Origin of the sequence: Pseudanabaena mucicola FACHB-723 (assembly GCF_014696385.1) — a bacterium.
Classification (GTDB): domain Bacteria; phylum Cyanobacteriota; class Cyanobacteriia; order Pseudanabaenales; family Pseudanabaenaceae; genus Pseudanabaena.
Map to the genome: position 1 here is coordinate 1 of NZ_JACJQB010000024.1, position 55,358 is coordinate 55,358.

Sequence of the window (55,358 nt, forward strand, 5' to 3'; positions counted from 1 at the left end):
TTCCCTATGCTTGGCAAGAGAAAGGGACGGGTTTAAGCTTACCCAGTCAACGCAGTAAGAGGTTAAATGTCGTGGGTTTGATGAATCGAAACAATGACTTATCTGCTTATGTTTTTGAACGCAGTATCACCAGTGCAGTCATTCTCGCTTGTATCGATGACTTTGCTCGTCAATCTACCAAGCCAACAGTGATTGTTATGGATAAAGCCTCTATTCATACCAGTCAAATGATTCAAGAGAAATTAGAGCAGTGGAAGAACCAGCAAGTTGAGATTTTCCAGTTACCCCCTTATAGTCCCCAGTTGAACTTGATTGAAATTTTGTGGCGTTTCATGAAGTATGAGTGGATTGAACTCAATGCATATGAATCTTGGGAAAGTTTAGTCTCTTATGTTGAAAAAGTTCTTCGAGACTTTGGTTCAACTTATGTAATTAATTTTGCTTAGCTACTTATAAGGTAATTGCTATTGACCAAAGAACAGAAAAAATTGGAACAGGCTGGATTAATAGCACAGCTCTTTTAGAACAACAACTAAAATTGCACAAGTGATGTACATGCTGCATAATTTAGCCAATGAGCTAGAAGATGTATTGGTGGAGAATTCGCAAAGGATTGTGGAAAATTTCTTCCAGAATTTGATTGAGTCCATCAAGAAGACAGAATATTATTGCGAACTCTATCGCCTACTGGGGAATGATGGTGGCATTGAAGCACGTTTAGAAAAGCTTGCCATCACGGCAACTGATACGTTAGTCAATGAAGCCAGAAGGCACTGGACAGCTAAATCGCGATCGACGTATTTTCGTCTTTTTTGTCGTCATGTAATGGGCGTTTCAGCACCTAACCCCGATTAACTGACCAATAACTTAAAGTCATTGCCCCGCATCTGCACTCACCACGTAGCTGTATTTAGCCTAGCGATATTTTTGGGCAATGCAAGAAAAAACATTTTTTTGCATTGTTTTGAGGCGGCTGTGCTAACCTTGTAGCAAATTTTTATCCTGCTAACTGCCTCAAACCCGAATGGAAACAACATCTTTAGATGCAAATCCAATTACCACAAACCCTAAACATAATTCAAAAGAGGAATCTAACTTCAATCTAGAAGAGATCCATCGTCTGAATAATGTCATCAACAATGCAAATATTAATGTAAATATTCCTATTCCCAATGTGGTTAGTAAATTTGAATTTGGGCAGGACGGAGCAACTACCACTTTCGCAGAAGGTCTAGCAGGACTAAAACTTTCCCATAGTAAGCAAAAAGGCGACTGTTTATATCTCTATAGCAAAGACCGTGAGGTAAATGCAGCGACCACAATTTTAGAAGCGATCGCCCCCAATACTCAGGATTTAGAGAGTTCCATCCTATACTCAGAAGGTATTCATCGACTGAAGTTGCATGGCAATGATTGGGCGCTAGGACTAGACTTACCAATTACGCAGTCAGCAATTGTGGCAACCGAAATTATTGCCGCCATCCTGACCACCTTTCGCCAAGAATCACAGCTAGTTCCTAAACTCGCACAAACCAAACTCAAGCTGTTACTCCAAAATAATTGCTTGAATTTACTCTGTGAAACTCCCGTCGCAATTTTGCAAGCGGAGATCGCGTTGCCAATGCTCAATACCTTACGAACGCTGCGAGCTGCGGAATATTTTCAATCGGTCACAGTTTCTAGCCGCGTTATTGGGGAGAAAAAGCCGAGTTGGTCATTTGAAATTGATCTGTTAGCGATTGGGCAACCAGAACCAACTCTTGAGAGCGAACTCGACATTGATGAGAAAGCTAGTGAACTTGAACCTCAAGCAAAGGAAACAGTAAGTTACTCGTTTCAAGACTCTCTAGAATCGAAGTCTCAGTTATTCGCAATCTTGAAAGATATTTTCTATTTGCGTTGGCTCGGGCAGACCACACCAACCATGATTTCCTTACCCGCTTGTCTAGCAAGTTTGGCTCTAGGTATTGGAGTAACGGTTGCCATTGATCGCACTCTCAACAGTTATAGACAGGTCGAACAACCTAATAAGTTGATCCTTGCTGACTCCAAAATTGATTTATCTGTCAATCAGGGGACAGAGGTTAAAGATGGAAAAGTCATCAATAAACCAACTCCTAACTTCAATATTGCTTTACTTAATGAGAAGCTATCCATTCTAGATTGGCAAACTAACAATAAAAAACAACCGCCCGATGTATTGATTGTCGGTAGTTCTAGAGCGTTGCGTGGCATCGAGCCGCAAACATTAGAAACCGCACTCAATCAAAAAGGTTATCAAAACATTAGTGTCTTTAACTTTGGCATTGATGGCGCAACTGCCAAAGTAGTGAATGTGCAACTTACCGAGATTCTATCTCGCCCTCAGTTACCCAAAATGATTATTTGGGCAGATGGTCTGCGAGCCTTTAACAGTAGTCGCAATGATATTACCTACGATGAAATCACAACTTCGGTGGGTTATAAACAATTGCAGGAAAGTCTCAAAAACAACAATCAGCCCATACCCACCAAGGCGATCGCAACTGAGTCCCCCTCCACCGATCTGATTACGCAATCTTTTTCATCACTATTGACAAGCCTATCGCATCGACAGGAAGTACGCACAGCCTTAGTCAAGAAGTTCGATCGCAACACACAGATGCTCAGCAATAGCGAAGCTTTAGTTGCGGCAACAATGCCAAGCACCGTAACTGCCCTTGACATCAAAGGGTTTGTAGCCTTTGATGTCACCTTTGATCCCAATACTTATTTTCAAAAATTTCCACAAGTACCAGGAGATTATGATCTCGACTATCGCAACTTTGAAGCCAGTGGCAATCAGTTCGATGCCTTTAGCAATGTCATTGAGTTTTGTCGTCGTAATAATATTACGCTTTTGGTTGTGAATATGCCCCTACATAGAAGCTATCTCGATAGCATTCGGACTAACTATGAGGCAATTTTTAATAGCAAGATGAAGGAACTTGCTCTAAGAGAAGGATTTACCTATTTAGATCTTTCCCAAACTATTCAAAATCAAGCAGAACTATTTTCCGATCCCAGTCACCTCAATCAAAAAGGTGCGGTTGCGATCGCAAAATTAATTGCCCAGAATCCCAAAATTCCTTGGCAAAAACTAAGTAAGTAGGAACTTGAAGCCACCCAAAGGCTGCAACTCAAATTTTTGATTTATTTTGTAAAAAATTTGTAAAAACTATGAAACACTTGTGCTATTTTTGCCCAATATCGCTGTACAAACAGCTATGATCTGCTTACATTGCTTTGCGATCGCAAAGCTCTCATCGGAATCGGGTAAAGAACTCTTAGGAACACTTGGGCTATGAATACATCAGATCAAGCGCCAACCACTGCATCTAGCAGAAATAGAACCAAAGCACTGGCAAAACGGGGAGGTCGCACCCCCTTTGAAAGCAAATTAATTCAAGCAGGACATGCCACCTCAGACCAGTTTGATCGTGCCGTCAAAGATAGTCAGGAACAAAACATACCCTTTCTCAATGTCCTAGAGCAAATCTTGGGGCAGCACCTCGCTCCCGACATTACCCGCTATTACAAACGCCAACAACTTTTCGAGCTAAGAGTTTTATACGGCATTGAACCAATTGATCCTGATGTAGAAGTTGATAAATTTGACATTCCCACCCTCAGTGCCGTCCTCGATTCCAACATCATTCCCATCTCCACCTGCCGAGAGTTAGAGGTATTGCCCCTCTTCAAGACGGAAAACAGTATCACCGTAGCCATTGTTTCTCCAGACAGCTACAAAGTTCAAGACGAACTTGCTCGTCTACTCAAGAATGTCACGTTAGTAAGACGGGTAATTGCCCGTGAAGACTTTCATCGCATCTTCGACAGCATTATCCAATTTCAAATCGATAAAAGCTCAAAAGCAGAAGGAGCAATTAGCGATGAAGATCTCCAAGTTAAAGATGATGTATTTGGTGAAGATATTGCTGACGGAGACCAAGGGGATGAACTCATGGTTGGCGGCGAAAACTCCGCCCCAATCATTAGCTTAGTTGACAAAATTCTCGTCAGAGCGCTGAAAGAGGGATGCTCAGATATTCACATCGAACCACAGGAAAAAGACCTCTGCATCCGTTTACGCAAAGATGGGGTACTCCGAGAATATTTCTTCCTAAGTGAGAATAAGCGTTTACCCAAAAACATCATTAATGCGGTAATCTCGCGCTTTAAGATTATTTCTAACCTGAATATTGCCGAAAAACGAGTTCCCCAAGACGGTAAACTCAAGCGAAACTTCCAAGGTCGCCGCGTAGACTTTCGGGTTAACACCTGTCCTACCCAAAACGGCGAAAAGATCTGCTTACGGATTCTCGACAACTCTAATACGCAACTCGGCTTAAACAAACTGATCAGCGATCCTGAAAGCTTGGAGCTAATGCAGAGCTTTGCCAAACGTCCCTACGGATTAATTTTGGTAACGGGACCAACGGGTTCAGGTAAAACTACAACCCTATACTCTACCCTCGCTGAATGTAATGATCCCGGCATTAATATCAGTACCGCCGAAGATCCCGTTGAATATAACCTCCCCGGATTGACTCAATGCCAAGTGCTGCGCGAAAAGGGGATGACCTTTGCGAGTATTCTTCGCGCTTTCTTACGCCAAGATCCTGACGTAATCTTAGTTGGGGAAACGCGAGATGCCGAAACTGCCAAAACTGCGATCGAGGCGGCTCTCACAGGTCACTTAGTGCTGACCACCCTCCACACTAACGATGCACCTAGCAGCATTGCCCGTCTTGAAGAAATGGGTGTAGAACCATTCATGGCAAGCACCTCAATTATCGGCGTACTCGCCCAGCGTTTACTCCGTCGTGTTTGCGACAACTGCCGCATTCCCTACAATCCCAATCAAGACGAACTCGATCGCTTTGGTTTACCGAGCAGCGATCTGCAAAAAACCTTCTACCGTGCCAATATCGTCAATCGCGAAGCAATGCTCCCCGGACAACGAGTTTGTCCTAAATGTAATGGCTCTGGATACAAGGGACGTGCAGGGGTCTACGAAATCATGAAGATGACGGAGCGCTTGCAAAGTGCCATTAATAAAGGCGCAACCACCGAGGTAATCAAAGAGATTGCGGTACAGGAAGGGATGAAAACGCTTATGGCTTATGCCTTTGACCTAGTTCGCGAAGGTGCAACGACCCTCGACGAGGTACTGCGAGTTGTCTACACCGATAAAGGTCGAGAAGCCGAAGAACGCGCCCGCCGTGGCAAGGGCTTGGAATGTGACAACTGCGATGCGATGCTAACCCCCGAAACAGTGGAATGTCCGTACTGTACTACCCCTCGAAGTTTCTAGACCCAGAAATTTCTAGACTTTCAGGATCATTTTGTAAAACTATCTTGATTAGGTAGTTTTATGGGCTAGATAGGGAAACATTCATTTATTTAAGATTAGTTTTAGGAGAATCAATCGCTATGGTAATGGACTACATCATTGAAGACCTAATGGAAGAGGTCGTAGAGCGTAAAGGTTCTGACCTCCATATTTCCGCAGGGCTACCCCCTTACATTCGCGTCAACGGTCATCTGACACGCACCGATCGCGATCCTCTGACACCAGAGGAATGTCAGCGCTTGATTTTTGCCATGCTTAATAACAACCAACGCAAGACCCTAGAGCAAACGTGGGAATTGGACTGCTCCTATGGTGTCAAGGGCTTAGCCAGATTTCGGGTCAATGTTTACAAGGATCGCGGAACCTATGCCGCTTGCTTACGCGCATTATCTTCTAAGATTCCTGACATGGACGATCTCAACTTACCGCCAATTGTGCGTGAGCTGAGCGAAAAGCCTCGTGGACTGGTATTGGTGACCGGGCCTACAGGTTCAGGCAAAACCACGACCTTGGCAGCAATGATCCAGACGATCAATAAAACCCGTGCTGAGCATATTCTCACCGTGGAAGACCCGATCGAGTTTGTCTATGAATCGGTAAAGAGCGTCATCCACCAACGCCAAGTTGGGGAGGATACCAAAACCTTTGCTAATGCTCTTAGAGCAGCTCTAAGAGAAGACCCTGATGTTATTCTCGTGGGTGAAATGCGAGATCTAGAAACGATTCAGTTAGCGGTATCCGCCGCCGAGACAGGTCACCTTGTGTTCGGCACATTGCACACTAGTTCGGCATCCCAAACCGTTGACAGAATTGTTGATGTATTTCCACCAGAGCAACAGGGACAAATTCGGGTACAACTGTCAAATTCACTAGTGGCAGTATTAAGTCAAACCTTAGTCCAACGACATAATCCACAACCAGGACAATTTGGTCGGGTGATGGCGCAGGAAATTATGATCGTTACTCCTGCGATCGCAAACTTGATTCGCGAAGGTAAAACCGCCCAGATGTATGGCTTTATCCAAACAGGTGGCAAAGAGTCGATGCAAACCCTTGAGTCAATTTTGGCAAAGCTATATTTAGACGGAGACATTACCTTTGAAGCGGCGATGTCCAAGACCTCTCGCCCTGAAGAGTTACTACGTGTAGTTGGTCCAAATCCTGCCCCTGTGATGAAACGCAAGAATGCTGCCGACATGCGATCGCCAGATATGATCAAATCGCGATCAATCAGCGGCTAACCCTTGTCTTACATCTGTTGCGACCAATTTCTAAACATAGCTCCGATTAAAGAGGTGTAAAAATGGCAAAGTTTAAAGGAAATTTAAAAGACATCAAGGGTAATGCCGTTCAGCAAGTCATGGTGGCTGAGTCGGTCAAAGAAGCTCGCGATACTTGGCGACAAAAGGGCTTTGTGGTGCAGGATATCAAGGAGGTAAAAAGCGGCTTTGACATGTCGCAATTCTCTTTATCACTGCAAAAAGTCACGGTCAAGGACTTAGCACTATTCTCGCGTCAGTTGGCAACCCTTGTTAATGCAGGTGTGTCGATGGTGCGCGGATTAGGAGTCATGGTCGATCAATGTGCCAATCCGAAGCTAAAAATAGCGCTGACTGAGGTACTTGATGATGTCCAACAGGGGACTAACTTTTCTGATGCGCTGCGTAAGCACCCAAAAGTATTTGACAAGTTGTACTGTGCGATGGTGCAAGCTGGAGAAACGGGTGGTGTGCTTGATGATGTTCTTTCCCGTTTAGCAACTCTTCTAGAAGATTCGGCAAGATTGAATAACCAGATTAAATCAGCGATGACCTATCCGATTGTGGTTAGCTCGATCGCAGTTTTGATCTTCTTGGCGATGTGTATTTTCATCATTCCTGTATTCGATGGCGTATTTAAGAGCTTAGGTGGTGAATTGCCAGCATTTACCCAGATATTGGTCAATATCAGTAACTTTCTCAAGAGTCCATCGGTACTGATTATTCCTATCTCCATCTTTGCGATCGCATTTATTTACAACCGCGTTTATGCAACTCCTGCTGGCAAATTGTATCTTGACGGTGTGTTCTTGAAGTTGCCTTTGTTTGGTGATTTGGTGGTCAAAACTGCCGTAGCCAGATTTGCGCGTACCTTTGGTTCCCTCTCCAAGGCAGGTGTACCGATCCTGAGTTCCTTAGAAATTACGGCAGAAACCGCAGGAAATCTAGTGATTTCTAATGCGATCGACTCTGCGCGTGAGGCGGTCAAAGAGGGTGGCCAAATCGCACCTGCAATGGAAAAGACGCAAGTATTCCCTGTCATGGCTTTGCAAATGGTCAGTATCGGTGAAGAAACTGGTGAAATCGACAAGATGTTGATGAAGGTAGCGGATTTTTATGAGAATGAAGTTGAAGAGGCTGTAAAAGCACTGACAAGTTTAATGGAACCATTGATGATCGTTGTTCTAGGCGGCATGGTCGGTTCGATTATTGTTGGGATGTACTTACCGATCTTCTCGATTATGGACAAGATTAAGTAATCATAAATCTTTCTAAAAGAGAGGGCGCTAAGCGCCCTCTCTTTTTTTTTGCTAAAGAAAGTTAAGTGATTGCTCCCAACTGCTGCCTGTAGATAACCAATGAATTGGCAAATTGCCATTACCAGATCCACGAAACCATGTGCGCTGACGTTTGGCAAACTGACAGGTATGTGTCACAGTCAGCGCTTTAGCTGTTTCCAAATCAATTTTATTTGCCAAATAATCAGACATTTCGCCATAGCCCAAGGTCTTTAATAGCGGCAAATCAGCACCATAACGCCTTTGTAAATCAAGAATTTCATCAAGCCAACCATGAGCCACCATTTGTTCGGTGCGATCGCAAACTAATTGTCGATAAACATCCAGATTTTCACAATCCAAACCAATCTGCACAATTGGATAACTCGGTGGTTGCTCGTACTGCTGTGCTGACAGGGGTTGCCCCGTCACATAAAACACCTCTAGCGATCGCAATGTTCTAATTTGATCATTAGCATGAATTTTGCTAGCGCCCACAGGATCAATCTGCTGCAAAACCTGATAGCAATAGTTTTGTCCTAATTGCTCAAATTGCGATCGCAATTCAGGCTGCGGCGCAACTCTAGGAATTTTTAGCCCTGCGGTAATTGCCTTAATATACAAACCTGAACCACCGACTAAAATCGGTGTAACTCCCTCAGCATGAAACTTCGCTATTAAGGTTTGCGCCTGATCTTGATAATCCGCCAAGGTTAAAGTCTGATCAGGATCAATAATATCAATCAAATAATGGGGAATACCTTGTCTTTCGGCAACAGTTGGCTTTGCCGTCCCAATATCCAAATACCGATAAACTTGACGGGAATCAGCGCTGAGAATCGGGGAATTAAGATGTTTTGCGAGGGCAATCGCGAGGCTAGTCTTACCTGTCGCCGTTGCCCCGACAATCACAATTAAACCTGCGGTCATGGGCTAATTACCTAACTGGCGGCGAAAGTCTCTCGGACTGAGGCGTAATGGATTTTGGGTATCCCAAATTCCCAATTCTTGCAGTCTTGCCTTGGCTTGAGCGCGACTGATGCGTGCATTGTATTTGACATTTGGTTCATAGGGATCGGCAATCGCCAAACCCTGTTCTACTAAATGTTGATTGACCAAAAGATTATCTTTCCAAATGTAAGCCAGTAAGCGATCGGAGTTATCTTTGGGAGTGACATCAAATTCTAAAATCACCTTATTTTCTTTCAGCAGATCCGATAAATACTGACGCGATCGATCGCCCCAAGGTGATTGTTCTTTCAGTGGCGCACTAATTCCCAACAGGCGCACACGCTGCACAGTCATCGTCGGATTACTAATGAGCGAAGCTTCCACCGTTTGTCCACTCACAACTCGATTGACTAGCCAAATTTCGCCATTGATTTGTGGTTTGGGCTGTGCAATTGCGATCGCAAAATTTGCGATCGCTAAAAACACTAACAAAATACCCACCAAAACCAACAAACGCGGTGACGAATGGGCAGTTGACGCTTTTTTCCCTGTTTTCAAGTTCATAGCGCTTGGCGCTGGCAATAATCGCGACTAATCATGATCGATGGGAATATTGAACTGAAACCAATGGCGCTTACGCTTGGCAAAAAAGTCGCCAAACTGTAACCGATAGACTTCATCCTCATCTTGGGTTTCTAGATCGAGGTCTGACTGCGCGTAACTTGAACAAATCAGCGCGTATCCCTCATCCTGTAAGTTTTTGGATAAACCAATCACCTCATGCTGATCAATTTTTCCTGATTTAACACGCATGGCGCAAGCGGTACAAGCACCATTCAAACAGGAAAAGGGGAGTTCAATACCCTGTAATTCGAGGGATTCAAGGATGTAACGATCACCCTCAATATCAGCTTCATAGACTTGATCGTTTTGGCGATCGCGAATGCGAACATGGTAAGACATAGCTTTATACGCGAGTAGGAATCATGCCTGTTTGACGAGCATAATCAAACAAACCACCAGCATCAATCACAGGACGCACATCACCAAGGGATTGCAAGGCAAAAGTCAAACCAGTGATTTCATTGATAATGCAATCACTATCAAAATCAATAGTCGCTTCTTCGCCAGTTTTGAAATGATCGACTAAACGCTCAACCGATTCCCAAGGATATAACTCACCTGTGGCGGTGCAGTTACGGAAAAAGATTCTGGCGTAGGACTGAGCGACAACTGCTTCAAGTCCAGCCGCACCAAGGGCAATCGGCGCATGTTCACGGGAAGAACCGCAACCAAAGTTTTCTCCAGCAATGATGATCGAATAAATAGTCTTGCTTTCTCCATCAGCAATAAATCGATCATAGCGATCGGGAAGCCCAATCAGCGCATAACTACCAAGCTTTTCGTATTCTTCGGGCTTAGATGGCACAAGGGTCAAATATTCCGCAGGAATAATTTGGTCAGTATCGATGTTGTCATCTAACACGAACACTTTTCCTTTAATCGTCTTACTCATGATTTATTTTTGATTTATCCTTAAAATCTAATTTAACTGAAGTGTAATTTTATGTTTTAGTCAAAATAAAACAGCGTAACTACCTTACGTTGTTCTTCGGCATCACGACAGGTTTGCAGCAAGGTCTGACTATCATGAAAAGCAAAACAAATTAGCTGCTGACATTTAGAAATGATTTCTTGGTTGCATCGACTACTTGCTTCAGCCAGCGAAAGCGTGTCATTTTCTTCATGCTCAATCAAGTGGATCACATTTTCTAATTGATCACGAGATTCATAGGGCTGACGGGCAAGGCTTTGCGGCAAAATCACGGTCAATAGATTAGGGTCAGCCCTCAATGCTCCCCGAATAGCAGCAAAGTTTGTCCCTGTTGCCCCAGAGGTAATAATACTATTGCCAGAAAGAGCCAAGGCATAGCTGAGCAGTTCGATCAGCAGTTGGTGGGTCAATGGCACATGGCGCGAACCTAAAAACGCAATTCGCTTTGAACCTTGCTGCTGGATCGTCGCAAGCTCCTGCAAAAAGTCGTCTAGCTTGGGTAGATTAATTGACTGAGTCAAACAAATCCCTCTCGTTTACTACTTACTGAACGAATATCTACACAATATCACTTAACCCTAGCGAAGCAAACTACCAAAGCTAAGCCTGAGTCTTGATTTGAAAGAATTTTATTTTCTTGTTCCCCCAGAATTGGGGGCTAGGGGGCGATTAATTGTTGACTTAGCTAGGTTTTATGACTTGCGTGACATGTATTTTTAGAGGGTGCTGGGGGAACCTACAGCCTAAGACAAACGTATAACTTTGTGTATAACCTTTGTATAACCGATCACTATGGTCAAATCTTAGATTTTCATCCATAGTGTATTTAGATAAATACAAAGCTCTTCTAGTCTACGTAGAGGCTTCACGATATGAAATTTTCTCTCAGTTCTTCATTAAGTTTTCTCGGTACTGCTGCGATCGCCACAACCGTTGCCACTGCCGCAGTCGTCTCTGCCCCTGTAGCTGTAAATGCTGCAACCTTCACTTTTGGAAATATATTTAAAAAGACTACTCCTCCTACTCCTGCTGACGACCAAAACGGTATCACTGATGGCATTGCTACTCAGTTTACGTTTGAAGTTCTTGCTGACACTGGAACAACCTCAAAGTGGATATTTCACAACAACGGTCTTACTACATCTCACATTGCTCAAATCTATATAGACTGGACTAGTGCTTTGGGCGTTAGTCAACTGAATGCTCCAGGAACAACCCCACAAACAGTAGAAGTTTCGGGACCTCCATCAAAACCCAAAACTACTATTGTTGATAATGTTCTCTTTAAAATTGGATCTGGGAATCTCCCTCAAGCAAATGGCAATACTAACTTTGTCGCAGACCGAGCGCTTGATGCTGATAAACCAGGTAGTGACAAACAAGGTATTGACGTTGGCGAATCTCTTGCCGTAATTTTCAGTGGTGGAAGTGCTGCTGCCATTGAAGAAGCACTTAACAAAGGAGAGCTTCGAGTTGGCATCCATGTACAAGGCATTAAAATTGGCAGAAACGATTATAGTGATTCTTACATCAATTTGCCTAATAAACCAACTAAACCCGTACCCGTACCCGGCTTCTTGCTTGGTGTAATGGCAGCAGGTGCATTGGGTGGTACTCGTCTTCTCAAGAACAAGAAGAAAGATACTCAAACCACAACTGTTTAATTAACTTCAACAGAAAAGAAGCCCCTTGCAGAGCAAGGGGCTTCTTTTTTATTTGGGTTGCCAGACCTTGACCGATCGATCAGCACTACCACTAACTAAAGTTGCATCCTTGGGACTAAAGCTGAGAGATAACACAGGCGCTTGGTGATCACTGAGTATTTGAGTAGCTTCACCAGTCTTCGCATCCCAAATACGAATCGTTTGATCAGCACCACCAGAGGCGATCGCAGTGCCATCACGATTAAAATCAACCGCCAACACGCCACCCGTATGTCCCGTCAACGTTAAGACCAGCTTACCCGTACTTACATCCCAGATTTTGACGGTTTGGTCTTGACTGCCACTAGCCAGCAATTTTCCATTAGGGCTAAATGCGATCGCATTTACAGGCGCAGTATGTCCCGCTATATTCAGCACTTGCTTACCCGTATTCACATCCCAGAACTTAATATTTTTATCAAAACTAGCACTGGCAAAACGTTTGCCATCGGGCTGAAACGCCACTGCCAATACCTTGTCTTTATGTCCCCGAAAAGTCTGCACCAGTGTCGCTTTGCGCCAATCCCATAACTTGATCGTTTGGTCAGCACTGGCACTGATTAAATTATTGCCATTGGGACTATAGGCAAGCCCATAGACCTGTCCCCTCATGTCCTGTAATATTGCGAACTGGTTGCCCACTGCGGAAATTCCAGAGCTTAATCGATTTATCCACCGAACCCGTTGCGAAGGTATTGCCATTGGGATGAACTGCGATCGCATTAATGCCTGAAATCGAGCCAAGGTGGTTAGACAAAGTACCAAAGGATTGATTGTTGCTAATATTCCACAATCGCAAAGTGCGATCATAGCTACCACTGGCAAAGCTAAACCCATTCGGGAAAAAGGCGACAGCACGTACCCAGCCCGTATGCCCTGTGAGGGTGAGGCGACGCTCATAGGTGGGAATGATGGGTGGAGTGGCGACTGCCGTGGGCGTAGCTCTATTCCAGTTAGGCAAAGCAAGTTTAGGTAGGTACTCCGAAAAATTGACCACGCCCCAACCTATGCCTGCCACACAGACCAAGGCGATCGCCCAACGATTTACCCTTTGATCTAAACCATTTATGGGTATGCTTGGCATCATGTCGAAGCTGGGCATCGAGAATTCGGATGCACCCGCAAGTCTATCTAAATCATTAATTACCGCTTGGGCAGATTGATAGCGATCTTGGGGATAATGCTTGACCATGCGATTGAGCAATGCCGCCAAATCTGGACTAATTGCCGCGCCCATTTGCCAATTGAGCAAATTGAGGTCTTCGCGACGCACAATTTGACTAGGATGCAAGCCCGTGAGTAACTGAATTGCTGTTAATCCGAGGGCATAGATGTCACAACTGGGGGTGAGATGTCCGAGGGACTGCTCGAAGGGCATATAGCTCGGTGTACCCAAAACTATGCCATTTTGAGCGGATGGGGCATAAATACCCTTGAGAACGGCAAAGTTAGTCAGCACAAAATGATGCTGGTCAGATTGATCTCGCTGATTACCTTTACGATGAATCAAATTGCGCGGACAGATATCGCCATGCACCATATTTGCCCCATGGGCAGTACGAAGACTGTTCAATAGTTGGCGCAAAAATTGAATTACTTCCGCTTCGCTATACAGCTTGCCTGCGGTCAGCTCATCACTGAGACGAGTTCCATTAATCGCTTCTTCAACGATATAAAATTCCTCCGCCTGTTCAAAATAGGTTGTAATTTTAGGAAAATCAATACTGCGATCGCTAAGTTGTTGCAATTTAGGAACCTGTTGCCGAAATAGAGATCGCGCCCAATCAAGTTGCAGATTAGTTTTATTGATTAAGCAAAAACTTTTGGCAATCCACCGCGGCATTTCGGCGGCGATTGTATCTTCCACAAGGTATGTCTGTCCGTAAACGTCTTCGGCAACTGTCTGCACCACTCGAAAGCGTCCGCCGAGGAGATTGCCAAACGCTTTGCCCATTGTTGGTGATGTTGCCATGAAAACCTTACTCCAACCACAACTTAAACACAATTATAGCGTTTCGCAGTCTCGTGAAGTATGGGGACACAACCCTCTAGACCTCGCTTGCCGCAAAACAGCTATGGAATGTAGCGGGATTATAACTATGCCTTGGAGGCAGGGACAACATAGAGAATGCCAGATATCAACGTAAGTGCGACAGCCATCCAGAAAATTGCGATCGCAAAGGGAATTTTGACTAATAAAGCCGCAATTGCCACAATTTGGATCACGGTTTTTGCTTTACCCCAAATATTTGCACCAATGATTTTGGGTTTAGCCACCTGATCGGCACTTGGCTCTGACTCTGCACTGGGCGCACCGCGCCAAGCCGTGATCAACAGTTCTCGCGTAATCATCAAAAATACAGCCCATGCAGGGACTTGACCGAGTTCAATAAATAACAAAAAGACGGCAATAGTTAGCACCTTGTCGACAAGCGGATCGAGAAATTTCCCCAACTCCGTAATTTGATTGAGTTTCCTTGCCAGATATCCATCGAGCCAGTCGGTAATCGCCGCAATCACGAATACAGTCAGGGCAATCCAGCGAGTCAGTTCGCTATCTTGCCAACTAAATAAACCAAAGATGATTGGTACGGCAATGAGGCGCGATAGGGTTACCCAAGTCGGCAAAGTAATCGTTGATAAGTTGGTGGAAAGTGACATAAATTTTTAGATGGTGGCACAGGCTTCTAGCCTGTTGACCACATTTTATATTTAATTTAAACCAGCTACTTGATATCAAACCAAAATGGAGTTGCGGCGCTTCGCGCCGCAACTCCATTTTGGTTTTTAGTCTTGGCTGTAGCTAGCAGTCGCTATAGTTTAAAATGCAGAGACTCTTAAGTTTTGTTTCGCATGGTTTCGCATGATCGACTCGCCCACGCCATCCGTTGAGCAACCCGCAGATCCCTTTAATAAATTCCGTAATGCGATCGCCCACAAGGAATTTTTAATTACGGCTGAAGTTTCTCCCCCCAAGGGCAGTGATCCCACCCATATGCTCACCCAAACGCGATCGCTAAAGGGGCGCGTCCATGCGGTGAATATTACGGACTCTAGTCGTGCCGTGATGAGCATGAGTCCTGTGGCGGCTTCAGTATTAATCCAGCAACAGGTGGGCATCGAAACCATTTGCCAAATTGCCTGTCGCGATCGCAATCGAATTGCGCTGCAAGGCGATCTATTTGGCGCAGCTGCCCTCGGCATTCGCAATATTTTGGCACTGACGGGCGACCCTGTGAAGGCTGGGGACTCACCTGATGCGCGATCGGTATTTGATTATGAATCGGTGCGCCTGTTGCAATTGGTGCAAAAGCTCAATCAAGGGCTAGATGCCAATGGCAAGACTTTGCCGCACCAAGGTACAGATTTTTTAGTTGGTGCGGCAGTTGATCCCCAGTCGGGGAGTTGGTCAGGCTTACAAAAGCGCTTTGAGCGCAAGGTGAATGCAGGGGCGCAATTTTTCCAGAGCCAATTAATCACCGACTTTGAGCGTCTCGATAAATTTATGCATCAAGTCGCTAGCCAATCAGACAAACCGATTTTGGCTGGCATATTCCTGATTAAATCCGCGAAAAACGCCCTGTTTTTGAATAAATTTGTGCCAGGGGTACAGATTCCTGACCATATCATCGATCGCTTAGCTGATGCTAAATCACCATTGCAAGAGGGAATTGCGATCGCAGCCGAACAAATCCAGACTGCAAGACAAATTTGCCAAGGCGTGCATATTATGGCGATTAAAGCCGAGCATTTAATTCCCGAAATCCTCGATCGTGCAGGGTTAACGAGCATCTACTAAAACTAGATAAGCTAGTGGCGGTGCTTCGCCCCGCCGCTAGCTTGATGGTATAACTTTGGACAGGTTTGTAACATCAGTAGCTCAAAATCTCAACAGTTTCGGTTAATCTAAGGAATCACCCTCAATCACTTCTAATGGCAAGACGTAGTAGATATTCGACAACCTTGAACAATCCTCCCACTGAGCCAAGATCTAGCGGCACAAGCACCAAATTGGCGATCGCAGGGGCAATTTTTGCAGTCGGTATTGGCGTTGGCATTGCCCTATCGACACTAAACCCCACTCCCCGCACCGTTGACGCAATCCGCCTCGACAACCTCGCTCCTAGCCGCGACTTTTGTAACAACTATGGGGCATCGGCAATGGTGATGAGCAGTCGCGTCTATGTGACCCTAAACCCCTTTAATGTGTTTATCAGCCAAGCAGAACCAACCCCTGGTTGTGTAGTTTTACCAAACAACTGGAATTTGCTCTTACAAAAGAACGTGATCAAAGAAGCCGATATTCGCCAATGCAAAGATAGGATGAATACCTTTGGCTTTACGGGCGATCTGGAAAAAAATCCTAGCGTTGATTGTATTTACGAAAGCAAAGACGCAACCGAAAAATTTACGACTGGTGTGCCGACTGCGCCCAGCCCAGCCCCACAACAACCATAAAAAAGTATAGGCGACGCTTCGCTTCGCCTATACTTACAAAAAAGCCCCACTTAGTGGAGCTTTTTTGTGTTTATTAGCATTCATCAAAGGCTTCAAGGTCTAGCAAGTGGCGATAAGGCTCGGCTAGTTCTGATCCTTTAAAAGCTAGCGATCGCAAAATATGCCAATCATTTAAGCTTTCAAATGCATTTTCATAATCATCACGCTCTAGACGATCGGCAATTGCCGCAACCTGCTCAGCAGTGAATTTACTAGGATCAACTTCGGGCGCTTCACCTGTTACATTTTCTGTGAGTTTAGTACCCATATCGCTCTATGACAGGCTTGTGAACGGAGAGAGAGGGATTCGAACCCTCGGTACGGAGTTACCTGCCGTACAACAGATTAGCAATCTGCCGCTTTCGTCCACTCAGCCATCTCTCCAATTTATTAGGAATTATATCTTATCAGACTGCGGGAACAATGCAACCTAATTATTAAAATTTTCAATGAGAATTTTATTTTGCTTTCGACAGTCTCACCTACAGCCGATGATTAAAGCCCAGAACCAGAGCTTGTGCCGTCCGCTGTAAGGGCAGCACAAGCTCTGGTTCTTATTTCTCCCCGATTTCCCTCCGATTACTCCCCATAAATTTTCATTACCATCATACAGACTTGAGTGAGTATGAGTGACTATGTAGTTGTGCAAAGATCCCCGCGATGAATATTCCTAACCAATTTCTACTAATTACGGACTTGGACAATACTCTTGTCGGTGACGATCTCGCGACCCAAAGGTTAAATCAATATCTCGACAATCACCGTCAGCAATACATCCTCGTCTATGCAACTGGGCGTTCCTACAAATCTGCCCAAGGATTAATGCAAGAACGCCAGCTCCTTGAGCCAGACTACTGGATTACGGGAGTTGGCACAGAAATATATATCCAAGGAAATCTCGATTTTGTTTGGGCAAATCAAATTAGCACTGATTGGCAAAGAACTGCGATCGCATCTTTTGTGGCTAGTCGATTTCCCCAATTTAAACTTCAGCCCCAAGCTGAACAAAATCCATGGAAGTTAAGTTTTCATTTACATAATCCTGCTCAGGTCTCTAATCAAACTATTGATCAGCTCGTTCATGCCTTACAAACATTACAACTCAAAGCACAGGTAATTTTTAGCAGCAATGTTGATGTGGATATCTTACCCATCCGCGCTAACAAAGGAAATGCGGTGCAATATATCCAACAAAAGCTAGGCATCCCCACAACCAAAACCTTAGTGTGTGGTGATTCTGGCAATGACATTAGTATGTTTCAGCAACCCACCTTGGGGGTAATTGTCAACAATGCTCAGCTAGAGCTAATTGAATGGCATTGCGCTAATGCTAATGAAAATCACTATTTTGCCAAAAATGCCTATGCTGAGGGCATTTTCGAGGCTTTAAGAAGGTTTGAGATGATTTTGACATAGACGCTTCAGATAGAACAAATACAACAGGAATCTATATATGCTTTCACTAATTCAGTCGATTTTAGGCAATGAAGAGAAAACAGATCTACGCCAGTTTCTCAATCGCTTACATCAACAAGAAAAGCGCTATTTACTCCGCAACGATATCGCTATAGAGTTTGCTGAATACTGCGTACGGCAAGAAAAGGATGCCCACTTTGTCAATACATCTTCCCTTGGCAAACTGCTTTACTATACCCAAGAGATTATTCTCGGTGATGGCAATGCCTGTTTGGTTGTACGTCCTCAAATTGCCCATCAAGAAGTATTTCGGATTACCGATGATCTGGCGGTGCAGCAGATTAATACTAAAGACTTACTCGATCTGCGCGATCGCTTAGTCAATCGCTTCAATCCCGAAGAAGGGAATACCCTTGAAATTGATTTCAATCCCTTCTATGACTATTCCCCAAATATCCGCGATCCCAAGAATATCGGCAAGGGTGTCCAGTTTCTCAATCGTTATCTTTCTAGTCAACTATTCCAAGACACGGCTCAAGGGTTAACCGCTCTATTTGAATTTCTGAGTGTCCATGCCTACAATGGGATGCAATTACTGATTAATGGACGGATTAGCTCCACTAATCAGTTATCAGTTCAGGTCAAAAATGCGATCGCAATGCTCGATCGGCATCAACCCCAAACCCCATTCAATGAAGTCCGCTTTAGTTTGCAGGATCTCGGTTTTGAAGCAGGTTGGGGCAACAATGTTGGACGCATCAAAGAATCTCTAGAGCTACTGGACAGTTTGATTGATTCCCCTGACGATCAAACCCTCGAAATATTTCTATCAAGAATTCCGATGATTTTTCGGATCGCTTTGGTATCAGTCCATGGTTGGTTTGGACAGGAAGGCGTATTGGGTAGACCTGACACAGGTGGGCAGGTTGTCTATGTATTAGACCAAGCCAAAAACCTAGAGCGCCAATTGCAAGAGGATATCGCTCTAGCAGGGTTAGAGATTCAACCCAAGGTGATTATTCTGTCGCGCTTGATCCCCAATAGCGACGGCACGACCTGCGATCAGCGTCTCGAAAAAGTCTATGGCACGGATAACACTTGGATTTTGAGAGTCCCCTTCCGTGAGTTTAATGCCAGCATTACTCAAAATTGGATTTCACGCTTTGACATTTGGCCCTATCTAGAAACCTATGCCATTGATGCTCAAAAGGAATTATTAGCAGAGTTTCAAGGCAAGCCTGATCTATTTGTTGGTAACTATTCCGATGGCAATCTGGTGGCTTTCTTGCTGGCTCGTCAGCTCAAAGTTACCCACTGCACGATCGCCCATGCCTTAGAAAAATCAAAATATTTATTTAGCAATCTGTATTGGCAAGACCTTGAAGACAAATACCATTTTTCGCTTCAGTTTACCGTTGACCTCTTGACGATGAACTCAGCTAACTTTGTGCTGAGTAGCAGCTATCAAGAAATTGTGGGTACACCCGACAGTGTGGGACAGTATGAATCCTATAAGTCTTTCACCATGCCCGACTTGTACCATGTGATCAATGGTATTGAGCTATTTAGCCCCAAATTTAACATCGTGCCACCAGGGGTGAATGAGGCTTATTTCTTTCCCTATTCCCAAAATTGCGATCGCTTACACGATCAACAAACTCGCCTCGAAGAACTGCTCTTTACCCTCGAAGATGATGGTCAAGTCTTTGGCAAGCTAGATGCTCCCAGCAAGCGTCCGTTGTTCTCGATGGCAAGGCTAGATCATGTCAAAAATCTCACAGGTCTAGCAGAATGTTTTGGCAAAAGTCCAGAACTGCAAGAACGTTGCAACTTAATTTTGATTGCGGGTAAGTTACGAACCGAAGACACTAGCGATCGCGAAGAGGCTGCCGAAATTGTGAAACTCTATGACATCATCAATCAATACAATTTGCATGGCAAAATCCGTTGGTTAGGGGTGCGCCTCTCCAAAACAGATACGGGTGAAGTTTATAGATTAATCGCCGATCGCAAGGGCATATTTGTCCAGCCCGCGCTATTTGAAGCCTTTGGTTTAACAGTTTTAGAGTCAATGGTGACAGGCTTACCCACCTTCGCCACCATGTTCGGCGGGCCACAGGAGATCATTCAAAATGGAGTCAATGGCTTCCATATCAATCCCACCCAATTGGACGAAATGGCAGAAATTATCCTCAATTTCATTGCTAAATGCGAGCAAGATCCCCAAGCTTGGCAAGCCATCTCTGAAAATGCGATCGCAAGAGTATATACCGCCTACACTTGGAAAATTCACACCACGCGACTACTTTCCCTAGCCCGTATCTATGGCTTCTGGAATCACACTTCCCATGAGAAGCGCGAAGATTTATTGCGATATGTCGATGTTCTTTTCCATCTATTGTTTAAGCCTAGAGCCAAGCAGTTACTAGCCGAGCATAGCAATTAGTTACTTTGTGCCGCCCGCTATGCGGGCGGCACAAGACTAAAAGGTTAACACTGTCCGAATCGCATCGCCCCTGTGCATCATCGCAAAGGCTTCATTGATCTCTTCAATCGGCATTACATTCGTAATCAAACTGTCGATGTCGATCTTGCCATCCATATACCAATCCACAATTTTTGGCACATCGGTTCGACCCTTTGCACCACCAAAAGCTGTACCTTTCCAGACACGCCCCGTCACCAGTTGAAAGGGTCTGGTACTAATTTCTTGACCTGCCCCAGCGACCCCAACGATCACACTTACTCCCCAACCCTTATGGCAGCATTCGAGGGCTTGGCGCATGGTTTCAGTTCTACCAATACATTCAAAGCTATAGTCAGCACCGCCTTTGGTGAGGTCTACTAGATACGGAACGAGATCACCTTCTACTTCCAAAGGATTCACAAAATGTGTCATCCCCATCTTTTCCGCAAGCGCAATTTTTTTCGGATTGATGTCCACGCCGACAATCATATCTGCACCGACCATGCGACAGGCTTGGATCACATTTAAGCCAATTCCTCCCAATCCAAAAATCACGACATTTGAACCAACTTCCACTTTGGCAGTATTAATCACCGCACCGATGCCCGTAGTTACGCCACACCCGATATAGCACACCTTCTCAAAGGGAGCATCTTTACGGATTTTCGCGAGGGCAATTTCTGGCAGTACCGTGTAGTTGGCAAAAGTAGAAGTTCCCATATAGTGGTGAATTTTTTCACCATTTAAGGAGAAGCGACTTGTGCCATCGGGCATGAGTCCCTGCCCTTGGGTGACACGGATCGCTTGACAAAGATTGGTTTTGCCACTGAGACAATAGGAACAGTTACGACATTCAGGCGTATAGAGAGGAATGACATGATCGCCAGCTTGGAGAGATGTCACTCCCGCCCCCACTTCTACGACAACGCCCGCACCCTCATGCCCCAAAATAGCAGGAAATAATCCTTCAGGATCAGCGCCAGAGAGGGTAAAAGCATCGGTATGACATACTCCTGTCGCTTTGATCTCCACTAAGACTTCCCCTGCTCTGGGATGACCTAGTTGGACGGTCTCGATTTTGAGCGGCTGTCCTGCGGCAAATGCAACTGCGGCTTTTACGTCCATAGGTCTATTTTTCTTGAATTTCTATGTTTTGGATTACTTAATACTTATGTATTTTACGTTCGAGAATTCAAAAAATTTAAAAGCGCTGCTTCGCAGCGCTTTTAAATTTTTGAGGATTTATACCGATCTCGTCATTTGCACTCGATAACGCTCTTTTTTGGTGATCATAATTTCGCCAACGGTGACTCTACCCTTGCCACGAATCGCTATCAAATCACCAGATTTGACTTGATAGCTCGGCTGTGAGACTGTTTTCCAGTTCACCCGCACATCATCACCGTTGATCAGATCAACCATTTTGCTACGAGACATCCCAAACCCAGCCGAGGCGATCGCATCGAGACGCAATGATGCTTCGGTGGAGGTTAGTTCTTTGGTGACGGGGATGCGAATTTTCAGGTCTTCAATTGCGATCGCAGTTACCTTGACAGGCACGGTGCGAACCTGATTGAAATGGATTTGCAAATATTCCAGCAACTCAGGTACAACAATTGCCTGTGCGCCTTTTTCGCCCAAAACATTGACATCACCCACCTTTTGTCGCTCAATCCCTGTACCAAGGATTGCCCCCAAAAAGTCACGATGGGTTGCCGTATCGAATAAAAAATTACCAGAAATCGAGATCGGTGTGAGGCTGACCATCGATTCGTCAAGGGGTAACTCGGATCTTGCGATCGCAATTCTTTGCCGCTCAGCCTGTGCATAGCCGCCCCATGCGAGGCAATGGATCTCCGTCATGCGACTAAAGACCTGCAAGGCTTCTGTAATTTCAGGCGGCGACAAAAAATCGCTGCACACCACATCCCAAGTCTGGATCGCCCGATCGGCTAGATCCAACAAACGGCTGAGGGTTTCCCTATTTTCAACGCGATCGAGTAAGTCACGGGGTAGCATTAAATTTCGTCAAATTCCTCTTCAGGAAAGCGTTGTTTGGACTTGTCAGGAATCTTGGGTTCGCCCCAAGCATCACGGATCTGCTGCTGGGTTTCGTTACGAAAATTGGTTTTCGGAGATTCTAGATAATCATCTTCAAAATCATCGTACTCATCATCGTAGGTATCAATCGGCGTTGGTGGCACGACTGGGCGTGATGGCTCAGGACGGATTTCGGCTGCTCTCGCTTGACGACGTTGGGGTGGTGGGTTTACAGGCACTCTCTCCTCAGCCCAGTTGTCCCCATCATCCCAAGCTTGCTCTTGGCGATAGACAGGACGCTGTTGTTGCGGTGGTGGCGAGTAGGTGCTTCTAGTGCCTGACGACAGCGCATTGTCGCGGATTGTGGTCGTCGGTGGCATGTAGTCATCATCAAATTCATCTTCCCAAGGCGCTTTGCCCAAACCGAGCCGCTCTAACAAGCCCTTGCTCAGTTGCGTCATCCGATCTTCCATGCCCTCGGTGACAATAATGCGATCACGCCCAACGGCAATAATTTCATTCACATCTAGCTCATAGGTACTGATCAAGCTAGCAGGAATAATCGGATTGCCCACGGAGGCGACAATCAAAAACAGCAAATCACCCGTCTCAGGGTCAAATTTAAAGTCGCGGACTTTGCCCAATGGCTCACCCGACTCAGTAACCACTTCATTGTTAATCAGACTGGTGTAGCGCTCGGTGATCAAAATATCTTCGAGTACCGACTCGTCATCCACCAAAATTGCATCTGGTCCCAGCAAATCAATATTGTCAAGGGACATAAAAAAAGCATCGCCAATCCCAATCGGAGTGCCTGGCACAAAGCGCTCTGATACAGTCACCCCAGTTACTCGGCGCTGATCAACATCTAGCCAGATTTGCGTTACGATGCCAAGCCGAGTGGCAGATCGTTTGCTAAAAATTTGCAAACCCAGAACGGCGGCACGTTGACGAAGATTTTCCGATTGCATCATGGCGGTGACGTGACTCTAAAATTATTCCTTAATTAACTGGGGATTCCTGAAAAATGGGGATTCCCAAATAAGTGGGGCATGAACTAAACAGGAGTGCAAATACCTAGCCCTGATTTTAGCAGACTAGATCCCCATCGTCATTTTTATGCTGTTTAATGCAAATTAATCCAAGTCTAGAGCGCTTCAAGTTTCGTCAGACGCTCCGCTAGCAATTCTTCTAAAGCCACCAGTGCCTTCGAGAAGCCCTTAATACCTTCATCAAGTTTTTCCGATGCCATGCGATCGCTAGCGTGCATCGCATCGAAGGTGGCTTTATCCATAGGGATCTGGGCAATCTCCGCGTTAATTGCGATCGCAGGATCAAGTTTACGCATCAACTCACCCTCGGTATGTTGCAGTTCATCGAGCAGTGCAGGGGAAATCGTCAGCAAATCGCAACCCGCCAGTTCGACAATTTCGCCCATATTGCGAAAACTTGCACCCATGATTTCGGTTTTATACCCAAACTTTTTGTAGTAGTTATAAATTCGGGACACAGACAAAACTCCGGGATCTTCAGCAGCAGGATAACTATCACGACCTGTATCTTTTTTATGCCAATCGAGAATCCGTCCCACAAAGGGCGAAATTAATTTCACGCCTGCTTCCGCACAGGCAATCGCTTGATGCAATCCAAACAACAAAGTCAAGTTGCAATGAATTCCTTCCTTCTCTAATGCTTCTGCTGCCTTGATTCCCTCCCACGTTGCCGCGATTTTAATCAAAACGCGATCGCGAGAAATACCATGGGCTTCGTATTGGGCGATTAAGTAATGGGCTTTTTCTAAGGTGGCGATTGTGTCGTAGGACAGCCGCGCATCGACTTCCGTAGAAACACGACCGGGGATAATTTGTAAGATTCGCATTCCAAAGGCAACCGCCAGACGGTCAAAGGCTAAGGAAGCTACTTGTTTGGCAGGTGCATCTTTGCCTAGTTCATTTCTTGCAGCAATTAGGGTTTCATCCACAATTTCTTGATACTGCGGCATCTGCGCGGCTGCGGTAATCAAGGAGGGATTCGTCGTAGCATCTTGGGGCTTGACTAGTTCGATCGCATGGATATCTCCTGTATCGGCAACCACAACCGTCATTTCCCGCAATTGATCCAAAAAGTTCTTCGGCAAATCGTTAGGCATCAGATCCTCCATAGCACCAGCTCAGCACTGGCTAGGTTTGCACGCCTATCTTAACCTCAAGCATTTATAAACCGTCTGCGATTTCACAAAAAATAAAGCCTGTGCCACCCGCCTAGTGGGTGGCACAGGCTTATAGAATTACAAAATCTGTGACAAAAACTTCTTGGTGCGCTCCTGTTGCGGATTTTGGAAAAACTCTTCAGGTTGAGCCTCTTCCACAATCACACCACCATCCATAAACACGATCCGATCGGCAACTTCACGGGCAAACCCCACCTCATGGGTGACGACCACCATGGTCATTCCCGAATCCGCCAACGCTCGCATCACATCGAGAACTTCCCGCACCATCTCAGGATCAAGGGATGAAGTTGGCTCATCAAAGAGCATAATTTTCGGCTGCATTGCCAAGGCTCTGGCGATCGCCACCCGTTGTTGTTGTCCGCCCGATAGCTGCAATGGATACTTATGCGCCTGCTGCGAAATCCCCACTCGTTCTAATAATTGGGTAGCAACCTCAGCAGACTTTGTTTTTGACCACTTTCGCACCCATGAAGGCGCGAGGGTAATATTTTGGAAAACCGTCAGATGCGGAAAAAGATTGAATTGCTGAAATACCATCCCCACTTCGCGGCGAATTGTATCGATATTACGATGATTTTCAGGCGATAGTTCAAATCCATCAATGAAGATTTTGCCCCTTTGATATTCCTCTAGGGCATTGAAGGTTCTAGCAAAGGTGGACTTACCTGAACCCGATGGGCCCATAATCACCACCACTTCACCACGATTGACAGTCAGATTCACACCTTTGAGGACATGGAAGTTGCCATACCACTTATGCACGTCTTGGGCGACAATCATCGGCTCAGACATGGACAGATTTGCAGCGATTGTTTCTTGCATGGTTTAGAGACTGTTTTGATGGATGACCCGCGCATCTACGCCTATGCCCGATCGCATAATCACCTTTAAGACCTCAGCGCGATCGCGATCGGGATAGCCCTGCACCATAATGATATTACCGAATCGCGAAGAAATGATTTTGGCAGTGGGTACAGCACTGCGGACTTGACCGAGCAACTCGCCATCAGCAGAGGGAATTACTACCAAATAGGGGAATGTCTCATTGGCAGGTGGTGGCACAAGAGCAGCGATTTGGGGATTGTAAGGAACGGGTGCAGCGCTAACGGGGGTTGATGTGGTGGGAGTTACTTCTAAGGTATTGGGAGAAGTGTTAGGAACTGCGGGAGGAGTGCTAGGGATAAATTGCGATCGCAAAGGCTGAGTGGGAATACTTGGCACAGGATCACGCTCTATCAGAATCTCATTATTAACTTGAGAATTAGTTTGAGATGACTTTGGGGCAGCCGCTATTAAATTATTTGAGGTAGAAGATGCGTTGCCAGAAATTGGTTGCGGCACATCAGGCAACGGCTCCACAAAAATACTGCTGCTGGATGGCGCTAGGGCAGTGGGCGGCGTAATAGGAGGCTTAAAGCTGGTTTCCGCAGGTGCTTTGGTAATTTCAATAGTATTTGCATTGGAAACCTGACTAGGCACGACAGGTTTATTATTCGTGGCGACAGGTAATACTGTCCTCACGGAAGGAGTAGGAATAGGTGTACTAGCAATGGTGGGCGCAGGCGCGGCAGGAGATTCCCCGACAAAGGCGATATTTCCTGCAATCTTTTTAGAATTCAAGTCATTGCCGACCGCAACTTGAGTTACTCCAGAGTTATTATTGAGATCCTTGCCTAGATTGTCTTTAAAGGTATTATTCCCCAAGTTAGTCGAAGTTCCCAAATCGGGGGTAGGATAGCCCTTGCGATCCTTGAGAATGACAATACCATCGCGTTTATTATTCGTAATCAAGTTATTTCGCAACACTGGCGCAGCCAGATTGGAAATCACAATGCCATCAACATTGTTGATAATGTTGTTATTGGTCACATTCACCCGCGAGTTCTGTCCAATCGCTAAGCCAAAGCCTGTACTTTCAAAGGTATTATTCCGAATCTCGCCTGTGCTATTACCAACCGCCGAGATTCCATTAGCTCCATTCTGCTTAAATAGATTTTCATTCACAATTACATCGGCAGTCCCCGCTAAAAATAGTCCTTCCCGATTACTATTAGCAAAAGTATTATTGGCTAAGGTCACGCGCTTACTAGACTCTGCCCAAATTGCTGTTCCCCTTGTATTCGGATTGGTCAGGGTAATTCCTTCAATTCTGGTGTCATTGTCAGCCAATAGCATAATATTTTGGCTAGCAAACGAAGGACTCAAAAATCTGCCACCCCCACGAATAATCGTGTTAATGCCTCTTACCGTTGGCTCACCCCGCAAAGTGACCCCTACAGGTAATTTAATGGGGAAAATCTCGCCTGTTGCTTCGGTATAAACACCCTGCTGTAGCTGAATTACTGTTCCTGCCGTGGGATTAGTCGCTAGAGCTGCCGTAATTGATCCGTAGGGATTATTCGGAGATCCATCCCCGTTAGAATTCGCATTTGGCGATACATACAGCAGTGCTGCCATCTGTGGCAGTTGGCTAAGGTTATCAGTTGGTTGAGCAATCTGCGGCGCATTTAGTGACCCTGCCCAAATCGGTGGGGCAACTACTAAAAATGTCAGGCTCGTTGCGATCGCACTAAAAAGACTGGGCTTACACCGCATACAGAAATTCCTCTTAACCAACGGATAAAATCAAATCAAATCAAAGCAACACCAATGACTGTGTGCGACTGTGTGCTAGTGCCAATCAAAATACACGAAAAATTAACCACTGGCAAAAAATTATCAAAAATTAAATCTTATCCTTACCCTGCGGTCATCATTGTCTGTCTATAGAGTTGCGGCGCTTCGCGCCGCAACTCTATTTTGGTTTTATGTCTTAACGTACTTAGCTATATGCCACTAAACAACTTTTTGCATTTTTCTATCATGTTGGGCATCTCGAATAATACTGATTCCACCCCAAACAACTAGACTGGCGATGCCCAAGCCAACAATCAAATCAGGAAATCGAGAATTGAACAGAGTTACGAGAAACCCTGCAATCATCACACTAAAATTTGCGATGACATCATTTTGAGTAAAGATCCAACTTGCTCGCATATGTACCTCGCCGCGACGGTGCTTTGAGAGCAGATACAAGCCATAACTATTCACAATCAGGGACAAGAGCGCCGTTGCCATCATCCAGCCAGATTCTGGCGAACTGCCCCACACAAACCGTCTAATCACATCGACAACAACCATCATCGCTGATGTGATTTGAAAAATGCCACTTAGGGTCGCTGCACGATTCTTGTCGCGTGCTGATTTGCCCACTGCATAAAGCGAAATCATGTACACCGAGGCATCTGCAAGCATATCTAATGAGTCGGCAACTAGGGCAGTAGAATTCGCGATTATTCCTGCCACGATTCCCACCACAAACATTAACCCATTAAGCAGCAATAGAATCCGCAGTGTTTTACGCTCTGCTGCATTCTTGGCTTCCATGTGACATCCACAGTCTGACATTGTGCTTCCTAAATTCACTGATCAATTATTGTTATTAATTCTTTGAGCAATTGTCGTGGTTGCACACATTCATTTTGCGATCGCACTTACAGCACACTATTCCCAAAGCTCAAACCCAGAAATCGACATTTTTTGCATACGCTCCATGGAGTTACGATTTAACCAATCAGTGCTTTTCAAACAATCTCTAACGAGCTAAGCGCAATTAAAAATCAGAACGAAAACCATAGCACAAGGGCAAAGTGCGCCATGGTTTTCGTCTAACCATTATTAGATTCACTAAAAAATACTAGAATGAGTTTCTTAGAGTCACTTTGTTAGCTTAGGGTATAGATCCAATGACCAGCCTGTTTCTGGAACGTCTTCATAGCAGCGATTGCCCTGTCATTGTTTTTGATGGTGCAATGGGTACAAACTTGCAAGTACAAAACCTCACTGCCGAGGACTTTGGCGGCGCAGAGTATGAGGGTTGCAACGAGTATCTAGTGATCACTAAACCCGAAGCAGTCGCCAAAGTGCATCGTGACTTTCTTGCTGCAGGAGCCGATGTCATTGAGACGGACACCTTTGGCGGTACATCGATTGTTTTAGCTGAATATGACCTCGGCCACATGGCTTATGAGCTTAGTAAGAAAGCTACCGAGTTAGCCAAATCCGTCGCTGCCGAATTTTCTACACCAGAAAAACCGCGTTTTGTCGCTGGCTCGATTGGTCCAACCACAAAGTTACCCACCTTGCTCCATATTGATTTCGATCATATGAAGCAGTCCTTTATCGAGCAGATCGAAGGTTTATACGATGGCGGCGCAGATTTGCTGTTGGTCGAGACTTGTCAGGACGTGCTGCAAATTAAGGTGGCTCTAAATGCGATCGCAGAATTTTTTGAAAAGAAAGCCGCCGAAGGCAAGCCACGCATCCCCATCATGGTATCGGTAACGATGGAAACCACTGGCACAATGCTAGTTGGCTCCGATATTTCGGCAGTGGTCACGATTTTAGAACCCTATCCCATCGATGTATTGGGTCTCAACTGTGCCACTGGCCCCGACTTAATGAAGGAGCATATGCAGTATTTGAGTCAACACTCGCCCTTTGTCGTGTCCTGTGTCCCCAATGCTGGTTTGCCTGAGAATGTGGGTGGACATGCTTTTTATCGTCTGACTCCCGATGATTTACGGGTACATTTGCAACACTTTGTCGAAGATTTAGGAGTACAGGTTATTGGTGGCTGCTGTGGGACTACTCCTGCTCACATCAAGGCGCTGGCAGATGTGGCAAAAACTCTTAAACCCAAACAGAGAAACCCTGTTGTTGTACCTTCAGCAGCTTCCATTTATAGTTCTCAACCCTATATTCAAGACAACTCTTTCCTGATTGTGGGGGAAAGACTTAATGCTAGTGGCTCTAAGAAAACTCGCGATTTACTCAATGCTGAGGATTGGGATGGGCTAGTTGCGATCGCAAGATCACAGGTCAAAGAGGGCGCACATATCCTTGATGTGAACGTGGACTATGTAGGACGCGATGGCGTACGCGATATGCACGAATTAGTGTCTCGTCTTGTCACTAATGTCACTCTGCCTTTAATGCTCGACTCCACCGAATGGGAAAAAATGGAGGCGGGGCTGAAGGTGGCAGGAGGTAAATGTATTCTCAATTCCACCAACTACGAGGATGGAGAAGAGCGTTTTTGTAAAGTCGTCAAACTAGCTAAACAATATGGCGCAGGTATCGTTATCGGCACAATTGATGAAGATGGCATGGCGCGGACAGCAGACAAAAAGTTTGAAATTGCTTCCCGTGCTTACAAACAAGCTACCGAAGAATTGGGAATGCCTGCCAGTGAAATTTTCTTTGATACTCTGGCACTACCTATTTCTACAGGAATTGCTGAAGATCGGCAAAATGCGGCGGCGACCATTGAATCAATTCGGCGCATCAAAGCCGCCATGCCTGAAACCCATGTACTGCTAGGTGTCTCCAATGTTTCATTTGGCTTGAATCCCGCATCCCGTGTGGTGCTTAACTCTGTATTTCTCCATGAAGCGATGAAGGTGGGCATGGACTCATCGATTGTTCATGCGAGTAAAATTGTGCCGCTCAATCGGATTCCAGAGCGGGAATTGGAAGTGGCGCGGCAGTTGATTTTTGATCAGCGCAAATTTGATGGTGATATTTGTACTTACGATCCGCTTGGCGAGTTTACGAAACTATTTGAAGGAGTATCTGCCAAGCGCATCAAGGTTGTGGATGAGAATATCTCCATTGAAGAGAAACTGAAAAATCATATTATCGATGGCGATCGCATTGGTTTAGATGATGCACTTACGGAAGCTCTGAAAACTCACGAACCACTGACGATCATTAATCAATTCCTGCTGGATGGCATGAAAGTAGTGGGCGATCTATTTGGCTCAGGACAGATGCAACTTCCCTTTGTATTGCAATCCGCCGAAACCATGAAATCAGCAGTTGCTTTCCTTGAGAAGTTCATGGAAAAAGAAGAAGGCGCAAATAAAGGTGTGTTCCTGATTGCCACAGTTAAGGGCGATGTCCATGATATTGGTAAAAATCTTGTCGATATCATTCTCTCTAACAATGGCTACAAAGTCGTCAATATCGGCATCAAGCAATCGGTGGAGAATATTATCAAAGCCTATGAAGAATGCAAAGCCGACTGCATTGCCATGAGTGGCTTGTTGGTCAAGTCCACAGCGTTTATGAAAGATAACCTGCAAGAGTTTAACAATCGCGGCATTACAGTCCCCGTGATCCTCGGTGGTGCGGCTCTGACCCCAAAATTTGTCTATACCGATTGCCAAAATGTCTATAAAGGCAAGGTGATCTATGGCAAGGATGCTTTCTCTGACCTCAACTTTATGGACAAATATATGCCCGCCAAGGCTGAGGGTAAGTGGGAAAATTCTCAGGGATTCCTTGATGAAGAACTTGCTGTTGATTTGGCAGTAGCTGCGAGTGATGGTGGCATGACTGTGGCGGAAGAAAAAGCCAAACAAGAAGCATTGCTTGCCGAGCGATATCTGGATATTGTGCGTTCTGAAGCGGTTGACACGAATATTCCCCGTCCTACGCCACCTTTCTGGGGAACGAAGATTTTGCAAGCAGAAGAGATTCCCTACGAGGAGTTGTTCTGGAATTTAGATATGCAAGCTTTGATTGCGGGACAGTGGCAATTCCGCAAACCACAGGAGCAGTCTCGCGAGGAATATGATGCTTTCTTGCAAGAAAAGGTTTATCCAGTATTAGAAATTTGGAAAGAGCGGATCATTAATGAAAAACTGCTCGCACCAACTTCGGTATATGGCTATTTCCCTGTGTTAGCGGAAGGAAACACGGTTTATGTCTATGATGCTAACGATATTGCTAGCATTAACGCGAATTCACAGCCGATTAGCTCCTTTGTATTTCCACGTCAAAAATCGCTACGTCGCCTTTGTATTGCCGATTTCTTTTCACCAAAAGAGTCGGGAATCATTGATGTTTTACCATTGCAAGCGGTGACGGTTGGTCACATCGCGACAGAGTTTGCACAGGGTCTATTTAAGGCGAATCAATATACTGATTATCTCTATTTCCATGGACTTGCAGTGCAGATGGCAGAAGCGGTTGCCGAGTGGACACATACGCGCATTCGTCGTGAGTTAGGCTTTGGTGCAGAAGATCCCAATAATATCCGTGATATTCTTGCCCAGCGCTATCACGGCTCTCGCTATAGTTTTGGCTATCCCGCCTGTCCAAATATGCAGGATCAGTACAGGCTTCTAGATTTGCTAGATGCGAAAAGAGTTGGGTTAGAGATGGATGAGAGCGAACAACTCTATCCTGAACAGTCAACTACTGCGTTGATTGTGCATCATCCGATCGCTAAGTATTTCAGTGCTTAAACAATTGGTATTCAATTATGTTGAAATCCCTCAAAATTGAAAACTTCCGTTGCTTCCCATCCTTTGAGATGGGACAACTAGGGAGGTTAAATCTCATTGTTGGTACTAACAACAGTGGCAAAACTTCTATTTTAGAAGCAATTCAATTACTAATCTCTCAATCTAATCTTGAAGTATTGCAAATATTAAAGAATATTATGGTTGAGAGAGGTGAATATATCAGTGATGATAGTGGAAATAGAGAATTAGATATCCGCCATATATTTTGTGGTCACGAACTTTCTACAGGCTGTAAATTTTCAATAACTGGCAAACAGGAAAGAGATTTAGCAGAAATATCTATGGCGATAGAGAATAATCCTGAAAAATCTAACCTCTTATCAGAGTGGTCTGCACAAATATTATCTATTAGTCGTTCAGGAAAAAGGGATGAACCTGATAAAATACCATTATCCATTAACGAAGCAATTCCCATTGATTACACAAGAAGTAGTATTCGTAGATTGCCAAAAGATACTGAAGTTAAAGTGCAATTTGTATCTTCATCATCACTGATGCCAGAGCGAATGATTGATTTATTTGATCGAGTAGTTTTAACTCCGTCTGAAGATCTAGTTATAGAGGCACTTCAGACAATAGAAAAAAATATTAAGAGAATTGCAACTAACAAAACTAACAAGTTGATCAGATATAGAGAATCTCGTGTTGGATTTTTTGTTTTGTTGTCTAATAACAGTCAACGCATACCAATTGGTAGCATGGGTGATGGGATGTGGCGAATGTTGGGGCTTGCTTTAGCAATTGTAAATGCGAAAGATGGAGTTTTGTTAGTTGATGAAATTGATACAGGGTTACACTTCACAGTGATGTCTGATATGTGGAAAATGCTCTGGGAAACCGCAAAACGCCTTAACGTGCAGATTTTTGCGACTACCCATAGCAATGACTGCTGGACGAGTTTAGCGGATATCGCCAATGCAGAAAATCCTAGTGAAGATGGGATTACGATCCACAGGATCGAGAAAGGGAAACCTCATAGTATTGTCTTTACTGAGCGTCAAATTGTGATCGCAGCCGAGCGTCATATTGAGGTGCGGTAGTCCATGAAAGAAAAAGTGTTATTGGTTGAAGGAAAAGATGAAAAGCTTGTGATTCCAGAATTGATGAAGGCAAATGGTGTAGATTGTGGTTCTCAAGAATCTCCTATTGTTTTTATTGATGATCAAAATGGTTTCGATAATATAGTTAAACCAGATGTAATTGCTACAGAGCTTCTCGCATCTGGACTGGTTGCCATTGGCATTATATTTGATGCCGATGAAAAGCCAAAGAAGGATCGTTGGCGCAGTGTTAGAAATATTTGTCTAAAAATAGAAAATATGCCCAATTTGCCTGAAGAACTTCCAGAAGAAGGGCTGATTGTGGATATGCTAAATGGAATTAAGTTTGGGATTTGGATGATGCCTGACAATAAGATGCGTGGTATGTTAGAAACCTTTTTGGCTGACATCATTTCTGAGGAAAATCAAGAAATATGGGAGTTCGCAAAACAATCTGTCAATGAAGCAAAAATTAGGGGTGCAAAAATCAAGCCTAACCACATTGACAAAGCCAATATTTATACTTGGTTAGCTTGGCAAGAGAAACCAGCACAACAAATTGGAATAGCAGTCAAGAAGAAAACAATTTTTGATCCAAACCATCCCAATGCTCAGAAATTTGTGCAATGGTTTAGGACGTTGTATGAACTGTAAGCGATCGCAATCTCCCCCCGATTTATCCCCATTTTAACCTCAGTTTCCCAACTACAACACAGCTAGGTTGATGTTGTTGTTAATCGAAAAGTGGTTATGACTAGCAAACTATTTAGGCTACCCAGTTGGGATACTGAGGTTTTAGAGCGAAGTCTGTATACGCCTATTGACTCGCAACACCGTTATGCACTGATCTCGGTACATGGCGATCCTTCTGCTCAACTTGGTAAGGATGGAGCAGGTGGTCAAAATCTTTATGTGAAATCTCTAGGTTTTGCCTTGGCAAAGCGAGGCTGTCAGGTTGATATGTTTACCCGTCGGGAAGATCCCCAGCAGCCTCAAATTATTCAACATGCTAATGGATGCCGCACCATTCGCCTCACTGCTGGCCCAACTAAATTTATTCACCGTGATGAATTGTTTCCCTACTTACCTGAATTTGTGGAAGCATGGCTAGATTTTCAGAAACAATCTGGACTGAATTATGACATCATCCATTCTAATTATTGGCTATCGGGATGGGTGGGAATGCAACTGCGATCGCAATTGAGTATTCCCCAAGTGCATACCTATCACTCGGTGGGTGCAGTGAAGTATCGAGCCATGAATGCTGTCCCAGAGATTGCCCTGTCACGCTTGGGTGTGGAATGGGCTTGTTTAGAGCAAACTGACTGTGTGATTGCCACTAGCCAACAAGAGCAGCATGATTTACGGGAATTAGTATCTCAGCATGGTGAGATTAAAATCATTCCTTGTAGCGTGGATATTGAGCATTTTTCTGGCGTGGACAAGGCTTCGGCGCGGAAACAATTAGGGATTGCGGCGGAGCAGAAGGTGATCCTGTATGTGGGTCGCTTTGATGAACGCAAAGGCATCGAAACTTTGGTCAGAGCTTGCGCTCAATTGCCTAAGCCTTTGAAGGATCAATATCAACTGTATTTGGTCGGTGGTAGTCGCAAGGGTGGCGTTGATACGGAAGAGGAACAACGAATTCGTGGTTTGGTTAAGGATCTAGGCTTAGATGCGATCGCAAGTTTTGTTGGTGCAATCGATCAATCAGAACTGCCTCCCTACTATGCAATGGCGGATATATGTGTTGTGCCTAGCTACTATGAACCATTTGGATTGGTTGCCATTGAGGCGATGGCGGCAGGAACGCCTGTCATTGCTAGTCGAGTTGGTGGCTTGCAAGAAACGGTCAAAGATGGTGAAACGGGGCTGTTAGTGCCAATTCGTGCTCCTGAAGCATTGTCAACTGCGATCGCAAAACTATTAACAGAGCCACAAACCGTTAAAGCCATGGGTCGCGCAGGTTACCAGCGAGTGCATTCTCACTATAGCCAAGATGCCGTTGCGGGCAAAATTCATCATTTGTATGAGTCATTAATTGCTAAAAACATGAGAAAAAAAACACAATCTGCGATCGCAGCTTAGCTGTAAGGCTTCAACCTAGCGTACAACCTAACGAGGTTGAGGGATTTGGACGGTAAAGATCGATCCGCGCCCAACTTGGCTATCTACGGTGACTTGTCCCTGATGCAAATCCAGACAATGCTTTACCAGTGACAGCCCCAAGCCAGTGCCGACGATGTTTTTGACATTCGTGCCACGGCTGAATGGCTCAAATAAGGTGAGATGATCCTCTGGGGATATACCTATCCCTTCATCTTTGACTTGGAAGGTAATCATATCGACTTTACCATCAAGGATAAAGTCGATATGGCTACCTTCTGGTGAATATTTCAGCGCATTAGAGAGCAAATTACTTAATGCAGAATAGATCATCGCCTCGTCAAACCAGCCGTGGGTGCGATTGCCGATATCGCTCAAGTTAATTACATGCTCCTGTTGATCACTGATCTGCATGTCTTCCACCAAATTTAAACAAAAGGATTGCAATTCCACCCACTTGGGCTGATATTCCAATTTTCCTGCATCGGCACGAGCAAGGGTGAGGATATCGGCGAACATTTGTTTCATTGCCTTTGCCGAGGACTCAATGCGAGTGAGACTGCGTAAACGCGATCGCTCAACCTGTTTGGGCAAAGTTTCTCTGAGTAATTGGGCTGAGCCTAAGATCACACTTAAGGGGGTCCGAAATTCATGGGATATAAGGGCTAAAAACTCCAATTTGAGTTCACTTAATTCCTTCTCTTGCGTCAACTTTTGCTGGATTCGTTCCGCTTCTTGGCGCTTTAACAATTGCTTATAGAGAATACAGTAAATACTCAAGAATATTGTGAAGCTAATCAAAGTACCAACGCTCTCAATCATCAAGCGGTACTGCATATAATCGCTAGATCTAGCAATCCAAATTTCTAAGGCATTTTCTTCTTCCGCTTTCATGGTGATCAACAATTGGCGAAGATTTTCGCGAGTTTCCCTACTAGCAATTACCACGGGATGATTGGTGGATAGAAAATTTGGATTAAACAGAAATAGGATATTTGCGGTTTGCAATAGCCTTTGACGTTGCTCAATTAGCGATCGCAATTTTTGAAAGTGTTGACTTTGGGCGGGTTGACTGCCCAGATTTGCCTCAAGGGTATCAAGGTTGTTGCCTAATTTTGCGATCGCAAAATTGTAGCGTTCCAACTCAAAGTTTGTCCCAAAGAGCAAATAACCGCGCCGACTAGATTCAGCTTCATTCAGGATTGCTTGAATCGCAGTCAGATTTTCTAGGTTAGAATAGTTTCTCTTAATTCGTTCTGTACTTCTAATAAGCTGAATCGCATTATGGTACGAAATCAAACTGATGATCCCCATGACTAAAAGGGCTGCACCTAAGCCAACCGCCGTTAGTTTCTTTTCTAAGTTCCATTTCATATTATGAGAATATTAGTTGTCGAAGACGATGTTCAGCTAGCAGATATGCTAACCGAAGCATTGACTAATCAGCAGTTTATTGTTGATGTTGCCAATGATGGTGATATGGCATGGCATTGCTTAGAGACCTTAGAATACGATCTGATCATCTTGGACGTAACCCTGCCTAAAATCGATGGTTTGCGCCTATGCAATCAGTTGCGTGAAAGTAATTTACTCGACAATGCAAATAACCCAGTCCTCATGTTGACCGCAAGGGATACGAGCGCCGATAAGATTTTGGGACTAGATGCGGGAGCCGATGTCTATATGGTCAAACCCTTTGATATGGGGGAATTAATGGCACAGGTACGCGCCCTAATCCGTCGTGGTGGCAAGAGCAATATCTCGATGTTATCTTGGGGGGGCTTATCTCTGAATAGTAGTACCTATGAAGTCACCTACGACGGTGAGCCGTTATCCCTGACTCCCAAGGAATATCAATTATTAGAATTATTAGTCTCTAGTGGGCGTAGGGTTTTGAGTCGACCGGGCATCATTGAGCGGCTCTGGTCACTAGATGACCCACCGAGTGAAGAGGCGGTTAAGTCCCATATTCGCAGTTTGCGTCAGAAATTTAGAGTCATCGGCGCACCTGATGATCTGATCGAGACCGTACATGGTTTGGGCTATCGGCTCAAGCAGTTTTAGTTGCACTGGATAATTTGTAAATAGCAGTCTGTAAAAATCAATTATGCTTAACCGTTACGATCGCACAAAGCAGTTTTTTGGAAAAAAGCGGCTAAAAACGGCTTTGTCCAAAATTTTATTAGTAATCACCGCGATCGCCATGACGCTCTTGCTGGCAAGCAATCAAAGTGCTTGGGGGCAAGCGGAACTTTTAAGATTTAATTGGTTGGTCACAAACAATAACAGCACCAATAATAGCAAAGTAGACACGATTGACCATGCAGCGGTCAGTCTGGATGGCTATCAGTTATTTATTTTGGCTGCGCCGACAACTAATCAGCGCTTCCCCCTAGAACAAAGAGTTAAGGGCATTGAAGATGAGCTGCATTACTTCGCCAATAGTAATTTTGATGCCAATACCCTGCAAGTTACGACCAGCATTGATCAGCAAAGCAATCAACCTGTGATCTCCATTAATGATCGCTATTTGATGACAGTGACGAATATGGATGCTCAACTGCAAGGGCGAGATCCTCAAGGTTGGGCTACTCAATTAACTCAGATTCTCCGTGATGCTTTGCTCAGAGCCAAACAGGAGCGCCAACCCCCATTTTTAATTAATCGGGGTTTGATTGCGGCAGGAATTGCGATCGCAATGTTTATCGGAATGCACCTGATTAGTCGCTGGAAAAGGCGTTTGAAGGCGCAACAGGAAAATATCGAGTCGCAAATTCAAGAAGACGCACCGCCCTACCTTGATGCTGTGCCTGTGGTGGATTTGGAAAAGCAACTACATCAAAAACAACGCGCTAATCTGAGGGACTTACAACGCAGGGTATTACAAATCGCCTATCTGATCATTTTAGGTGGCGGCGGATTTATCATTTTAGGACTATTTCCCTATAGTCGTTGGTTACAAGCTTTCTTGCTATCGACACCACTACAAGTTGTTGCGATCGCCTTTGGGACATATTTATTAATTCGGGTTAGCAATTTATTAATCGATCGCTTTTCAGGATTTCTCAAGGCGCGAGATTTTGCGATGTTAAAGCCCTATCAAAGACTAGATTTGCGGGTATCGACGGTTTCACGAGTCCTCAAAAATGTCACCGATATCGTATTAGTCGGCTTAGCCACCCTAGCCATTCTCGCGGCGATCGGCTTTGACCTAGTGCCACTACTAGCTGGTGCAGGGATTGTCGGTTTAGCGATTTCCTTTGCCGCACAGGGTTTAATCAAGGACGTAATTAATGGATTTCTGATCATTTTTGAAGATCAATATGCGGTCGGTGATGTGATTGTCTTGGGTGAATTAGGTGGACTCGTTGAAAATATGAATCTCCGCATCACCCAAATCCGTAACAATGAGGGGCAGTTAATTACCATTCCCAATAGTTCCATTACCATCGTCCAAAATCTATCAAAGGACTGGGCGAGAGTAGATTTAAGCATTCGGGTTGCCTATGACACTAACCCCGATCATGCTTTAGATATCCTACGAAAATTAGCGCAAGAGATTTATCAAGAGCAGATTTGGCGAGCGAAAATTATTGAACCACCTGAAGTCCTTGGCATTGATGATTTACAACACTCAGGCATGTTGATTCGGACTTGGATTAAAACCCAACCTTTACAGCAATGGGCTGTTGCCAGAGAATTTCGCCGCCGCCTCAAGTTGGTGATGGAGCAAGAGGGAATTGCGATCGGTATTCCTCAACAGTCTTTGTTGCTAGAAAACACTCTTACGCTCGATTCTGAAAAATAGCAAATATAGCGACAAAATGATCATTTTATCAATTGTAATTATCGTCGGTACGATCGCCATTGCTTGGGGTTTGGGAATGTTGCGGCGGTACTTATCACGCGCACTCAAACAAAATTTAGCAGGTACAGAACGTGAGTCGATTACCAAAGGACTCGATATATTTTTGACAGTGCTTGTATCGATTGCTCGTATATCCATTTGGATTGCTGCCATTCTCTATATTGCCGATCTCTTTACCGAATCCCGTGCTATCAGTCAACAAATTCGTGATCTCTTAGGAGCTAGTTTTAATTCTCCAATCTTGACCCTTGGTAAAAGCTCCTATTCAATCATCAATCTATCGATTTTAGGTGCATTGCTATTTGGCTTAATCCTTCTGGTTAGAGCAATTATCGATATCTTTAAAGATCGTGTACTGAGCATTGCGGGGCTGAATCGTGGCGCACAGGAAGCGATCGCCGTAATCGTTCAGTACACCTTAATCTTTATTGGCACATTGGTTTTATTGCAAATTTGGGGGCTAGACCTAAGCTCGCTCACAATTTTGGCTAGTGCGCTGAGTATTGGTTTAGGTATTGGCTTACAGAATATTGCCAAAAACTTTGGCAGTGGCTTAATTCTGGTGTTTGAGCGCCCGATTCAAGTCGGAGATTTTATCGAGGTGGGAGATTTACATGGAACTGTAGAAAGAATTGGGGCAAGAAGTACAGAGATTCGCACCTTAGATCGCGTTTCTATTATTGTGCCGAATTCGCGATTTCTCGATAGCGAAGTAATTAATTGGAGTCATAGCAATCCTATCTCGCGGCTACATTTACCCTTGGGCGTTGCCTATGGCTCTGATCCCCAACATGTACGAACAGTGTTAATAGAAGCTGCGAGAAGTCATCCTAAAGTATTAGCATCTCCTGATCCCAGCTTATTGTTTAAAGGGTTTGGAGATAGTTCCTTAGATTTTGAATTGTTAGTTTGGACAGCAGAACCAGACAAACAGTTTTTACTCAAAAGTGATTTATATTTTTTAATCTATGAAGTTCTTAACCAAAATCAAATCGAAATCCCTTTTCCACAGCGCGATCTCCATTTGAGATCGGGCAAGATAGAATTATCATCCCAATTAGAGTCAGCTTTGATTGGGCTAGCTGATCAGCTTTCATCAAATGTCAAGTAAGGCGACGCTTTGCATCGCCTTACTTGATGCTTAATTACCAAATCCGCCCAAAGAGTTAAAGTTAGCAGCACTCTGACTTGCCCGCATCGCCGACTGTGAGAATACTTGGAAAGCCTTACGAATTTCGCCATCACTGTTCGCAGGCGTGAGAATCCATTCATCCCGAATGCCCATTTCTTTAAAAACTTGACGAAAATCCGTCGAACCATCATCAATGCCCATCGCCGCAATTACATGATTTTCCATCCGCAACATATCATGGGCGATCGCAGCTACATCTTTTGCCCCATGGCGCAGCGAATGGCAATCATCACCGTCGGTAATAATCAGCGTCACGGTACGCACTGGCACACCATTATCCGAGAATTCTTGAGCCTTAGCTAAAACTGTTCCCAATAGCACCACCGTTTGATCATAGAGCGGTGTACCTTGATTGGGGTTGTAGTTTTTGCCATCCATTCTGATTGCCTGTGCGATCGGGCAGTAGGGATAAAGAATATTTCCATTCAAGTAACGATTGTGAATGAGAATGTTATCCTGCTGCTGCGAAGAGGCTAAAGCATCAATTACGGAGTTGTGTCCACCACGCACTGCCTGAGCATTACCAGCGTACTGAATCGAGCCAGAGTCATCGGGCATAATTGTCACTAGTACAACTTCACTAGCCATCACATCATCAACATGAATGCCAAGCCCTGCTTGGATTTGTGCGCCGAGGTCATAAACGGTAAGTGCTTGTAAAGATTCATTGGAAAGGGTTCCATCATCTAAAGCAGATTGAAAGAGATCGTTGATGTTAGTCATGGTGATTGGTGATATGAATTTGATTTGTAGATCTGTAGGGGTTGAGCATTTGCGCCACAATTTTGAACACATCACAGAAATTTCAATTCGCAAATGCTCAACCCTCTCTGCTTTTCACGAATAAATTGTCCCTGCGTTGTGAGGTTTAGGGCATAGCATTCCCAAATTGAGATTATCTAAAAATTAGGGAGTTGTGGTGGAAATGCTATGCCCCTACGGGAGGGAATAATTATGAAGATAACAGGCGCTCAAAAAATCCTTTTTTCGATTGAATAGTTTCCAAATATTCTCGTAGCAAACGTTCAATCAATTCTGAACTGGTGGTATTTTCTTTCGCAAGAATTGCTATGAGATATTTTTCTGTTTCATAGTCCAAATTGATGCTGATCATGGGATTTACCTCGTATTAGCTGTCAGTTTAAGCAAGATTGAGATCTGTCCAAGTTTCCATCGCATCAGTGGATTTGACCAAGTGCATACCCGCATCAGCAAATCTCTTAAATGCGGCATCGGCTTGATCGGTGTAATCGACGACATTCGGAACCACCACAGGCGAAGTGCAATCTTCCAGCAGATAGACTTTCTTGGCAAGTTTAGGATCGTGCGCCAAAATCTCGCTGAGCAAATCTTGAATTGTCCATGCGACACAATGGCTCTTAGCTTGTCCTGCAATGATCACGGCATCAAATTCCAGTAACCTTTGCAAGAAGCGTGTATTCTTCTGCGCGATCGGTCTACCATCGGCTCCATCCATGACTTCAGGACGCAATACGGAATAATTTTCGGTGAGAGGATTGCCGCCTTTAATCTCAAAGTTAGTCTGACTGTGCCTTGCAATATTGTGAAAGAACATCGCTTCCTCGACGGAAGAAACTAGCGCGTGACCGATACCGCCGAGCATGGAGTGATATGCCCATACTGTTAAGGGAAACTTACCTTCATCGCTAAGCTTCTGCACATAGTGCAATGCGTGACGCTGGATTGCCATGTAGTTACCTTTAGCGAGACTATAGGCGATCGCAGGATTTACTTTCCACTTACCCTGCTGCACATCTTCTAAAGTAATGGAAGTAGCATTAGGAATGGGATGTTCACCTGCATCATTCACCCAAAAGATGGGATGGAAAATCTGCATGGCAGTGTGAGTATCCATCGTGGGCGCAATCTCGCTGATGTGGTGCAAGTTACGATAGATAAACTCGCACAGCCGCACATTGTCTTCGATCGCACCAGTCCCAGACCGCCCACCGACAAATAGCTCATGGTCAGGAATACAAAAGGTATTCTGCACATCGATCGCCATCAAACAAATTTTCTTACGATCCTTTGCGGCAGGCGTAATACCATGTTGTTTAGCCCATGCTTCGGCTTGGTTAGCACGATCTTGGTAAGGAACGCGCCAGACTGATCCGACCATGTGGCGATCGAAAAATGCAGGAATAGGAAGTTGGGTTTGAATTTGAGTAGTCATTTTTTTAGTCTCCTAGTATTTAAGCTAATTGCAACTGCAAAATCTTTTGGGAATGAATTACATAAATTCCCTGTGAACCAACAATGAGAGAACAGCCACTATCAACATAAGGTTCAGTTTCGGAAAAGGTTTTCGTAATCATAATCTGTCCATTGTTTACCTCAACTCTAGCGATACCTTCATCGGTGGGAACGAATAGCCAATTTGCGATCGCAAAATGACCATGCAAATTCGTTAACCACGGAATATCACCTTTTTGACCTGTGAGAGTTGCCACTAGCTCACCAGTTGGACGCAATGCAGACACTCGATGGATGATTTTACCTTGCTCTTGGGTGATGGTAAAAAACCAGCAGAGATGATCGCTAAAGATACAATTTGCATCAATGAGTTCTCCTTGAATTGGGGGGATATTTGTGCGATCGCAAATCCCAGCACGTTTAGCATCAAAGGTAAAAGCGACACTGATTGCACCTGCCCGATAGAAGCCGAAGCCGAAAGTCTCACCAATCCAGAATTGCGTTTGTCCTTCGAGAATATTGCCAATATATTCATTACCTAGATTGCCATCGCGGAATAATTGACCTTGATCAATCCAATAACGCGAGAAGGAATTAGCTCGGATTAGCTCGGCGGCGATCGCTTGCGGTGGTTGTTCTTGCGTGAGAGTAATTGCTTTACCTTGCTTGGTAACGATTGTGGACTTACCAAAGATAGCGAATTGAGTATTAGCATCGAGTTCTCCTGATAATAAAACTGTATTATCTTTACGTTTGAATTCGTGGTTAACGTGATAGAGATAATAGAGAGAATTGTTTTGTAAAGCGACTTGCAGAATTACGCCTTCGGTTTGGAATATATGAATAACTTTACAGGGGTTGCCCTCACCCCCTGCCCCTCTCCCAGAGGTAGAGAGGGGAAACGCGATTAAAGGTCTGCAAATTGGGCAAGTAGTTCTTAAATGTTCGATTCCACATTGATTACATTTTGTCCAACGCATTGATTCGAGCAATGGCTTGGGGAAATCTCCACGCCAGTCTTTCTCAAAGCAGTTATGGAAATGTTGCAATAAATCATCGGATAGAACTTGGTAAGGAATTGCGGGTTTAGGATAGCGGACATCAGGATGAAAAATCGTAATTCTTTGCAGTGGTCTGGCACTGTGTGGTATTTGGGGCGCTTGAGATTTCGGCTTATATACGCCGCCATAGGGATCGACGTAGAGGAGGCTCTGCATCAACATCACGGTGAAGGCATACCAATCGGATTCGGGATTATGGGGGCTGGTGAGAATTGGTTGATTGGCATTGCGATCGCAAAGTATCGGATCAACAAACCTTGCCGTAAATACCTGACAGGGAAACTGTCCAAATTGAAAGGAATCGGCATCAATTAAATAAACTTGATTTTGAGCAATCAGTAAATTCAAATCATTGAAGTCGCCAATCGTCACATTTGCGTGATGAATTTGGAGAACCGATTCATGTAAGTCCTTAAATAAATTGGTTACAGACTGCTGTGAGATGGCGTTAGTTTGGCGATAATTGCGATCGCTATATTTCAATAAGGTCCCCGTATTCTGCAAAAAAGGCATTGCATAGCCAAGAATATTCACTCCTTGCTTATCCGTCGCCAAAGTTTCAGGCTTGATTACTCTAGTTGGCAAATTTTGAGGGAAAACCCGCAGTTTTTGCTGATGCAATGCGACTCTTGCCATTGCTGCCTGTTGCTCTCGGGGAAGCATTTGGTAATCAGGATGATCGGCAGTTTTGAATAGTTTAAGAACCTGACCATTCTTTAAGTCATAGACATCTGCTTCGCCACCTTTGCCGATCGCATTTTTAGGATTAAGCTTAATTCGCTTTTGATTGAGATAGACTTCCATAAAATTTCTCCACAACTGCACGCATATTGTTATCGAGATAGCTCAAAGCTTTAGCTGCGATATCTTCAGGAACACCACCATAAAAGGCTTCCGCAATGCCGCCTGTGATGCAAGCGAGGGTATCGCTATCACCACCCAGAGAAATCGCATTCCGAATCGCATCTTCAAAATCCGTTGATTCAAGAAAAGCGATAATTGCTTCAGGAACAGTTTCTTGGCAGGATTCGTTAAATTTGTAAACGGGTCGAATTTCATCAACAGTGCGATTCAGGTCATAGTTAAAAGATTTTGCGATCGCAGATTTAATCTGTTCCTTACTCTGACCCGTTCGCGCCAGATAAATCGCGACAGCCGTTGCTTGCGCTCCCTTAATTCCTTCAGGATGATTATGGGTGACTTCCGCCGATCGCTTAGCTTCATTCATGACCGTATCCCAATCATCATAGACAAATCCAATTGAACTAACTCGCATCGCGGAGCCATTACCCCAGCTATTGTATGGTTCTATACTTTCAAATCTGATCCATTGAGCGAATCGCCCACCATAGCCGCGATTGGGATATTTACGAGCATAGTTTTTGATGTATTCTGCATAATTACCTTGATTCATCAAGCAATCAGCCACCGCCACAGTCAAAACCGTATCATCCGTAAAATCACATGCTCCACCAAAAAGAGGGAAGTCTTTTGAACAATGATTATTAAACTCATAAATAGAACCGACGACATCACCGACAATTGCGCCTAACATAGTTTTTCTCCTTTTTTGTTGAGTTTTGGCTATTAGCTGTTAGCTGCTAGCTATTTGAGTAATTGGTAATTGGTTAAAATTTTTATGAACTAAAAGCTAATCGCTAATCGCTAACAGCTAAAAGCCTTCTCAACACCACCAAACTCGTATCATCCGAAAGTACCCCCGATCGCTTTGTTAACTCTTTTCGAGACCAATCAGGCTTTACTTCCTCACGATTAAGCATCGCTAACTTACGTCTGATGGCATCGGGATTTTTGAAGTAGCGGTCTTCCTGCCAAAATTGAGCGATATCTTCAACTGCAATCAAATCATCAATTCCATCAGTGGCAATTAGAAGCGAATCTAGTGCTGATGTCGGTAAATAATCGCGAATTTCAAAATTAATTGCTTCAGGTTGATATAAACCGTAGGCGAGATAAGGAGGAGCGTTATTAGGATAAGCAGGAATTTGTGTAAGTTTTCCATTGATGGCGATTGCACCATCACCCAGAGAAAAAGTGACTGTTTCACTAGGGGTGATTAATGCACCGATTATTGTAAATAACAAATAGTCATTCACAAATTCCATCGCCGACGCTGCATCACCATTGATGATCTCAACGAATTGCTTTAGATTCTGCAACAAATTTGTTTTCAGAACTTGCCAAAATTCAGGATCAGAGATGTCTGAGTTTGGGTTAAATAAATTTACGATCGCAGCAACCACTATCCGCGCACCGAGTTTTGCACCTACCTCGCTGTGCTTGCCACTACCGCAGCCATCACACACCACTGCGGCAATGAATTTATCGTTGATCTCAATCTGATAGGCATCCTGATTGTTTTTGCTAGCAAGAACATGATTCCGCCCGATGATCGCACCGCTTGCGTATTCAAATTGATTTGCAAATTGATTTACTAAATCCTGATCACGGGAGTCAGAATTTTTTTGCGATCGCGTATCACAAATGCTAGCGAGAATATTTACTTGTCCTTGCATCGCGATATAGTGTATAAACTACACAAACTACTATAGTGTTATTTTTACACTATGTCAATCCCTAATTGCAAAGTTTCTGCTATTCAGAAACTTTGCATACATGAAAACCTATGACCTACAACTACAACTATCCCCGTCCTGCCCTCACTGTTGACTGTATCGTTTTTGGACTCGATGCAGAGCTAGATCTGAAAATTATGCTAATTAAACGCGATATTTCACCATTTCAAGGACAATGGGCAATCCCTGGGGGATTTGTGCGGATGGACGAGACTTTAGAACAGGCAGCTTTACGGGAACTACAAGAGGAAACAGGCATACAAGATGTTTATTTGGAGCAGTTATATACTTTTGGTGATTTGGGGCGCGACCCTCGCGATCGCACGGTTACGGTTGCCTATTACGCCCTAATTAATCTTGTCGATCAGAAAATTCAAGCCGCCACTGATGCCCGTGAAGCTGACTGGTTTCCACTTTCTACAATTCCGCAACTAGCCTTTGACCATAACCAGATTTTGCAAACTGCGATCACCCGCCTGCGGAGCAAAATTCGCTATGAACCGCTTGGATTTGAACTATTGCCCAAAAAATTCACTCTTTCCCAGTTGCAAAAACTTTACGAAACTGTACTCGATCGTCCCCTTGATAAGCGCAATTTTCGTAAAAAAATATTGAGCATGGACTTGCTAATCGATACGGGAACGGTCGAGCAGAATGTCGCCCACCGCGCCGCTAAGCTGTATCAATTTGATGAGAATAAATACTCACAGCTTAAACGAAACGGATTTAATTTTGAAATTTAAACCTAAAGAGCTATCTCGATAATAAGTATCATCTCTAATCTTTCTTAACGAAGTGATCGTTAAATTTGCGATCGCAAGCTGAATATTAAAGTTACGATGTACAGGTACAGCATTTTGGCAAATCAAATAGCTCTATAAATTTGCTCGCCGTTCTCCTTGTCCACCTTCAAGCACAATTTTATGTACAAAAGGGAACTCAAGCTTCCAAGTCGGCATCTCAACAACTTTTACGATGGCTCAATCTATGATCTAGTATTTTTAGACTTAGAATGGTGTCGTGATTTTCAGAGAAATGGAACTATTCAAAAGATATTTGGCTATACCCTGACTCGGATTCTCGAAGGTAGCAATGAGCAGTACATCAAAATTCAATTTATCGAGTCGAGTACCCAAGAGAAAAGAATTATTCAAGATATCTTGAACGACTTACATAGCTTACAGGGCAAATACTTCATCGGTTATGGACTATCGACTAGTGATATGTTTTGTCTGCGCCAAAGAATTGAGGCTCTAGATTTTATTCCTAAAGTGGAAAGTATTAAAATTCTCGATTTACAAAGAATTATTCAGCGAAGTGATCTTAATCAGGGATTGAATAATTTATTTGCCTATTTAGAAATTCCTATCTATAAAAGAATTAAAGGATATTATGTATTTCGGAATGGAATTAAGGTATTACGAAAGGAACGGGGGTATGAAACAATTCTCAATGAAATCTATGAATACTGTTTAGAAGATGCCGAAAATTATTTCCACATCATCAACAATTGGCAAACTCAATTTCCTTTAGTCGATTGCAAGAAACATCAAACTATCAATCTCAAAGTCGATCCGCGCTCAGAGCGACGCATCAGAGCGACAAAATGTGCAGCTTTACAAAGACCGTCTTAAAATTATCTGCGATCGCGCTTTGCCTAATCACTAAACAATCTCCGAAACCGCAGATCAATGTTTAAGCTTTTCTCTGGGGATGTTAATGCGTGATGTCTTGTCTGCCATAGCTTGAGCTAGTCAGGTTGAGGATAGAAGTCTAAATCTAGTATTTCTAGAATATTAAAAGGGCAAGAGACTGGAAAAGTTGCCAATGCTAAGTTTGTCTCTACCATTGCCTCCCGCCGAGCGCGTTGATAGGTTTTGTTTATCCACTCGCTGTCACTAAGCAATCTTCGCAAACTTGGGCTTGCTTCTAAGTATTCATCAATGTTCAATCTTTCGCGATTGATGGTGATCTTCCAGCTATGACTTTGCCGCTCGCTTTGATATTTCCATTTGAGTAAGTGCATTAATATCAATCTCAGTGAACTTTGCAAGGCATGTTGTTGACTTTTGCCCAAGTCTGCTATTTCCTCTATTAGGTTTTCTATATCTAGGTCTTGCCATTGATGAGATCGCAAAAATCCTACGGTTTCTTCCACCCAAGCCAAAAAGTCGCTATTATACAAATCTCGTTTTTTAGTTGGAGTTAATAGATCCATTGTGTTGATCTCAATCAAACTTGACTAAAAATATTATAATTCCGCCATCTTAGATGTTTACAAATAATCTGCGCTCGCATTAAGTTTTGGGTAAAGTATTTTTGCCTCGTGGGGTGGGAATCGCCTAATTTTCCTAAGCATTAGTTTCTTTCTTACTACTAAACCTCTGAGTCAAGCCTTCACCGACTAGTGATAAACCGATAGTCATTAGCGTAATCGCTAAACCGGGAAAAATGGTTGTCCACCAGATATTTTCGCCAGTCGAGAGTGCATCTAAAGCTTGCTTAAGATCGTGTCCCCATTCAGGGACATCTTCGGGAATACCTAGACCTAAAAAGCCTAAACCTGCCAGAGTCAGAATTGCGTCGGCGGCGTTGAGAGTAAAAATTACGGGTAGGCTTTGGATGACGTTGGGCGCGAGATACTTGATGAGGATCGTTTTCGTATCCGCACCAAGTGCTTGAGCCGCCTCGATATAAACTTCAGTTTTGGTACTCACGGTTTGGTTGCGGATCACCCGAAAATACTGAGGGATATAGGCAACACTAAGGGCGATCGCTGCATTCCAAACACCCGCGCCAACCACAAAAGCGATCGTGAGCGAGAGTAATAAACTGGGCAATGTATAGATTGCATCCATCAGAAATACCAAAATGCGATCGAGCCAGCCGCCTTTGTAGCCGCTAATCATGCCCAATGGCACACCCACCACCACACTAATTAGGGTCGAGGCGATGGTAACTTGCCATGCGACACCTGCCCCTGCAATGGTTCTGGTAAATACATCATGTCCTTGCAAATCTGTGCCGAACCAATGTTGTAATGAGGGTGGCTCATGGATCGGATTACTGAGAAATTCACTAGGACTACTCAAAATTCCCATGGCTTGCAGTAGTGGTGCAATAATTGCCATCAGCAAAAAAACAATGCTAATGAAAATCCCAATAGACATTAATTGTTGTGAAACTGACGGCGTAGACGATTTCATGGGGTTAACTCAAGGAATAACTAGAAGCAAAACTGGATTTCTTTGATTTGTACTATACCGCGATCGCTAAATCTAGATAGAATAAGCTACTGGGATCGTAGGTAAAAATTATGGATGTAATTCCCGCAATTGATATTTTAGATGGACGCTGCGTTAGGCTCTATCAAGGGGATTATCAACAATCGGAAGTATTTGGTGAAGACCCTGTAGAGGTTGCCCAACGCTGGTACAGTCAAGGCGCAAAGTATTTGCATGTAGTTGATTTGGACGGAGCCAAAGAAGGCAAGCCCAAAAACCTCAAGGTCATTGAGGCGATCGCCCGTTCCATTCCGATGCGGGTGCAGATGGGTGGTGGTTTACGCGATCGCAATAGCATCTTGTCGGTATTGAACTCTGGTGTCAGCCGTGTCATTTTAGGCACAGCCGCCGTCGAGAACTCCCAACTAATTGCCGAGATTTGTGCCGAATTTCCCGAACAAATCATGATCGGCATTGATGCCCGTGATGGCAAAGTTGCCACTAGAGGCTGGCTCACCACATCGGAGGTAATGGCGGTAGATCTCGCTAAGCGCATGACTTCCGTGGGCATTGCAGGGATCATTTACACCGATATTCATCGCGATGGCACGATGCAGGGGCCAAATATAGAAGCATTGCGCCAACTTGCGGAAAATGTTGATGTACCAGTAATTGCCTCTGGTGGGATTAGTTCGATTACGGATTTACTAAATCTATTAGCACTGGAATCGGTCGGGGTTAAGGGTGCAATTGTTGGGAAATCCATTTACACAGGTGCAATTCAATTACCTGAAGCCATCCGTGCGGTGGGCAATGGACGTTGGCAAGATGTCATTGATGGCTCTGCGATCGCTTAATCACCTAATTTAATCACTTAATTAAAAGGAGTCGCTTCGCGACTCCTTTTAATTAACGGGGCATAATGAAATGTGCCCAAACATCGCCATCGACACCACACATATCACGCATGTATATATACGGATAGCGCAAACCCTTACCCTCAGTCTGGCTATAGCCTGTGAGGGCATTACCGTAGGGATCATGGACGATGTAGCCATACTCATCAAAACCAATCACGCAAACAATATGTCCGCCATGGGTAAAGTAGCCACCAATCACGACGGGACGATTTGCCATTATTTCCTGTTTGATTTGCGCCCATGTGCGGGCGGTGCTGAAGTTTCCGCCAAAACCGTAGGCGCGGTAAAGCTCTTGTAAAACTGAGTTATCGGTTCTTGCTTGCCTGCCATAACGATCAATTACCCATTGATACAGTTCATCCTCTAATTGTTGGCGAGGATTTCGCGATCGCAATCCGTGAAAAGCCAAGACCATGGCGATTGAGGTGACATTGCAAGTCACGAAAGGATCACGAGGGTTATCGAGTTGGGAGAAGTAGGGAACGCCTAACACTTTGCGTTTGGGCGTAATTTCAATGGGCTTATTCCCTTGATTGAGGTTGACATGCCCCGCAAATACAAATCCTGTTTTGCCGATGGGGGGTAGCTCCTCATTTAAGGTGACTTGAAAATGTAAATCAGTCAGGCTATAGCTATCAACACCAAAGATATCGCCTGCGGCGAGAGGCACAACCTCACTTGCAGATAGTTGACGCGAATCGAGGGGTCGTTTTTTAAATACGGTTTTTTGTTTGACATTAATGATTTTCATATCGGGGTCATGGACGATTGCCTTGCCATTTTTGGTAATGCTGACATGCTGCCAATAGAAAAAGCCCACCGTCCCCACAGGCGCGATCGCAGTTGGGAATTTGACCCGAAAATGTCCGTTTACCGTCGCATAGCCTGTAATTTGATAGGTCGTTCCTGCTTTCACCAAAATTTTCTGGGAGTTGGAGAGGTTACTGGCATCTAGTGCCGACACTTTCAAAAAGGTGTCAGTCAAAACCGTGGCAATCGCACCTTTAATCGGAATATCGCCCACTTCCACAGGTTTAGAAAAATCAATCGATTCCCCTAATTTCGCTAATTCCACATGGGGCAGAAACAGGTAACCAACCTGTCCCACGGGCGCAAGGGGCTTATTCAGCTTGATCTTGACATGGTTATCGATGATTTCATAGTCACCATCAAGTTCTAATTTTGTCCCCGCCTTTACTGATACTTTTTGATTGCTCGCCAAAGCCATTGATGAGGCAGTGGAGAGCTTAAACACAGTGTCTTGCTTGATGGTGAGGGTGATTGGCGCAATTAAATCCACATGGGGCGCATAAAAATAGCCAAACTGTCCCACGGGTGCGATCGCAGTTTTGAGCAACACCTTGATATGACCATCCACTGCACCATAACGCAACAACTCTAGGGTTTGTCCCGCAGGTACATCGACCTTGCCATCGGGTGGTAGTGTCGCCGAATCCGCAGGGCTAGCTTTAAAACGGGTGACTTGCTTGGTAACAAGGGCAATATCGGGCTGCTTCACTAAAATATTGACAATCACCTCCGTCAAAAGCTGATCATTGTCACCCAAAGCCTTTACCCGCAAAAATGTTGCCGAAGGCTTGGGCAAACCCGCCGCAATGTTGGCTTGCCAAGTCCCCTTAGTTGCGTCGGTCACGACATTCACCGCAACATCATCGGGTAATTGCACAAGGATTTTCTTAACTTGCGAAAAGTCGGCAGTTCCTGCGATCGCAATTTCGCGATTGATGATCACTTCAGGCGACGACTGTGTAACAGCAAGAAAATCGTTTTTTGCGGCAGAAGGGGAAATTGGCTCAGGGGAACTAACAGATTGATCAGGGGAATTATTAGCAGCAGCGTCCGTCATTTCTGTTCACTCTTTAACTAGTGGGTTTATTATCTAATTCGCTGACACACCTTGACTTTTTGGGTTTTGTCTTGCCTTTGCATGAGAAAATAGCACAAACATCTTTAGAATTAACTAGATACGAGTATCGTTATGGGCTTTGCTGATTATTCGATCGCAGAGATCGCTGAAGATTACAAACTCAGCCTTGAGGCGGTGTTTCAACTGTGCGATCGGCTGGGGATCGCGTACCAAGATGCAGAAACCAAGCTTGCTTTGGAAGATGCAAAAGCCGTAATCATGGCATCGGAAGCCCAAAATTCTCAAACCCCTCCACCCAAAATCTAAATACTTCAAAGATTAACTGCGATCGCAAACTCGCAATAAATCTTTGAGATTAGGTTAAATTCTTTTAGATAAACTTAGATAAATTAAGTTACGTCCGTAATTATGAACAAAAATCCTTTTAAATATTTAGCTAAATATTTAGCGGCTGCGATCGCATTCGTCATGATTGCATTTCAGCTTTTTACCCCCAGCGTCAGCGCTGCTGACATCCCCATCGAGCTGCGTACCGTTCCCCTCAACGAAACCACCAATATTGTCTTGACCCAAAAAGACATTGCCAAGGGTAAAAAATTATTTTCTAATGCCTGTGCAACTTGTCACCTCGGCGGTGCAACCTTCACCAATCCTAACGTGAACCTCTCCCCCGAATCCTTGGCTGGTGCAAATCCTGTCCGTAACAATATTCTAGGCTTGGTTGATTTTATGAAGAAACCAACCACCTATGACGGCGTAACCGAAATTTATGACGTTCACCCTAGCCTCAAGAGTACCGATATTTTCCCCACCATGCGTGGACTCACCGACAATGACCTCAAGCTCATTGCTGGTTACATCCTCTACGAACCTAAAGTCAAAGGTATCGGCTGGGGCGGCGGAAAGATATACTATTAAGCAAATAATGTAGCGTACTAGTCATACGTTATATTTAGCTCCCACAAAAGCTAAATTTCCTTAGCTTTTCCCTAACGTGTTTTAGTTGCTTTAATTCGAGTCGAGTCGAGTTAGTGCAAGTCAAGTTGAATTTTAGTCGGTAGTTAATTTATGAATATTTCTTCTTTTGCGAAAAAGCTAGGTTTGGCACTTGCTAGCCTTTTGTTTGTGGTTGGCAGCTTATTTATGACCGCTGCTCCTGCGGCAGCAGATACCGTCACCGTTAAGATGGGTTCTGATGGTGGTCAGCTAGTATTTGATCCTAAAGTAGTCACCATCAAGGCTGGCGACACTGTCAAATGGGTTAACAACAAAGCTTTCCCTCACAACATCGTATTTGATGGTCATGATGAGCTTTCTCACAAAAAATTGGCACAAAAGCCCAAGGCTGAGCTAGAGTCAACCTTCAATGAAGTTGGTGAGTTCTCTTACTACTGCTCTCCTCACCGTGGCGCTGGTATGCAAGGCAAAGTGATTGTTCAATAATCACTAACCAAAAAAGAGAAGCAAACAATGTTTGCTTCTCTTTTTTTTGTGAGCTGATATTTATAGCTGTCGCCAATCTTGTTAGGACACAGAACCAGAAGCGCCGCAACTCGCTTCTTGGGGTTTAATTTTTCCTTATACAAGTGGCGGTAGCTATATAACACATCATCAATTTTTAAATTTTGTGCTACCGTGAGTAGCATCATGAGTAGCATAAGGGTCATGAAAATATCTATTTCTCTTCCAGATGAGCTAGTTCATTACGTTGACGATCGCGTAGACAATCGTAGTCAACTTGTTGAAAAACTGCTGCAAACATGGCGCAAACAACAAGAACAACAGGCAATGGTTGAGGCTTGTTTATTACTTGATCAATTAAACGATCTGTCAAATGATGAGGATGAAGCGTGGCAGCAAGCAGCAATTATCGATTGGGAAGTATCTGGCTAGTAAATTTTGAGCCTTCCATTGGCACAGAGATTCGTAAAACTCGACCTGCGGTAATTATCTCTGGTACTAGTTTTAATCAACGGAGCAAAGTAACTTTACTACCCATCACGTCGGCAAATCCCAGCGATCGCTTACTTCCCGTGATTGTGCCTTTGACTCCTAATTCAAGTAATGGACTTAGTACCCATAGCTTCATTGTTTGTGTCGAGCCGATGACCTTTGATAAACGTAGGTTGATCCAATGTCTTGGGCAAATAGACACAAACCAGTTGCTAAAAATAAAGCAAATTCTAGCTAGCTATTTGGAAATCTAGCCAAAATCAACAATTCATTAAGTAGATTTCAGCAGGAATATAATGAGTGAAATTAAATCGAAATTAGTAGAGAATCAAACCAAGGGTAGTAAATCGAAGATATTTTGTTCTCAATGTAATAACGAAATTAATCACCTTGTTTTGCAGTCTATAGATACATCTAATTCTGAGGTTTATAGATTCTCTAATAGTGTTGAAGGGGAGATATTTTGGTCTGATAATTATCAAATTATTCAATGCAAAGGTTGTGATTTAGTTTCATTCAGGCATTTAAGTTATTTTTCCGAACATGCGGATGAGTATAGCGATGGTAAAACTTCTTATCTCTACCCTAAAAGAGCTAAGGATGTGAGAGAAGTCAAAGATTTCAGCAATATTTCTGATAATATTATGCGAATATATAAAGAAACCATAGACTGTTTCAATAATGATTCTTTCTTATTATGTGCAGCAGGCTTAAGAGCAACTATTGAATCTATCTGTTTAGATAAAAATATTAAAAATGGCTCTGTAATAAGGCTTGATAAAAATGGTAATCCAAAGCTTGATAAAGATGGTTTTATAGAAAAAAATTATCAAATAATTTAGATGGTAAAATCGCTGGCTTGCACGAAAGCAATATACTTACGCAAGAACAAGCAGAGAGGTTGAATGAACATCGATATTTAGGCAATGATGCAATTCATAAAATTGCAATTCCATCTCGCACGCAACTGATTGACGCTATCGATATCATTGAGCACACACTAGAAGCTTTATAGAACCCATTTGGTATCTTAGGAAGAGTAATGAAAGGGATCAAACATGGGATATAGCAGTAGCCTAAGCGATAAAGAGTGGGAGATTATTGAACCTCT

General features: G+C 44.1%; 54 protein-coding genes and 1 tRNA gene. 28 read left to right on the plus strand and 27 right to left on the minus strand.

Features of this window, described 5'->3' with window-relative positions:
• The 6 genes from H6F41_RS12000 to H6F41_RS12025 form a co-directional block, all read left to right on the plus strand.
• A partial coding sequence (locus H6F41_RS12000) for an IS630 family transposase (protein WP_190401942.1) occupies positions 1 to 446 on the plus strand: 446 nt, incomplete at its 5' end.
• Between the two features lie 109 nt (positions 447 to 555).
• On the plus strand, positions 556 to 855 hold the full coding sequence (locus tag H6F41_RS12005; RefSeq protein WP_190403716.1) for a hypothetical protein: 300 nt from the start codon (positions 556 to 558) through the stop codon (positions 853 to 855).
• A gap of 169 nt (positions 856 to 1,024) precedes the next feature.
• The gene (locus H6F41_RS12010) at positions 1,025 to 3,130 is read left to right on the plus strand and encodes a D-alanyl-lipoteichoic acid biosynthesis protein DltD (protein ID WP_190403717.1); all 2,106 of its coding nucleotides are present in this window, start codon (positions 1,025 to 1,027) and stop codon (positions 3,128 to 3,130) included.
• A 192-nt stretch (positions 3,131 to 3,322) separates the two neighbouring features.
• Positions 3,323 to 5,335, plus strand: coding sequence for a GspE/PulE family protein (locus tag H6F41_RS12015; protein WP_190403718.1), 2,013 nt, complete (start codon positions 3,323 to 3,325; stop codon positions 5,333 to 5,335).
• A 125-nt stretch (positions 5,336 to 5,460) separates the two neighbouring features.
• Positions 5,461 to 6,615 (plus strand): type IV pilus twitching motility protein PilT, encoded by a 1,155-nt coding sequence (locus tag H6F41_RS12020; protein ID WP_190403766.1) that lies wholly within the window; start codon positions 5,461 to 5,463, stop codon positions 6,613 to 6,615.
• Between the two features lie 62 nt (positions 6,616 to 6,677).
• Positions 6,678 to 7,892, plus strand: coding sequence for a type II secretion system F family protein (locus H6F41_RS12025; protein ID WP_190403719.1), 1,215 nt, complete (start codon positions 6,678 to 6,680; stop codon positions 7,890 to 7,892).
• A gap of 51 nt (positions 7,893 to 7,943) precedes the next feature.
• Here the strand turns inward: H6F41_RS12025 and miaA are convergent, their stop codons facing one another.
• From miaA to H6F41_RS12050, 5 genes are read right to left on the minus strand one after another with little or no spacing between them, the layout of a single operon-like run.
• Positions 7,944 to 8,840 (minus strand): tRNA (adenosine(37)-N6)-dimethylallyltransferase MiaA, encoded by an 897-nt coding sequence (gene miaA, locus H6F41_RS12030; RefSeq protein WP_190403720.1) that lies wholly within the window; start codon positions 8,838 to 8,840, stop codon positions 7,944 to 7,946.
• 3 nt (positions 8,841 to 8,843) lie between these two features.
• A complete protein-coding gene (locus H6F41_RS12035) occupies positions 8,844 to 9,425 on the minus strand; it encodes a thermonuclease family protein (RefSeq protein ID WP_190403721.1) in 582 nt (193 codons plus the stop codon).
• A gap of 27 nt (positions 9,426 to 9,452) precedes the next feature.
• Positions 9,453 to 9,824, minus strand: coding sequence for a 2Fe-2S iron-sulfur cluster-binding protein (locus tag H6F41_RS12040; RefSeq protein WP_190403722.1), 372 nt, complete (start codon positions 9,822 to 9,824; stop codon positions 9,453 to 9,455).
• Positions 9,825 to 9,828: 4 nt separating this feature from the next.
• Positions 9,829 to 10,377 carry a LeuD/DmdB family oxidoreductase small subunit gene (locus H6F41_RS12045; RefSeq protein WP_190403723.1) on the minus strand — a complete coding sequence of 183 codons (549 nt, stop codon included), beginning with the start codon at positions 10,375 to 10,377 and terminating at the stop codon, positions 9,829 to 9,831.
• A 56-nt stretch (positions 10,378 to 10,433) separates the two neighbouring features.
• The gene (locus H6F41_RS12050; RefSeq protein WP_190403724.1) at positions 10,434 to 10,937 is read right to left on the minus strand and encodes a DNA recombination-mediator protein A; all 504 of its coding nucleotides are present in this window, start codon (positions 10,935 to 10,937) and stop codon (positions 10,434 to 10,436) included.
• A 351-nt stretch (positions 10,938 to 11,288) separates the two neighbouring features.
• On the opposite strand from H6F41_RS12050, the gene H6F41_RS12055 reads away from it, so the two are divergent.
• On the plus strand, positions 11,289 to 12,080 hold the full coding sequence (locus tag H6F41_RS12055) for a hypothetical protein (protein ID WP_190403725.1): 792 nt from the start codon (positions 11,289 to 11,291) through the stop codon (positions 12,078 to 12,080).
• A gap of 48 nt (positions 12,081 to 12,128) precedes the next feature.
• Here the strand turns inward: H6F41_RS12055 and H6F41_RS12060 are convergent, their stop codons facing one another.
• The 3 genes from H6F41_RS12060 to pgsA form a co-directional block, all read right to left on the minus strand.
• Positions 12,129 to 12,761, minus strand: coding sequence for a WD40 repeat domain-containing protein (locus H6F41_RS12060; protein ID WP_190403726.1), 633 nt, complete (start codon positions 12,759 to 12,761; stop codon positions 12,129 to 12,131).
• A complete protein-coding gene (locus H6F41_RS12065; RefSeq protein WP_190403727.1) occupies positions 12,700 to 14,091 on the minus strand; it encodes a protein kinase domain-containing protein in 1,392 nt (463 codons plus the stop codon). The genes H6F41_RS12060 and H6F41_RS12065 overlap by 62 nt, the downstream gene beginning before the upstream one ends.
• A gap of 125 nt (positions 14,092 to 14,216) precedes the next feature.
• Positions 14,217 to 14,780, minus strand: a complete 564-nt coding sequence (gene pgsA, locus H6F41_RS12070) for a CDP-diacylglycerol--glycerol-3-phosphate 3-phosphatidyltransferase (protein WP_190403728.1) — start codon at positions 14,778 to 14,780, stop codon at positions 14,217 to 14,219.
• A 202-nt stretch (positions 14,781 to 14,982) separates the two neighbouring features.
• Here pgsA and H6F41_RS12075 point away from each other — a divergent pair, with 202 nt between their 5' ends.
• Both H6F41_RS12075 and H6F41_RS12080 read left to right on the plus strand, forming a co-directional pair.
• Entirely contained in the window at positions 14,983 to 15,918 is a 936-nt protein-coding gene (locus H6F41_RS12075) for a methylenetetrahydrofolate reductase (RefSeq protein ID WP_190403729.1), read from the plus strand.
• 134 nt (positions 15,919 to 16,052) lie between these two features.
• A complete protein-coding gene (locus tag H6F41_RS12080) occupies positions 16,053 to 16,577 on the plus strand; it encodes a DUF3172 domain-containing protein (protein WP_190403730.1) in 525 nt (174 codons plus the stop codon).
• 73 nt (positions 16,578 to 16,650) lie between these two features.
• Here the strand turns inward: H6F41_RS12080 and isiD are convergent, their stop codons facing one another.
• Both isiD and H6F41_RS12090 read right to left on the minus strand, forming a co-directional pair.
• Positions 16,651 to 16,884, minus strand: coding sequence for a protein IsiD (isiD, locus tag H6F41_RS12085; RefSeq protein ID WP_190403731.1), 234 nt, complete (start codon positions 16,882 to 16,884; stop codon positions 16,651 to 16,653).
• Between the two features lie 24 nt (positions 16,885 to 16,908).
• Positions 16,909 to 17,000, minus strand: a tRNA-Ser gene (locus H6F41_RS12090).
• Between the two features lie 276 nt (positions 17,001 to 17,276).
• On the opposite strand from H6F41_RS12090, the gene H6F41_RS12095 reads away from it, so the two are divergent.
• Entirely contained in the window at positions 17,277 to 18,032 is a 756-nt protein-coding gene (locus H6F41_RS12095; protein ID WP_190403732.1) for a sucrose-phosphate phosphatase, read from the plus strand.
• Between the two features lie 37 nt (positions 18,033 to 18,069).
• Complete coding sequence (locus tag H6F41_RS12100) at positions 18,070 to 20,478, plus strand: sucrose synthase (RefSeq protein ID WP_190403733.1); 2,409 nt, start codon at positions 18,070 to 18,072, stop codon at positions 20,476 to 20,478.
• A gap of 36 nt (positions 20,479 to 20,514) precedes the next feature.
• Here H6F41_RS12100 and H6F41_RS12105 read toward each other — a convergent pair whose 3' ends face one another.
• The 7 genes from H6F41_RS12105 to H6F41_RS12135 form a co-directional block, all read right to left on the minus strand.
• Positions 20,515 to 21,624, minus strand: coding sequence for an S-(hydroxymethyl)glutathione dehydrogenase/class III alcohol dehydrogenase (locus tag H6F41_RS12105; RefSeq protein WP_190403734.1), 1,110 nt, complete (start codon positions 21,622 to 21,624; stop codon positions 20,515 to 20,517).
• A gap of 117 nt (positions 21,625 to 21,741) precedes the next feature.
• Positions 21,742 to 22,518, minus strand: coding sequence for a photosystem II S4 domain protein (locus H6F41_RS12110; protein ID WP_190403735.1), 777 nt, complete (start codon positions 22,516 to 22,518; stop codon positions 21,742 to 21,744).
• A complete protein-coding gene (locus H6F41_RS12115; RefSeq protein WP_190403736.1) occupies positions 22,518 to 23,513 on the minus strand; it encodes a PRC-barrel domain-containing protein in 996 nt (331 codons plus the stop codon). The genes H6F41_RS12110 and H6F41_RS12115 overlap by 1 nt, the downstream gene beginning before the upstream one ends.
• A gap of 173 nt (positions 23,514 to 23,686) precedes the next feature.
• Complete coding sequence (locus H6F41_RS12120) at positions 23,687 to 24,676, minus strand: transaldolase (RefSeq protein ID WP_190403767.1); 990 nt, start codon at positions 24,674 to 24,676, stop codon at positions 23,687 to 23,689.
• A 150-nt stretch (positions 24,677 to 24,826) separates the two neighbouring features.
• A complete protein-coding gene (locus H6F41_RS12125; RefSeq protein ID WP_322095913.1) occupies positions 24,827 to 25,594 on the minus strand; it encodes an amino acid ABC transporter ATP-binding protein in 768 nt (255 codons plus the stop codon).
• 3 nt (positions 25,595 to 25,597) lie between these two features.
• The gene (locus H6F41_RS12130; protein ID WP_190403737.1) at positions 25,598 to 27,367 is read right to left on the minus strand and encodes a DUF1565 domain-containing protein; all 1,770 of its coding nucleotides are present in this window, start codon (positions 27,365 to 27,367) and stop codon (positions 25,598 to 25,600) included.
• A 240-nt stretch (positions 27,368 to 27,607) separates the two neighbouring features.
• Positions 27,608 to 28,219, minus strand: a complete 612-nt coding sequence (locus H6F41_RS12135; RefSeq protein WP_190403738.1) for a cation diffusion facilitator family transporter — start codon at positions 28,217 to 28,219, stop codon at positions 27,608 to 27,610.
• 338 nt (positions 28,220 to 28,557) lie between these two features.
• Between H6F41_RS12135 and metH the strand changes: the two genes are divergently transcribed.
• The 4 genes from metH (at position 28,558) to H6F41_RS12155 (ending at position 35,312) form a co-directional block, all read left to right on the plus strand.
• A complete protein-coding gene (metH, locus tag H6F41_RS12140) occupies positions 28,558 to 32,124 on the plus strand; it encodes a methionine synthase (RefSeq protein WP_190403739.1) in 3,567 nt (1,188 codons plus the stop codon).
• A 17-nt stretch (positions 32,125 to 32,141) separates the two neighbouring features.
• Positions 32,142 to 33,224, plus strand: a complete 1,083-nt coding sequence (locus H6F41_RS12145; protein WP_190403740.1) for an AAA family ATPase — start codon at positions 32,142 to 32,144, stop codon at positions 33,222 to 33,224.
• Between the two features lie 3 nt (positions 33,225 to 33,227).
• On the plus strand, positions 33,228 to 33,878 hold the full coding sequence (locus H6F41_RS12150) for a DUF3226 domain-containing protein (RefSeq protein WP_190403741.1): 651 nt from the start codon (positions 33,228 to 33,230) through the stop codon (positions 33,876 to 33,878).
• 96 nt (positions 33,879 to 33,974) lie between these two features.
• A complete protein-coding gene (locus H6F41_RS12155) occupies positions 33,975 to 35,312 on the plus strand; it encodes a glycosyltransferase family 4 protein (protein WP_190403742.1) in 1,338 nt (445 codons plus the stop codon).
• A gap of 27 nt (positions 35,313 to 35,339) precedes the next feature.
• Here H6F41_RS12155 and H6F41_RS12160 read toward each other — a convergent pair whose 3' ends face one another.
• Positions 35,340 to 36,704, minus strand: coding sequence for a sensor histidine kinase (locus H6F41_RS12160; RefSeq protein ID WP_190403743.1), 1,365 nt, complete (start codon positions 36,702 to 36,704; stop codon positions 35,340 to 35,342).
• A gap of 3 nt (positions 36,705 to 36,707) precedes the next feature.
• Here H6F41_RS12160 and H6F41_RS12165 point away from each other — a divergent pair, with 3 nt between their 5' ends.
• The 3 genes from H6F41_RS12165 to H6F41_RS12175 are packed head-to-tail and all read left to right on the plus strand — an operon-like array spanning position 36,708 to position 40,309.
• Positions 36,708 to 37,394, plus strand: a complete 687-nt coding sequence (locus H6F41_RS12165; protein ID WP_190403744.1) for a response regulator transcription factor — start codon at positions 36,708 to 36,710, stop codon at positions 37,392 to 37,394.
• A gap of 43 nt (positions 37,395 to 37,437) precedes the next feature.
• The gene (locus H6F41_RS12170) at positions 37,438 to 39,138 is read left to right on the plus strand and encodes a mechanosensitive ion channel family protein (RefSeq protein WP_190403745.1); all 1,701 of its coding nucleotides are present in this window, start codon (positions 37,438 to 37,440) and stop codon (positions 39,136 to 39,138) included.
• A 16-nt stretch (positions 39,139 to 39,154) separates the two neighbouring features.
• Positions 39,155 to 40,309 (plus strand): mechanosensitive ion channel family protein, encoded by a 1,155-nt coding sequence (locus tag H6F41_RS12175; RefSeq protein WP_190403746.1) that lies wholly within the window; start codon positions 39,155 to 39,157, stop codon positions 40,307 to 40,309.
• 30 nt (positions 40,310 to 40,339) lie between these two features.
• Here the strand turns inward: H6F41_RS12175 and H6F41_RS12180 are convergent, their stop codons facing one another.
• The 6 genes from H6F41_RS12180 to H6F41_RS12205 form a co-directional block, all read right to left on the minus strand.
• Positions 40,340 to 41,113, minus strand: a complete 774-nt coding sequence (locus tag H6F41_RS12180) for a hypothetical protein (protein WP_190403747.1) — start codon at positions 41,111 to 41,113, stop codon at positions 40,340 to 40,342.
• Between the two features lie 229 nt (positions 41,114 to 41,342).
• Positions 41,343 to 41,504, minus strand: coding sequence for a hypothetical protein (locus H6F41_RS12185; protein ID WP_190403748.1), 162 nt, complete (start codon positions 41,502 to 41,504; stop codon positions 41,343 to 41,345).
• Between the two features lie 27 nt (positions 41,505 to 41,531).
• Positions 41,532 to 42,584, minus strand: a complete 1,053-nt coding sequence (locus H6F41_RS12190) for a cysteine hydrolase family protein (protein ID WP_190403749.1) — start codon at positions 42,582 to 42,584, stop codon at positions 41,532 to 41,534.
• Positions 42,585 to 42,603: 19 nt separating this feature from the next.
• Positions 42,604 to 44,469, minus strand: coding sequence for a hypothetical protein (locus H6F41_RS12195; RefSeq protein WP_190403750.1), 1,866 nt, complete (start codon positions 44,467 to 44,469; stop codon positions 42,604 to 42,606).
• Positions 44,438 to 45,220, minus strand: coding sequence for an ADP-ribosylglycohydrolase family protein (locus H6F41_RS12200; RefSeq protein WP_190403751.1), 783 nt, complete (start codon positions 45,218 to 45,220; stop codon positions 44,438 to 44,440). The genes H6F41_RS12195 and H6F41_RS12200 overlap by 32 nt, the downstream gene beginning before the upstream one ends.
• A gap of 103 nt (positions 45,221 to 45,323) precedes the next feature.
• Complete coding sequence (locus tag H6F41_RS12205) at positions 45,324 to 46,202, minus strand: protein phosphatase 2C domain-containing protein (RefSeq protein ID WP_190403752.1); 879 nt, start codon at positions 46,200 to 46,202, stop codon at positions 45,324 to 45,326.
• Between the two features lie 110 nt (positions 46,203 to 46,312).
• Between H6F41_RS12205 and H6F41_RS12210 the strand changes: the two genes are divergently transcribed.
• Positions 46,313 to 47,005, plus strand: coding sequence for an NUDIX hydrolase (locus H6F41_RS12210; RefSeq protein WP_190403753.1), 693 nt, complete (start codon positions 46,313 to 46,315; stop codon positions 47,003 to 47,005).
• Positions 47,006 to 47,185: 180 nt separating this feature from the next.
• On the plus strand, positions 47,186 to 47,896 hold the full coding sequence (locus H6F41_RS12215) for a ribonuclease H-like domain-containing protein (protein ID WP_190403754.1): 711 nt from the start codon (positions 47,186 to 47,188) through the stop codon (positions 47,894 to 47,896).
• A 116-nt stretch (positions 47,897 to 48,012) separates the two neighbouring features.
• Here the strand turns inward: H6F41_RS12215 and H6F41_RS12220 are convergent, their stop codons facing one another.
• Both H6F41_RS12220 and H6F41_RS12225 read right to left on the minus strand, forming a co-directional pair.
• A complete protein-coding gene (locus tag H6F41_RS12220; protein ID WP_190403755.1) occupies positions 48,013 to 48,480 on the minus strand; it encodes a DUF29 domain-containing protein in 468 nt (155 codons plus the stop codon).
• Positions 48,481 to 48,613: 133 nt separating this feature from the next.
• The gene (locus tag H6F41_RS12225; RefSeq protein ID WP_190403756.1) at positions 48,614 to 49,468 is read right to left on the minus strand and encodes an ABC transporter permease; all 855 of its coding nucleotides are present in this window, start codon (positions 49,466 to 49,468) and stop codon (positions 48,614 to 48,616) included.
• A gap of 110 nt (positions 49,469 to 49,578) precedes the next feature.
• Here H6F41_RS12225 and hisA point away from each other — a divergent pair, with 110 nt between their 5' ends.
• Positions 49,579 to 50,343, plus strand: coding sequence for a 1-(5-phosphoribosyl)-5-[(5-phosphoribosylamino)methylideneamino]imidazole-4-carboxamide isomerase (gene hisA / locus H6F41_RS12230; protein ID WP_190403757.1), 765 nt, complete (start codon positions 49,579 to 49,581; stop codon positions 50,341 to 50,343).
• A 52-nt stretch (positions 50,344 to 50,395) separates the two neighbouring features.
• Here hisA and H6F41_RS12235 read toward each other — a convergent pair whose 3' ends face one another.
• Entirely contained in the window at positions 50,396 to 52,273 is a 1,878-nt protein-coding gene (locus H6F41_RS12235; protein WP_190403758.1) for a C39 family peptidase, read from the minus strand.
• Positions 52,274 to 52,405: 132 nt separating this feature from the next.
• Between H6F41_RS12235 and H6F41_RS12240 the strand changes: the two genes are divergently transcribed.
• From H6F41_RS12240 to H6F41_RS19380, 7 genes are all read left to right on the plus strand, one after another.
• Entirely contained in the window at positions 52,406 to 52,600 is a 195-nt protein-coding gene (locus H6F41_RS12240; RefSeq protein ID WP_190403759.1) for a translation initiation factor IF-2, read from the plus strand.
• A gap of 102 nt (positions 52,601 to 52,702) precedes the next feature.
• Positions 52,703 to 53,212: a photosystem II cytochrome c-550 gene (gene psbV / locus H6F41_RS12245; protein WP_190403760.1), complete on the plus strand. Its 510-nt coding sequence runs from the start codon at positions 52,703 to 52,705 to the stop codon at positions 53,210 to 53,212.
• A 150-nt stretch (positions 53,213 to 53,362) separates the two neighbouring features.
• Positions 53,363 to 53,737: a plastocyanin gene (petE, locus tag H6F41_RS12250; RefSeq protein ID WP_190403761.1), complete on the plus strand. Its 375-nt coding sequence runs from the start codon at positions 53,363 to 53,365 to the stop codon at positions 53,735 to 53,737.
• A 222-nt stretch (positions 53,738 to 53,959) separates the two neighbouring features.
• Positions 53,960 to 54,187: a ribbon-helix-helix domain-containing protein gene (locus H6F41_RS12255; protein WP_190403762.1), complete on the plus strand. Its 228-nt coding sequence runs from the start codon at positions 53,960 to 53,962 to the stop codon at positions 54,185 to 54,187.
• Positions 54,145 to 54,501: a type II toxin-antitoxin system PemK/MazF family toxin gene (locus H6F41_RS12260; protein ID WP_190403763.1), complete on the plus strand. Its 357-nt coding sequence runs from the start codon at positions 54,145 to 54,147 to the stop codon at positions 54,499 to 54,501. Before H6F41_RS12255 ends, H6F41_RS12260 begins: the two co-directional genes overlap by 43 nt.
• A gap of 42 nt (positions 54,502 to 54,543) precedes the next feature.
• A complete protein-coding gene (locus tag H6F41_RS12265; RefSeq protein WP_190403764.1) occupies positions 54,544 to 55,089 on the plus strand; it encodes a hypothetical protein in 546 nt (181 codons plus the stop codon).
• Between the two features lie 17 nt (positions 55,090 to 55,106).
• Positions 55,107 to 55,262 (plus strand): hypothetical protein, encoded by a 156-nt coding sequence (locus H6F41_RS19380; protein ID WP_190403765.1) that lies wholly within the window; start codon positions 55,107 to 55,109, stop codon positions 55,260 to 55,262.
• The last annotated feature ends 96 nt before the right edge of the window (positions 55,263 to 55,358 follow it).

What these genes read in the sequence shown, in the direction of transcription:
- petE (WP_190403761.1), top strand. Translation starts at nt 53,363, where the DNA reads ATGAATATTTCTTCTTTTGCGAAAAAGCTAGGTTTGGCACTTGCTAGC.
- H6F41_RS12255 (WP_190403762.1), top strand. Translation starts at nt 53,960, where the DNA reads ATGAAAATATCTATTTCTCTTCCAGATGAGCTAGTTCATTACGTTGAC.
- H6F41_RS12185 (WP_190403748.1), bottom strand. Translation starts at nt 41,504, where the DNA reads ATGATCAGCATCAATTTGGACTATGAAACAGAAAAATATCTCATAGCA.
- H6F41_RS12215 (WP_190403754.1), top strand. Translation starts at nt 47,186, where the DNA reads ATGTACAAAAGGGAACTCAAGCTTCCAAGTCGGCATCTCAACAACTTT.
- H6F41_RS12035 (WP_190403721.1), bottom strand. Translation starts at nt 9,425, where the DNA reads ATGAACTTGAAAACAGGGAAAAAAGCGTCAACTGCCCATTCGTCACCG.
- H6F41_RS12110 (WP_190403735.1), bottom strand. Translation starts at nt 22,518, where the DNA reads ATGCTACCCCGTGACTTACTCGATCGCGTTGAAAATAGGGAAACCCTC.
- metH (WP_190403739.1), top strand. Translation starts at nt 28,558, where the DNA reads ATGACCAGCCTGTTTCTGGAACGTCTTCATAGCAGCGATTGCCCTGTC.
- H6F41_RS12020 (WP_190403766.1), top strand. Translation starts at nt 5,461, where the DNA reads ATGGACTACATCATTGAAGACCTAATGGAAGAGGTCGTAGAGCGTAAA.
- H6F41_RS12160 (WP_190403743.1), bottom strand. Translation starts at nt 36,704, where the DNA reads ATGAAATGGAACTTAGAAAAGAAACTAACGGCGGTTGGCTTAGGTGCA.
- psbV (WP_190403760.1), top strand. Translation starts at nt 52,703, where the DNA reads ATGAACAAAAATCCTTTTAAATATTTAGCTAAATATTTAGCGGCTGCG.
- isiD (WP_190403731.1), bottom strand. Translation starts at nt 16,884, where the DNA reads ATGGGTACTAAACTCACAGAAAATGTAACAGGTGAAGCGCCCGAAGTT.
- H6F41_RS12145 (WP_190403740.1), top strand. Translation starts at nt 32,142, where the DNA reads ATGTTGAAATCCCTCAAAATTGAAAACTTCCGTTGCTTCCCATCCTTT.
- miaA (WP_190403720.1), bottom strand. Translation starts at nt 8,840, where the DNA reads ATGACCGCAGGTTTAATTGTGATTGTCGGGGCAACGGCGACAGGTAAG.
- H6F41_RS12155 (WP_190403742.1), top strand. Translation starts at nt 33,975, where the DNA reads ATGACTAGCAAACTATTTAGGCTACCCAGTTGGGATACTGAGGTTTTA.
- H6F41_RS12010 (WP_190403717.1), top strand. Translation starts at nt 1,025, where the DNA reads ATGGAAACAACATCTTTAGATGCAAATCCAATTACCACAAACCCTAAA.
- H6F41_RS12040 (WP_190403722.1), bottom strand. Translation starts at nt 9,824, where the DNA reads ATGTCTTACCATGTTCGCATTCGCGATCGCCAAAACGATCAAGTCTAT.
- H6F41_RS12225 (WP_190403756.1), bottom strand. Translation starts at nt 49,468, where the DNA reads ATGAAATCGTCTACGCCGTCAGTTTCACAACAATTAATGTCTATTGGG.
- pgsA (WP_190403728.1), bottom strand. Translation starts at nt 14,780, where the DNA reads ATGTCACTTTCCACCAACTTATCAACGATTACTTTGCCGACTTGGGTA.
- H6F41_RS12240 (WP_190403759.1), top strand. Translation starts at nt 52,406, where the DNA reads ATGGGCTTTGCTGATTATTCGATCGCAGAGATCGCTGAAGATTACAAA.
- H6F41_RS12170 (WP_190403745.1), top strand. Translation starts at nt 37,438, where the DNA reads ATGCTTAACCGTTACGATCGCACAAAGCAGTTTTTTGGAAAAAAGCGG.
- H6F41_RS12175 (WP_190403746.1), top strand. Translation starts at nt 39,155, where the DNA reads ATGATCATTTTATCAATTGTAATTATCGTCGGTACGATCGCCATTGCT.
- H6F41_RS12045 (WP_190403723.1), bottom strand. Translation starts at nt 10,377, where the DNA reads ATGAGTAAGACGATTAAAGGAAAAGTGTTCGTGTTAGATGACAACATC.
- H6F41_RS12125 (WP_322095913.1), bottom strand. Translation starts at nt 25,594, where the DNA reads ATGCAAGAAACAATCGCTGCAAATCTGTCCATGTCTGAGCCGATGATT.
- H6F41_RS12210 (WP_190403753.1), top strand. Translation starts at nt 46,313, where the DNA reads ATGACCTACAACTACAACTATCCCCGTCCTGCCCTCACTGTTGACTGT.
- H6F41_RS12135 (WP_190403738.1), bottom strand. Translation starts at nt 28,219, where the DNA reads ATGTCAGACTGTGGATGTCACATGGAAGCCAAGAATGCAGCAGAGCGT.
- H6F41_RS12235 (WP_190403758.1), bottom strand. Translation starts at nt 52,273, where the DNA reads ATGACGGACGCTGCTGCTAATAATTCCCCTGATCAATCTGTTAGTTCC.
- H6F41_RS12115 (WP_190403736.1), bottom strand. Translation starts at nt 23,513, where the DNA reads ATGATGCAATCGGAAAATCTTCGTCAACGTGCCGCCGTTCTGGGTTTG.
- H6F41_RS12200 (WP_190403751.1), bottom strand. Translation starts at nt 45,220, where the DNA reads ATGTTAGGCGCAATTGTCGGTGATGTCGTCGGTTCTATTTATGAGTTT.
- H6F41_RS12180 (WP_190403747.1), bottom strand. Translation starts at nt 41,113, where the DNA reads ATGACTAACATCAACGATCTCTTTCAATCTGCTTTAGATGATGGAACC.
- H6F41_RS12130 (WP_190403737.1), bottom strand. Translation starts at nt 27,367, where the DNA reads ATGCGGTGTAAGCCCAGTCTTTTTAGTGCGATCGCAACGAGCCTGACA.
- H6F41_RS12190 (WP_190403749.1), bottom strand. Translation starts at nt 42,584, where the DNA reads ATGACTACTCAAATTCAAACCCAACTTCCTATTCCTGCATTTTTCGAT.
- H6F41_RS12025 (WP_190403719.1), top strand. Translation starts at nt 6,678, where the DNA reads ATGGCAAAGTTTAAAGGAAATTTAAAAGACATCAAGGGTAATGCCGTT.
- H6F41_RS12165 (WP_190403744.1), top strand. Translation starts at nt 36,708, where the DNA reads ATGAGAATATTAGTTGTCGAAGACGATGTTCAGCTAGCAGATATGCTA.
- H6F41_RS12055 (WP_190403725.1), top strand. Translation starts at nt 11,289, where the DNA reads ATGAAATTTTCTCTCAGTTCTTCATTAAGTTTTCTCGGTACTGCTGCG.
- hisA (WP_190403757.1), top strand. Translation starts at nt 49,579, where the DNA reads ATGGATGTAATTCCCGCAATTGATATTTTAGATGGACGCTGCGTTAGG.
- H6F41_RS12100 (WP_190403733.1), top strand. Translation starts at nt 18,070, where the DNA reads ATGCTTTCACTAATTCAGTCGATTTTAGGCAATGAAGAGAAAACAGAT.
- H6F41_RS12220 (WP_190403755.1), bottom strand. Translation starts at nt 48,480, where the DNA reads ATGGATCTATTAACTCCAACTAAAAAACGAGATTTGTATAATAGCGAC.
- H6F41_RS12205 (WP_190403752.1), bottom strand. Translation starts at nt 46,202, where the DNA reads ATGCAAGGACAAGTAAATATTCTCGCTAGCATTTGTGATACGCGATCG.
- H6F41_RS12150 (WP_190403741.1), top strand. Translation starts at nt 33,228, where the DNA reads ATGAAAGAAAAAGTGTTATTGGTTGAAGGAAAAGATGAAAAGCTTGTG.
- H6F41_RS12095 (WP_190403732.1), top strand. Translation starts at nt 17,277, where the DNA reads ATGAATATTCCTAACCAATTTCTACTAATTACGGACTTGGACAATACT.
- H6F41_RS12195 (WP_190403750.1), bottom strand. Translation starts at nt 44,469, where the DNA reads ATGGAAGTCTATCTCAATCAAAAGCGAATTAAGCTTAATCCTAAAAAT.
- H6F41_RS12065 (WP_190403727.1), bottom strand. Translation starts at nt 14,091, where the DNA reads ATGGCAACATCACCAACAATGGGCAAAGCGTTTGGCAATCTCCTCGGC.
- H6F41_RS12015 (WP_190403718.1), top strand. Translation starts at nt 3,323, where the DNA reads ATGAATACATCAGATCAAGCGCCAACCACTGCATCTAGCAGAAATAGA.
- H6F41_RS12265 (WP_190403764.1), top strand. Translation starts at nt 54,544, where the DNA reads ATGAGTGAAATTAAATCGAAATTAGTAGAGAATCAAACCAAGGGTAGT.
- H6F41_RS12105 (WP_190403734.1), bottom strand. Translation starts at nt 21,624, where the DNA reads ATGGACGTAAAAGCCGCAGTTGCATTTGCCGCAGGACAGCCGCTCAAA.
- H6F41_RS12080 (WP_190403730.1), top strand. Translation starts at nt 16,053, where the DNA reads ATGGCAAGACGTAGTAGATATTCGACAACCTTGAACAATCCTCCCACT.
- H6F41_RS12005 (WP_190403716.1), top strand. Translation starts at nt 556, where the DNA reads ATGCTGCATAATTTAGCCAATGAGCTAGAAGATGTATTGGTGGAGAAT.
- H6F41_RS12075 (WP_190403729.1), top strand. Translation starts at nt 14,983, where the DNA reads ATGATCGACTCGCCCACGCCATCCGTTGAGCAACCCGCAGATCCCTTT.